The sequence below is a fragment of the Sphingomonas sp. GC_Shp_6 genome, assembly GCF_026540835.1.
In the GTDB taxonomy this organism is placed as follows: Bacteria; Pseudomonadota; Alphaproteobacteria; order Sphingomonadales; family Sphingomonadaceae; genus Sphingomonas.
On record NZ_JALNUO010000010.1, the window covers coordinates 55,369 to 110,058 of the forward strand.

The window sequence follows — 54,690 nt, forward strand, 5'->3', positions numbered from 1 at the left end:
GTTCGATATAGCCGACGCCAAAGCTCTGGCCCGTGCGAAACACCGCGGAGAGGAATTTCCTCGCCACCTCCGTGACGTCGACGGCATCGGGGCTGCCCAGGCAATTGTCGCAATTGCCGCAATCCTCGGCACGGTCCTCGCCGAAATGCTTCAGCAGGATGCGGCGGCGGCAGCCGGCGGTCTCGACCAGCGCGCCGAGTGCCGCCAGCCGCACGCGCTCGCCCGCCTGGCGTTCGGGCTCCACCTCGGCGATGCGCTGGCGGGCACGGACGAAATCCTCCGCGCCCCAGAACAGATGCGCCACCGACGGATCGCCGTCGCGGCCCGCGCGGCCGGTTTCCTGATAATAGGCCTCGATCGACTTGGGCAGGCCGGCATGCGCGACGAAGCGGACGTCGGGCTTGTCGATCCCCATCCCGAACGCGACCGTCGCGCAGATCACCATGTCTTCGCTGGCGACGAAATCGGCCTGGTTCTTCTGGCGGATGTGCGGCTCCAGCCCGGCATGATAGGCGCGCGTCGGGCGGCCGGTGCGGCCCAGCGCCTCGGCCAGCTTCTCGGTGGCGGCGCGGGTCTGCGCATAGACGATGCCGGGGCCGGGCTGCGCCGCCACGATCGCGGCGATCTGCTGGTTGGTGTTGGCCTTGGGGCTGATCGCATAGCGGATATTGGGGCGATCGAAGCCCGAGACGATCAACCCGTCCTGCGGCAGCCCGAGCTGTTGCAGGATGTCGGCACGGGTATGCGCGTCGGCGGTGGCGGTCAGCGCGAGCCGCGGCACATCCGGAAACGCGTCCATCAGCGGCGCGAGCAGCCGGTAATCGGGGCGGAAATCATGGCCCCATTCGCTGACGCAGTGGGCCTCGTCGATCGCGAAGAGGTTCAGCGGCGCGCTGGCCAGCAATTCGCGGAACGACGCGGTCGAGGCGCGCTCGGGCGCGATATAGAGCAGATCGAGCGCGCCCGCCTTGAACCGCGCGATCGTCTCGCCGCGATTCTGGTCGACGCTCGTCAGCGTGGCGGCGCGGATCCCCACCGCCTCGGCGGCGCGGAGCTGGTCGTGCATCAGCGCGATCAGCGGCGAGACGACGACGCACGTCCCCTCCATCATCACCGAGGGCAATTGGTAGCAGAGCGACTTGCCCGCGCCCGTCGGCATCACCGCGAGCGTGCCCTGATGCGCCAGCACGCGATCGACCACCTGGCGCTGCACGCCGCGAAAATCGGGAAAGCCGAACACGCGCTGGAGCGTGGGAAGGGGATCGGGATGCATCGTCGCTTTAGGTAGCGATCCGCTTCACGATGTCGAGCGGTGCACGGCCGAGAGAATCGGATAGCCGAGCCGGTCGAGTACCGCTTCCGCCTCGTCGGCGAAATCGCGGTAGCGCGTCTCGGCCAAACAGCGCGCGGGTTCGGTGTGCTCGAATTGCGTGCATCGCGTCACCGGCGCGCCGCCGATTCGGCGGCGCAGGACCGCCATCGCTTCTGCTCCCGCGCCGATCCGGCTTGCGTCGGCGACATAGGCGATACAGGCACCCTTCGGCTCGGGGTTGCGCGTGTTCTCGCATGCGGCGCGGGCCTTGACCGCGTCATCGGCGAACAGGGATTTGAGGTTCGGATCTGCCGAGACGTCGCGGCTATTGCCATGGTCGAACGCGAAGACCCGCGGCGGCGCCCAGGTGCTCGCACACGATCCGAAACCGCAATCGAAGCGATCGTCGGCGAGGACGAAATCGGCGGTCCCGTGCCCCGAGCGATCGGTGGGGAAGGGCACGCGCGATACCGGATCCACGCGGCAGAAGGTGGCGTTGCCGCTACCGGCGGCGCCATGGTTCAGCCGCGCCGCGGCAAACCCCTTGGGCTCGGCATAGGCAATCTGGATCGACACGCATCCGCCGGATCCGCCGGCGTCCGTAAGGATGACGAGCGAAGGATGCGGATCGTGCGGCGACAGCCGGCCAACCGCATAGCGGAAACCCAGCCCCGGATCGCTGGTGATCCGCAAAGGCGGCGCGCCGTCCCGCGAGCGGACCATGGCGACGAGGTAGCGCGTATCGCCATCGGCATCGCCGAAGCAGGCGGGATGCCCCAGCCGCTGCGCGCCGCAGCTTGTCTCCGCGATGTCGATCCACGTCCCATCGACCGCGATCCGCCGATCCATGCCGGGCTCCGCTTCGACGAAGCGGTCGAGGGGGAAGGGTTCGGGATTCGGCGCTGCGCCGAGTAGAAGGCCGATCGAAAACAGCGCCGACCGACCACGCCACATTGCACCGCTCCTGAGGATCAACATGGCTTAACCGCATGCCCGCTTCGGTTCAACCGCGGAACGGCGCGGTCGTCCCGGTTTCGATCGACGCCCGCGAGCCAGCGTTTCCTCGCGGCGCGCCTGACCTACTCCGCCGCCAGCGCCTCCTCGCGCTCGTGCGCCTGGCGCGCCCACATTTCGGCATAGAGGCCGCCGCGGCGCAGCAGTTCGGCGTGGCTGCCGCGTTCGGCGATGCGGCCGGCGTCGAGGACGACGATCTGGTCGGCATGGACCACGGTCGACAGGCGATGCGCGATCACGATCGTGGTGCGGCCGCGCTCGATCCGGCGGAGCGTGTCGAGAATGTCCGCCTCGGTCCGACTGTCGAGCGCGCTGGTGGCTTCGTCGAGAATCAGGATCGGCGGGTTCTTCAGCAAGGTTCGCGCGATCGCCACGCGCTGCTTCTCGCCGCCCGACAGTTTCAGCCCGCGCTCGCCGACGCGGGTGTGATAGCCCTGCGGCTGGCGTTCGATGAAGCCGGCGATCGCGGCGCCGCGCGCGGCCTCCTCGATCTCGGGCATCTCGGCGCCTTCGCGGCCATAGCCGATATTGTAGCCGATCGTGTCGTTGAACAGCACCGTATCCTGCGGCACGATCCCGATCGCGGCGCGCAGCGACGCCTGGGTGACGCGCGCGATATCCTGCCCGTCGATCGTCAGCCGCCCCGCGGTCAGGTCGTAGAAGCGGTAGAGCAGCCGCGCGAGCGTCGACTTGCCCGCACCCGATGGCCCCACGATCGCGACGGTGGTGCCCGGCGTCACCACCAGATCGATGCCGCGCAGGATCTCGCGGCCGGGATCATAGCCGAAATGCACGTCCTCGAAACGGATCGCCCCCGGCCCCACCACCAGCGGCACCGCGTCCGCGGCATCGACCACGTCGGCGGGGGTGTCGATCAGGTCGAACATGCTGCCCATGTCGATCGCGCCCTGGCGGATGGTGCGATACACCATGCCGAGCAGGTCGAGCGGGCGGAACAGCTGCGAGAGCAGCGTGGACACGAACACCACGTCGCCCGCCGAGAATCGCCCCTGCGACCAGCCCCAGGCGACATAGGCCATGCCGCCGCCGAGCATCGCGTTGGTGATGAGCGCCTGGCCGACGTTCAGCCATGCGAGCGAATTCTCCGATTTCGTCGCGGCCTGCGCATAGGCGGACACCGCGTCCTCGTAGCGCTTGGCCTCGCGCGCCTCGGCACCGAAATATTTGACCGTCTCGAAATTCAGCAGCGAATCGACCGCATGCGCCACCGCGCCGGTGTCGAGATCGTTCATCCGCGTGCGCAGTGCGTTGCGCCAGTCGGTCACCCAGCGCGTGAAGGCGATATAGCCGATCACCATCACCACGGTGACCGCCGACAGCCCGATGCCGAAGCTATGCCAGAAGATGCCGAGCACCAAGGTGAGCTCGAGCACGGTGGGCGCGATGTTGAAGAGCAGGAAATACAGCATCGTATCGATGCTCTTGGTGCCGCGCTCCACCACCTTGGTGACCGCGCCGGTGCGGCGCTCGAGATGGAAGCGCAGCGACAGCGCGTGGAGGTGGCGGAAGACGTTGGCGGCCAGGCGGCGCGTCGCCTCCTGCCCGACGCGTTCGAAGACCGCGTTGCGCAGATTGTCGAACAGCGTGGTCGAGAAGCGCGAGGCGGCATAGCCGATCACCAGCAGGATCACGAGCGTGGCGAGGCTGCGGTCGCCGCTCGCCATCCGGTCGACCGCATATTTCAGCGTATAGGCCGAGCCGAACACCTGGACGAGCTTGGACGCCACGACGAAGACCATCGCCACGACGATCCGCGCGCGGAGCATCGGTTCTCCGGCGGGCCAGAGATAGGGCAGGAAACGGCGCAGCGTCGGCAGCAGCGGCTGGTCGGCGCGCGAAGAGGGGTGGGTTTGCGGTGGCATCTTCCGCCCATGTAGGGCGCGACGGCCCGTGGCGAAACCGTGACCGGCGGAACATCGCGCGCCGACATGCGCTTTTACCGACAGGCGGCGGGAGTTGGTGCGATGGGACCGATGGTCTTCGTGATGGCGATCATGGGTTGCGGCGACGGCAACGCCGCCTGCACCCAGGCCAGGATCGTCGCGACGCATTATGCCAGCATGGCGCAGTGCCGCGCCGCGCTGCCCGCACAGCTCGCGGAAAACAGCGATCTCTCCTATCCCGTGATCGCTGCCGATTGCCGCGCGAACGGGCCCTTGCTCGTCAAGGCCGAGGCGAAGGCGAACCGGGGCTGAGCACTGGACGGCGCCAAAGCCCCACCGGTCGCGGTGTCGGCGGATAGGTGCGCTTTCTTGCCGCGGCCCGGCGCGCCGCAGTGGCGATGAACCCGATTTTGGCAAGCGTCGACGTTCCCACCCGCTCGTCCCAGGCGCGCTCGCCCCGATCGGCCACATGGCGGCCGATCGCCCCATAGATCCCGGCGGCGGCCAGCACCGCCCAGGCCGAGCGGAACGTTAGGGCGGGCGTCCCGTAGCGCGCGCTCCGCTCGAAGGCCGCGGCCCGGTCGGCAAGACGCCGGGCGAGGATGGCGAGCGCGGGGCGGTGCTCGGGCGCCATGATCCGGTCGGCCGGGATCGCCATTCCGGCCAGCCAGTCGGCGGGCAGATAGCAGCGGCCGACCGCGGCATCCTCGCCGATGTCGCGCGCGATATTGGCGAGCTGGAAGGCGAGCCCGAGATCGCAGGCGCGGTCGAGCGTGGCGGCGTCGTCGGGATCGACGCCCATCGCCACCGCCATCATGCAGCCGACCGCGCCGGCGACATGGTAGCAATAGCGGTAGAGATCGTCCTCGGAGCGCGGGCGCCAATCCTCGGCATCGAGCGCGAAGCCGGCGATCAGGTCGCGCGCGAGCGCGGGCGGCATCCGCGTTTCGGCGGCGACGATCCGCAGCGCGTCGAACGGCGCATCGCCGACCACCCGCCCCGCAAGCGCGGCCTCGGTCTTGGCGGTCAGTTCGGCGAGGCGCGCCGGCGCGTCGTCGACGCGCGTCATGCCATGGCCGTGATCCTGCCCGTCGGCGATGTCGTCGCACGCGCGGCACCAGGCATAGAGCAGCCATGCGCGTTCGCGGGTCGGGGGATCGAACAGCCGGCTGGCCGCGGCGAAGCTCTTCGACCCGCGCGCGATCGATTCGCGCGCGGCGGCTACGGTCGCTTCGCGGGTGGGGAAGACTTGCCTCATCGTTCCCCCGTCTGCGCGGGGAAACGGCGCCTCACAGCTCGGCCGCCTTCATCGCCACGATCGGCCGCGCGGGCACATGCGCGGCCATCCGTTCCAGCAGCACCTCCAGCGTGTCCGCCACGATCAGCAGGTCGCGGTGTTGCGCACGCAGGAAGCCGACATCGCCCATCTTTTCCCAGAAGGCGACAAGGCCATCATAATAGCCCGCGACGTTCAGCAGACCCACCGGCTTGGCGTGATAGCCGAGCTGCGCCCAGCTCAGCGCTTCCCACAATTCGTCCATCGTACCGGTGCCGCCGGGGATCGTGACGAACCCGTCCGACAGCTCGGTGAACGCCGCCTTGCGCTCGTGCATGCCCGCCACGACGTGCAGTTCGGTCAGGCCGCGATGTGCCACTTCGGCGTCCACCAGCGCCTGCGGGATCACGCCGATCACGTCGCCCCCGGCGTCGAGCGCGGCATCGGCAACCGCGCCCATCAGCCCCAGCCGGCCGCCGCCATAGACGACGCCGATGCCGCGCTCCGCCAGCGTGCGGCCGATCGCGCGCGCGGATTCGATATAGACGGGATCGGCAGGGGTCGCGGATCCGCAATAAATGGCGAGACGTCTCATCGAGGCTGCGCTGGTCATGGCCGCAGCGCTAGGCGAAGCGTCGACGCCTCACAAGCGGCGCACGGCCGGGGCCGTCATCGGTACAGCGCGGTCACGTCCTGTTTGATGCCGTGCAGCCGGACGGTGCGGCCGTTCTCGCAGGCCGGGACCGCGATCAGCCGCATCCAGCGTTCCGGCCCGGTGACGGGCCGGATCCGCGCGTCGAGCGTGAAGCCGCGCCGGTGCCGGATGGCATGCGCGCGCAGCCGCTCCAGGACGGCGCGCGATTCCTCGGCATAGAGCGCCAGCGCTTCCTGGCGCCGCACCGCGATGCCGCGGGGCAAGCCGAAGATGTCGTACACCGCATCGGACCAGGTCAGCGCATCGTCGGGCAACGCGCATGTCCACGCCCCGGTCGTGGCCGCCTCCGCCGACGCCGGGCCCGATCCGCCAAGCACCAGCCCCAGCGCAAACCGCTGCCCCGATTCGGCGAGCGGCCAGCTATGGTGGAGCGGCAGGGGTTCGATCGGCTTCACCGGGGGTTTGTACCCGCAAAGGTCTTAACGGCGGGTTTGGCCTATCGTCCCTCTTCCAGCATCAGCGCCGCGGTGGCCTTCGCGCTGCCCACCACACCGGGGATGCCGGCGCCCGGATGCGTGCCGGCGCCGACGAAATAGAGGTTGGGGATCGCATCATCGCGGTTGTGGACGCGGAACCACGCGCTTTGCGTCAGCACCGGCTCCAGGCTGAAGGCGCTGCCGAGATGCGCGTTGAGGTCGGTCGCGAAATCCTTGGGCGCATAGCTGAATTTCGTCACGACCCGCTCGTGGATGTCCGGGATCAGGCGGCGGCCGATCTCGTCCAGGATGCGCTTTTCGAGGATCGGGCCCACCTCGTCCCAGTCGACCGGGAACTTGCCCATGTGCGGCACCGGGGCGAGCGCGTAGAAGGTCGACATGCCCTCGGGCGCGAGCGCCGGATCGGTGACGGTCGGATGGTGGAGATAGAGCGAGAAATCCTGGCTCAGCACGCCGTGATCGTAGATGTCGGCCAGCAGCCCTTTGTAGCGCGGGCCGAACAGGATCATGTGGTGCGGGATGCCGGGCCAGGTGCCCTTGATCCCGAAATGCACGACGAACAGCGACGGGCTGTACCGTTTGCGCTCCAGCCGCCCGCGCGTGCGCTGCGCGCTGCGCGAGGTCTTCAGCAGGTCGCGGTAGCTGTGCATCACGTCGGCGTTGGTCGCCACCGCATCCGCCGCGCCGTGCCAGCCGCTCGCGCACGTCACCCCCGTGGCTCGGTCGCCGAGCGTGTCGATCGAGACGACCGGATCGCCGAGCCGCAGCGTGCCGCCCAGCCGCTCGAACTGCGCGACGAGGCCCGCCACCAGCCGGTTGGTGCCGCCGCGCGCGAACCACACGCCGCCATCGCGCTCCAGCTTGTGGATCAGCGCATAGATCGCGCTCGTCGTCATCGGGTTGCCGCCCACCAGCAGCGTGTGGAACGACAGCGCCTCGCGCAGCTTTTCGGACTGAACGAAGCTCGACACGATCGAATAGACCGACCGCCACGCCTGATATTTGGCGAGCGCCGGTGCGGCCTTTATCATCGAGGCGAAGTCGAGGAAGGCGACATGGCCGAGCTTCTCATACCCCTCCTTGAACACGCCCGCCGAATAATCGAGGAACTTCAGATAGCCCGCCCAGTCCTCCGGATTGAGCTTCGTGATCTCCTGGCGCAGCAGCGTGTCGTCGTTGGTATAGTCGAAATTGGTGCCGTCGGCCCAGTTGAGCCGGTAGAAGGGGGTGACGGGCTCGAGCGTCACGTCCTCGGCCATGTCGCGGCCCGACAGCGCCCATAATTCGCGCAGGCACTCGGGATCGGTGATGACGGTGGGGCCCGCATCGAAGGTGAAGCCGTCGCGCTCCCAATAATAGGCGCGCCCGCCCGGCTTGTCGCGCGCCTCTACGATGGTGGTGGCGATGCCGGCGGATTGCAGCCGGATCGCGAGCGCCAGCCCGCCGAAGCCCGAACCGATGACGATCGCGGTCTTCATGCCCGGATCGCCTTGATCGCGCGGGCGATCGGGACCGGCGGCTTGCCGGTGAGGATGCGTGCCTTGTCCATCAACGTCGATCGTCCTGCATAGAAGCGCCCGATAAGCCCCGGCGACAGGCGGTAGAAGCGCTCGAGCACGCGGTATCGCTCCGCGGGTTCGGCCGCCTTGAACAACATCGTGTCGAGCATGCGGTAAAAGCCGCGGCGCTGCCATGTCTGCCGCGCGAAGCGGTGCATCGCGTCGTGAAGATCGAGCCCGGCGAAATCGCGCCGCGTCGCGATCAGCCGCGCGGTGCGCACCGCATCGGGCAGCGAATAGCCGGTCGTCGGATGGAACAGCCCGGCGCGCATCCCCGCCTTGGCGACGCGCGCACCGCCCGATCGCCAATAGGCCTCGAAATCGCCGCCCATCGCCACCGGCAGCACGCCCGATTCGGCATGGCCGCGCGCGGTGACGGTCCAGCCGGCGGCGGCGGCATAGGCCTCGATCCGGCCGTCCAGCGCCGCATGGTCGATCGCGGTCGTGTCGCTGTAATAGGTGTCCTCGACGAACATCCGGTCGGGCCCGAACGGCAGCAGATAGACGAAGCGATAGCCGTCGATCTGCGCCACGCGCGCGTCCATCACGGTCGGCCGTTCATGGCCGTGGGGCTCGGCCAGCACCAGTTCGCGGCCGACGAATTTCTGCCAGCCGCAATCGAGCAGCGAGAGATCGGCGGGGCCGCGGGCGTCGATCACGCCCGTCGCCTCCACCCGGTCGCCGTCCGCCAGCACCACCGCGGTGGCCGATGCGCCCAGCACCTTGCGGCCCAGCATCAGCGCGTGCGCCGGCAACGCGGCGCGCACCGCCTGGTCCAGCCCGGCGCTGAAGACCGAATAATAGGTCGCATCCACGCGGCGCGCATGGTGCGGGAACGCCACCTCATAGCCGCGCCAGGCATGCGCGACGATCGGCGCCAGCAGCGGCCGGTCGCGCGCGTCGATGTCGCTGCCGAAGAACGACCAGACATGGTTGCCGCCGATCCGGTCGTCGCCCTCGATCAGCCGCACGACGAGGGCGGGATGGCGCGCCTTCAGCGCCAGCGCGATCAGCGCGCCGGCAAGCCCGCCGCCGACGATCGCGACGTCGCAAGGAAGCGTGGAGGCCATGCGCCCGTCTAGCGCGCGCGGGGCGGCTTGCGCAGGCCCAATCGTACGCGCCGGTGACTCAGGTTATATTCGCACCGACCAGACCCGGTTCCGGCGGGGGATGGCGCCGGCGCCGCGCCGCGCTAGCATGGCGCCGATGCACGCGCCCACGCTCACCACCGCCCGCCTGACGCTGACGGCCTATACGCCCGACGACCTGGAGGAATGCGCCGCGATGTGGGCGGAGCCCGCGGTCTATACGATGATCGGCGGGAAGCCGCGATCGCGCGAGGAGGTGTGGATCCGGCTGTTGCGGTCGATCGGGCAATGGGCGGCGTTCGGCTATGGCTCCTGGGTGGTGCGCGCGCGCGACGACGGCCGCTGGATCGGCGAGATGGGGCTGATCGAGGCGCGCCGCGCGATCGTCCCCGCGATCGACGATGCGCCCGAGGCGGGGTGGACGATGACCGGCGCGGCGCACGGCCGGGGCTATGCGCGCGAGGGGCTGGCCGCCGCGCTCGGCTGGGTCGATGCGCGGGGCCTGGCGCGGACGCGCTGCATCATCGATCCGGGCAACGCGCCCTCGCTCCGCCTGGCGGCGCATCTCGGCTATGCACCCTGGGCGGAGGGGCAATATCACGACAAGCCGATCCGCATCCTCGAACGGATGGCGGGCGCGGGCGCAAAGGCGTAAGGGCGCGGGGATGACGCTCGCACTGATCCTCTCCGCGCTGGCGATGACGGTGATCGTGGGCGTGCGCTATCTGATCGTCTCCGGGCTCTTCGCCTGGGGCACGCGCGCGCGGCATCCGGGGCTGTACCGCGGGCTCGATCGGCAGATGCGGCGCGAGATCGGCTGGAGCCTCGCCTCGGCCGCGATCTACGGCGTGCCCGCGGGGCTGGTCGCCTGGGGTTGGCAGAATCGCGGATGGACGCGGATCTATACCGATCTCCACGCCTGGCCGCTCTGGTACTGGCCGCTGTCGGTGCTGCTCTACCTGCTCGCGCACGACACCTGGTTCTACTGGACGCATCGCTGGATGCACCGCCCCAAGCCCTTCCGCATGGCGCATGCGGTGCATCATGCGAGCCGTCCGCCGACCGCCTGGGCGGCGATGGCGTTTCATCCGATCGAGGCGTTGACGGGGGCATTCGTCATCCCCGTGCTGGTGTTCCTGATCCCGATCCATATCGGCGCGCTGGCGGTGGTGTTGAGCGTGATGACCGTGATGGGCGTCACCAACCATATGGGGTGGGAGCTGTTTCCGAGGGCGCTGTGGGCCGGGCCGCTCGGCGGCTGGCTCATCACCGCGAGCCACCACCAGCGCCATCACGAGCAATATGGCTGCAATTTCGGCCTGTATTTCCGGATCTGGGACCGGATCTGCGGCACCGACAAGGGGCTGGGCGATTTCGCCCGCGCGCATGCGAAGGCACGACGGACATGAGCGACGGCGACTATGTGTATGACGAGGCGAGCGGCGAATGGATCGCCGCCGGCAGCGTCGCGGCACCGGCGGACGACGCCGGGGTGGTGGTGCGCGATTCGGTCGGCAACGTGCTGACGGACGGCGATCAGGTGACGCTCATCAAGGATCTGACCGTGAAGGGCGCGGGCCAGACGCTGAAGCGCGGCACGCTCATCAAGGCGATCCGCCTGACCGGCGACGCGCAGGAGATCGACTGCAAGTTCGACGGCATCAAGGGCCTCGTCCTGCGCGCCGAGTTCGTCCGCAAGCGCTGATGTCATCGCGCCGGCAAAAGGTGTAAGCCCTATCGGGGCCTCCCGCCCCGAAGGACGTCCGCGATGGCCAAGGGCCAGATGAAATCGAACAAGGAAGTGCGCAAGCCCAAGGCCGTCAAGCCGCCCAAGGGCAATGCCTCCAACCCCACGACCAAGGGCAAGCCCGCGACGCCGCCGACGTCCGACTGATCCGCCGGACACCCGGAGCCCTGCGGTGCGTTTCCCTCCGACGGCGCGCGTACCGCGTCGCCGGGCAGGAGGAACGTCATGGCCGAGGCACGCTGGAACGACATGCTGATCGCGCGGAGCGACGACATCGTGATCGTGGAGGGCAATTCCTATTTCCCGCGCGACTCGGTCGAGCCGGACGTCCTGCGCCCCAGCGCCACGACGAGCATCTGCCCCTGGAAGGGCACCGCGCATTACTACACGCTAGCCGTGAACGGCGCCGAGAACCCCGACGCCGTGTGGTATTACCCCGATCCCAAACCCGCCGCCGCCGAGATCGCCGGGCGGGTGGCGTTCTGGAAAGGCGTGGTGGTGCGGGATTGAGCGGGCGCACCCACGTACACGGTGATGCGCGCCCTTTGTCACGACGTGGGTTCGTTACGTCCGGACGAGAGGCAGGCGCATGGCCACGTCGCAGCGATCGTAGCTGTGGCCGAAGCGCGCCATGATCGCCGCGTCGTGTAGAAAGCCGGCGCGCTCATAGAGGTGGATCGCCGCTTCGCAGGCGTGGTTGGTAAGCAGGTACAGCGTCTCGATGCCGGGCAATTCTTTCGCCCGTTCGATCAGTGCCGCGAGCAGCACCGCGCCTGCCCCCGATCCGCGTGTTTCGGCACGGACGCCCATTTTGGTGAGCTCATAGGCGCCGGGTTCCGTTTGCATCAGCGCGCCCGCGCCCACGATCCGGCCATCGGGCGCGGCGATGAAGAGGATCACTCCGCCTTTGTCGACGATCGCCTCGCGCGGGTGCGCAAGGACGTGGCGGTCATGGTCCTCGAGCACGAACATATCCTCGATCCACGCCGCGTTGATGGCGTGGAAGTCCGCGGCGCGGGCATCGTCATAGGGCAGGATCGTGAAGGCCATGGTGTTGGGGTGCCCTTACTCCGCGGCTGGCAGATACACTTCGCTGCCCCTCGCGCGAAAGGTTTCGCGCATCTGCGCCATGCCGGCTTCGGCCTCTTCGACGGGGATGAACGTGGCGTCTGCCGGGCCGGGCTTCGCGGCGAAGTCGCGGCGGGCGGGGCCGCCGTCGTCGCCCAAAGCGGCGTTGTGCGCGGCGCGGCCGGCGGCGAAGTCGCGCACCTCCTGCGTGATCTTCATCGAGCAGAATTTCGGGCCGCACATCGAACAGAAATGCGCGGTCTTGGCGCCCTCGGCCGGCAGCGTCTGGTCGTGATAATGCTCCGCCGTGTCGGGATCGAGCGACAGGTTGAACTGGTCGCGCCAGCGAAATTCGAAACGCGCGCGGCTCAGCGCGTCGTCGCGCATCCTCGCGGCCGGGTGGCCCTTGGCGAGATCGGCGGCGTGCGCGGCGAGCTTGTAGGTGACGACGCCCGTCTTCACGTCGTCGCGGTCGGGCAGGCCCAGATGCTCCTTGGGGGTGACGTAGCAGAGCATCGCGGTGCCGTACCAACCGATCATCGCAGCCCCGATGCCGCTGGTGATATGGTCGTAACCGGGTGCGATGTCGGTGGTCAGCGGCCCCAAGGTGTAGAAGGGCGCCTCGCCGCAGACCTGAAGCTGCTTTTCCATATTCTCCTTGATCTTGTGCATCGGCACATGGCCGGGGCCCTCGATCATCACCTGCACGTCCTGCGCCCAGGCGCGGTGGGTCAGTTCGCCCAGCGTGTAGAGCTCGCGGAATTGCGCCTCGTCGTTCGCGTCGGCGATCGAGCCGGGGCGCAGCCCGTCGCCGAGACTATAGGCGATATCGTACGCCTTCATGATCTCGGTGATCTCGTCGAACCGTTCGTAGAGGAACGACTCGCGATGATGGCTGAGGCACCATTTCGCCATGATGCTGCCGCCGCGGCTCACAATCCCGGTCACGCGCCTGGCGGTCATGGGGATATAGGCGAGGCGGACGCCGGCATGGATGGTGAAATAATCCACGCCCTGCTCGGCCTGTTCGATCAGCGTGTCGCGGAAGATTTCCCAGGTCAGTTCCTCGGCCACGCCGCCGACCTTTTCGAGCGCCTGGTAGATTGGCACGGTGCCGATGGGCACCGGCGAGTTGCGGATGATCCATTCGCGCGTGTCGTGGATGTTGCGTCCGGTAGACAGGTCCATCACCGTGTCCGCGCCCCAGCGGATCGACCAGACGAGCTTGTCGACCTCGGCCGCGACGTTGCTGGCCACCGCCGAATTGCCGATATTGGCGTTGATCTTGACGAGGAAGTTGCGACCGATCGCCATCGGCTCGGATTCGGGATGGTTGACGTTGCTGGGGATGATCGCCCGGCCGCGCGCCACTTCGTCGCGGACGAATTCGGGCGTGACGAAATCGGGGATGCTCGCGCCGAACGACTCGCCGTCGCGGACGTGATCCTTGCGCAGCGCGCGGCCGAGATTCTCGCGCGTGGCGACATATTCCATCTCGGGCGTGACGATGCCGCGCCGGGCATAGTGCATCTGGCTGACATTGGCGCCGGCGCGCGCGCGCAGCGGCCGTTTCACCGCCTGGGGGAAGCGTGCCACGCCGCCCGAACGGTCGGGCCCGATTTGACCATTGTCCTCGGGCCGCAATTCGCGTGCGCCGTAGGGTTCGACGTCGCCGCGCGCCTCGATCCAGGTGCGGCGCAATGGCGGCAGGCCGGCGGCGATGTCGATCGTCGCCTTCGGATCGGTATAGGGGCCGCTGGTATCGTAGACGCGCAGCGGCGGCTCGGTGCAGGAGGGATCGAGTATGATCTCGCGCATCGCCACGCGGTGTTCGCCGACATGGATCTTGCGACTGCCGCGGATCGGGCCGGTAGTGACGCCGATCGGCGCGTTCGCCGCGTGGATAGCGGCCCCATCGGCTTTGTTCGGGACAGGCATAAGTCGCGCTCCAATAGGTCGGAGCGAGGACGATGGCGGCGGGAGCCGGAACCGCTCCCTCCCTCCGCCGGTGTCAACCGGATCAGGTTCAGCGGGTCATGGGCTCCTGCCCAATTCTCAAGCGCGGATCGAAGCGCTCCCCCGGGGATGGCCGGAGCATAAGCGCGCGACCGCGCCCACGCCAACGAAAAAGAGCCGCGCGATCCGGGGATCGCGCGGCTCGTCTCGAACGCGGTGGCGGGGCGATCAGGTGTTCGCCGTGCTCGCCACGATGTTGCCGTTCAGGCCGTTCGGGAAGAACCCGCCCGAACTGGAGATGGCGGCGTTCAGATAGACGATGTGCAGCACCTGGCTTGTCGTGCGGCCGAACACGATGCTGTTCGAATCGGTCGGCACGATGTTGGCCGAGCCGTCCGCATTGGTGATGCCCTGATCGTCGTCGCTCGACCCGTCGACGGCGTCGCGGACGTCGCTGATCTTGTTCGCATAGGTGACGAGCGCGGGGACGGTGAGCCCCTTGCGGTACAGCACGGTGCGGATCAGGCCGGCGTGATAGGCCTCGACTGCGAGGATGCCGGCGGCGGCCTCGGTATAGGTCTTGTTCACCAGCAGCGGGGCGGCACCCTTGTACGCGCTGACGCCGACGTCCTCGAAGATGAACGCGCCCAGAAGAAAGCTCTCGTCCGAGGCATAGGGATCGAAGGTGGTCGCGTTCGGGTTGGGGCTCCCCGGGCCGATGATCTTGGCCGCCAGCGCCGCCTGGCTGAAGGCGCCGGAGGAGGTGCTGCCATCGATGTTGATCGACGGCAGCGAGACGGCGGCAGAACCGAGCGCGGAACGAAGGAAATTGACGTGCGCCACTTCGTCCGCCGCGATCTCGCGGGCATAGGCCGCGACGATCGGATCGGTGAACGTCACCGCGCGGCCGCCCATGACCGTACCGACCGTGCCGGTGCCCGAGATGCTCGCCGACGAAAGGCCGGTGCCGTACACCGCAAAGGAGTAGAAGCTCGCCTCGAGATATTCAAGGTTCAGCGCGAAGTTCAGCACGTCGATATCGACCTGCGCCGTGGTGGCGGTCGCCGTCGGAGTGGGCGTGGGGGTCGGCGTCGGATTGTTGTCGTCACCGCAGGCGGCGAGCAGCGACAGGCCGCCGACCGCGGCGGTGGCGCCGCCGGCATATTTCAGAAAGGTGCGGCGTTCGGCGCGACGCTTCTCGGTCGCCGCCATGATTTCCATCATCGTGTTCGTATCGGTCATCGGATCTCTCCCGAATGCAAGGGCTTACGACTGCAGCGTGCTGGTCTTGATGTTGCCGTTCACGCCGTTCGGGAAAAACCCGCCGGCGGTAATGGCCGCCTTGGACAGGTAGACGATGTTCAGCACCGAGCCGGGCGTGCGGCTATAGGCCAGACCATTGGAGTCCGTCGGCACGATGTTGGTCGCGTTGGCACCGTTGATCGTGGAGCTGGCGATGCCCTGGTCGTCGTCGCTCGATCCATCCAGGCTGTCGCGTGCGTCCGAAATCGCCGTGGCACTCGTGATGAGCGCGGGGATGGGGGTGCGCGCCGGATAGGTGCCGCCACCATAGGCTGCCGGGATCGCCGTGCCGCCGCTGCTGGTGCCACGTGCGTACAGGACGGTACGGACCAACGAGGCGTGATAGGCCTCCACCGCCAGGATGCCGGCTGCGGCCGACAGATAGGTGGCGTTGGAGATCAGCGGCGAAGCGCCCTTATAGGCGGTGACGCCGACGTCTTCGAAGATGAACGCACCGAGCAGGAAATTGTCGTCCGATGCGTAGACGTCGAAGAAGCTCGTCTGGGTGTTGCCGGTGCCCGCATCCGGGATGAGCTTGGCTGCACGCGCAGCCGTGCTGAACGCGCCGGTCGGCGTGATACCGACGTCGATCGTCGGCTGCGCGACGGCGGCCGAGGTGAGCGCCGAGCGCAGGAAATTGACGTGGTTGATCTCGTCCTGCGCGATTTCCTTGGCATAGGCCGCAACGACCGGATCCTGGAAGTTCACCGCACGCGCGCCGGCATTGTAGGTCGCCGACGTGGTATAGCCGTTCGTGCCCGTGCCCGTCGTCATCGACGCGGCGATAGGGGTGCCGAACACCGCATAGGAATAGAAATTCGCCTCGAGATATTCGAGGTTCAGCGCGAAATTCAGGATGTCGAGATCCTGCTGCGCGCCGATGTTCGCCGCCGACTGGGCGGAGGCCGCACTGGCGAAGGCGAAAGCACCCGCGCCAACGGCCGCGGCGCCGAGCGCGGTAGTGAAGAAAGCGCGGCGATCGTTCCGCCGTTCGACGCGCGCGTCAAAGGCTTCGATCAGTTTCTGACTGTCGGACATGCTGGCAACCTCCCTCTGGGATTTCGTTGTGAGTCGCAGACTAGTTGAATTTCAATATGTTGCAAGCAGGAGATGCAGCCAGATACTTGAAAAACACCTGCGATTACTTGGAGAAGACACGAAGGCCCATGCCGCAAACGGATGCGGGGACAGGGCGAGGACCGATCATCCTGCGCAGATACGCATCGACCCGCCATGCGGATGCATGACGGGTCGAAGTTATTTTCGAAATCCACGCGCCGCGTCGGCGGCGGCGGAAAAATCAGAAGGTGTAGGCCAGGCCCAGCGCGCCGTACCAATTGTTGCGGCTGCCCTCGATGCTGACGAGCGGGCTCGCCGCGAAATCGTTCATCAGATGCGAATAGGAGACGCCGCCGACGACGGACAGACCGTGGAGCAGCGTGCCGGTGATCGAATAATTGCCGAGCGCGGTGAGGTTATAGTTCTTCCAGCCCTTGTTGGCGTTGAACACGGGCAGGCCCGAGCGCGCCGAACCGAACGCATCGACGCCGAAATAGCTCTGCGCGTAACCGCGGCCGGCATAGTTCGCGCTGCCCGACAGCGCGACATAGGCCTTGGTGCTGAGCGGCGTGCCGTAGTTGATCGTCGGGGTGACGACATAGCTGTCGTAGATGTTGGTCACGTCATGGACATAGGTGACGTTGACCGACAGCTTGTCATAGGGGCTGGTGATGACGCCGGTCTTGCCGATGCCCACGAAGCCGCCGAGTTCCACCGCGAGCTTCTTCTTGCCGAGCGCCTCGACGCGGGCATCGTCGATGCGGCTCACCCGGTTGAAATTGAGGCTGACCACCGGCCCGAGCTGGAAGTCCCACACCGGGCCGGGGGCATTGCGGATGAGATCGAGCGAGAACTGCGTGCCGGCAACCGCGAAGGCATAGCCGTCATACACGCCCTGCGCCTGGACGATGCCGGTGATCTCGTTGTGCCGCGAGCCGTCATAGCTGGGCACGGTGGCAACGCCGGCGCCCACGGTGACGCGGTTGGCGTTCAGGTCGATCGCCTGACCGCCGCCGGCGCTGCTGTCCTGCGCCATGGCGGCGGCGGGGGCGAGAAGGGCGGCGGAGGCCGCGGCGAACAGGACGAAGGTGGATCGGCGCAAGGCGAGGGCTCCAGAAGATGTTTCAGTTCCGAAACGCCCCCTCGGCGCGTTGGCTCCACCGCGCTACCGATCCCGACCCAGGTGTTGCATAACAGCATCACCCCACCGCCCGCGCTGCCCCCGAAAAACTCTTTGGACGCGGGCGGGACCCTGAGGGCGCGTGCGCGTTACCGCTTCAGACGGCGGCGCCGTCGATCCACTTGAAAGGACATCATGTCATGGGTTTGTTCAGCAAGGACATCGCGACGTTCGACGACCTGTTCCACCACCAGCTCCAGGACGTCTATTATGCCGAGAACCAGATCACCAAGGCGCTGCCGAAGATGATCGAAAAGGCGACGGCCCCGGCGCTGAAGGCGGGCTTCGAGCAGCATCTTCGCGAAACCGAAGGCCAGATCCAACGGCTCGAGAAGATCTTCCAGCTCCGCGGCGAGGAAGCCAAGGCGGTCACCTGCCCGGCGATCGACGGCATCATCAAGGAGGCCAATGAGGTGGCCGGCGACATCGCCGACAAGGCGGTGCTCGATGCGGCGCTGATCGCCTCGGCGCAGGCGGTCGAGCATTACGAGATCACGCGCTACGGCACGATGATTACCTGGGCCAAGCAGATGGGCCGCGACGACATCGCCGCGATCCTGAAGGAAACGCTCGACGAGGAATATGCGACCGACGACAAGCTGACCGATCTGGCGACCAGCCAGGTGAACGCGAAGGCCGAAGCGGTCAGCGCCTGAGCCCAGGGCCGGGCCGCGGGGAGTATGCCCGCGGCCCGGCCTCGTTTCCCTCAGAGCCCATAGGCGCGGCGGAAGAAGACGATGGTCGTGGCGCCCGTCACGATCAGCGTCCACCAGCGGATCGCGCGCGGCGAGAGACGGCGGCCGAGATGCGCGCCCGCCCATCCGCCGACCACCGCCCCGACCAGCATCGGCAGGCACGCCGTCCAGCGCACCAGTCCGGTCGCCGCGAACACGATCGCCGCGGCGAAATTGGCCACCGCCAGCATCAGCGTGCGCGGCGCGAACAGCGCGCGCGGGGTGGCGTTGGCGAGCAGGCCGTAGATCGCGGTCGTCATCAGCCCCACGCCACCACCGAAATAGCCGCCATAGACGCCGACCAGCGATTGCGCCGCGACGAGCGCGCGCGGCCCGATCGTGACGCGCGCGTGAAGCCATGCCGACGCCCGGCCGCCGAACGCGATCACGAGAAACGCCATCAGCAACAGCCAGGGAATGATGACGTCGAACAGGCCGCTGGGCGTCGCGTAGAGAAGCACGCTGCCGATCAGCCCACCGACGAAGGTGATGGCCGAGAGCAGTCGGATGGACACGCCGGCGACAGGCCCGAGTTCGTCGCGGAACGCCCAGGCGCTGGTGGCGGCGCCCGGCATCAGCGCCACGTTGCTGGTTGCGTTGGCGAACCGCGCATCGAGGCCCATGCCGAGCGTGAGCGCCGGGATCGTCGCGAACGTGCCGCCCCCCGCCAGCGCGTTCATCGCGCCGCCGATCAGCCCCGCGCCCGCCGCCAGCGCGATCGTGCCCGGATCAGCCATGGGGAGCGGCCGCGTGAATCAGGCCGGCACCGACTGTTCGGATTGCGCCTGCGCATCGCGCGCCGCGCGGCTGATCTTTTCGGAGGCGGTCTTCAACTGGCCGCACGCCGCATCGATGTCGCGCCCGCGCGGGGTGCGTACCGGTGCGGAGATGCCAGCCTCGAACACGATGTCCGAAAACCGCCGCACGCGCTCGGGCGTGGAGCATTGATAGGGCGCGCCGGGCCAGGGGTTGAAGGGGATCAGGTTCACCTTGGCCGGCAGCTTGTATTTGCGCAGCAGCCGGACGAGCTCGTGCGCATCGGCGTCGCTGTCGTTCTTGTCGCGCAGCATGACATATTCGAACGTGATCCGCCGGGCGTTGTTGGTGCCGGGGTAATCGGCGCACGCCTGGAGCAGCTCCTCGATGCCATATTTGCGGTTGAGCGGCACGATCTCGTCGCGCACTTCCTTCGTCACGGCATGCAGCGAGACGGCGAGGTTCACCCCGATTTCGGCACCCGCACGCGCCATCATCGGCACGACGCCGCTGGTGCTGAGCGTGATCCGCCGGCGCGACAGCGCGAGCCCGGCGCCGTCCATCACCAGCTTCAGCGCGTCGCGGACATTGTCGAAATTGTAGAGCGGCTCGCCCATGCCCATCATCACGATGTTGGTCAGCATCCGCCCCTCGGGATGGCTTGGCCATTCGCCCAGGCCGTCGCGGGCGAGCATCACCTGGCCGACGATCTCGGCCGCGGTCAGGTTGCGGACGAGGCGCATCGTGCCGGTGTGGCAGAAGGTGCAGTTGAGCGTGCAGCCCACCTGACTCGACACGCACAGCGTGCCGCGGTCCGCATCGGGGATGAAGACCATCTCGTAATCCTGCGCATCGTCCGAACGCAGCAGCCATTTGCGCGTGCCGTCGCTCGACACCTGCGCCTCCACCACCTGCGGGCGGCTGATGACGAAGCGCTGTTCGAGCCAGGGGTGCATCGCCTTGGCGATATCGGTCATCGCCGAGAATTGCGTCGCGCCCCGGTTGTAGATCCAGTGCCAGAGCTGCTTGGCGCGCAGCTTCGCTTGTTTCGGCTCGAGCTGCGACGTCTCGAGCGCCATGCGCAGATCGTCGAGCGACAGGCCGAGCAGGTCGATCCGCCCATCGGCACGCGGCACGAGGGCGCGCGGGACGGGCACGGGATCGATGTGCCCGGGGATGGGCATGAGGGCGGTGGCGGCGGGCATCATCGCCACATAGCGCGGAACGCAGGATTTTTCCACTGTGCCGGCCATGCCGGCAGAAGGGCGCGTCAGCGTTCCCGCGTGGCCGCGAAACGCACCTTGGGATAGCGGTCCGCCGCATAGCCAACGTCCCACGCGCTCTTGGCTAGGAACACCGGGTTGGCGTCGCGATCCTTCGCCATCGAAGACCGGTTGAGATCGGTGAAATTCTTGAGATCGGCCGGATCCTCCGCCGACACCCAGCGCGCGGTGTCGAACGGGGCGGGCTCCAAAGCGGCGGCCACCTTATATTCGGCGTCGAGCCGCGACAGCAGCACCTCGAGCTGCAACTGCCCGACCACGCCGATGATCCAGTTCGAGCCGATCTCGGGATAGAAGACCTGGGTCACGCCCTCTTCGGCCATGTCGTCCAGCGCCTTGCGCAACTGCTTGGTCTTGGTGAAATCCTTCAGCACCACGCGGCGCAGGATCTCGGGCGCGAAATTGGGCAGGCCGGTGAAGCGCACCGCGGCGCGTTCGCTGAGCGTGTCGCCCACCCGCAGCGTGCCGTGATTGGGGATGCCGATGATGTCGCCCGGAAACGCCTCGTCCGCCAGCTCGCGATTCTGTGCGAAGAACAGGATCGGCGAATGCACCGCGATCGGCTTGCCGTGCCCGGTGGGGGTAAGCTTCATGCCGCGCTTGAAGATGCCCGAACACAGCCGCATGAACGCGATCCGGTCGCGGTGGTTGGGGTCCATATTGGCCTGCACCTTGAACACGAAGCCGGTCACCTCGGCCTCGTCGGGCGAGACGGGTGCGGGTTCGGCGGGCTGCGCGCGCGGCGGCGGCGCGAAATCGGCGAGGGCCGCGATCAGCTCGGCCACGCCGAAATCCTTGAGCGCCGAACCGAAATAGACCGGCGTCAGGTCGCCGCCGCGATAGGCCTCGGCATCGAAGGCGGAATAGGCGCCCTGCGCCAGCTCGGCCTCCTCGACCAGCTTTTCGAGCCCGTCCGCGCTCAGTACATCGGCGAGCTTGGGATCGTCGAGCCCGTCGAACGCCAGCGGCGTGCCGAGAAATTCGCGGCTGCCGCCCTCGGGCCGGCTCAGCGTGTTGGCATAGAGGTCGTACACGCCCTCGAATTCGCCGCCCATGCCGACCGGCCAGCTCATCGGGCATACGTCGAGCTGCAGCATCTCGGCCACCTCGTCGAGCAGTTCGAAGCCGCTGCGGCCCTCGCGGTCCACCTTGTTGACGAAGGTGATGATCGGCACGTTGCGCAGGCGGCACACCTCGAACAGCTTGCGCGTCTGCGGCTCGATCCCCTTGGCCGCGTCGATCACCATCACCGCCGAATCGACCGCGGTCAGCGTGCGATAGGTGTCTTCGGAGAAATCCTCGTGCCCCGGCGTGTCGAGCAGGTTGAAGGTGATGCCCTGGCGTTCGAACGTCATCACCGACGAGGTGACCGAGATGCCGCGCTGCTGCTCGATCTTCATCCAGTCGCTCCGCGCCCGCCGCGTCTGGCCGCGGGCCTTCACCTCGCCCGCCAGATGGATCGCGCCGCCGAAATAGAGCAGCTTTTCGGTCAGCGTCGTCTTGCCGGCGTCGGGGTGCGAGATGATCGCGAAGGTGCGGCGGGGGGATGTCATCGTGATGTCCGGTCAGGAGGAGAACGAGCGGGAAAGTCCTGCCCCGCCTCGTTCCGAACGACGGCGCGCGACGCGAACGGGAAGGGGGGGGGCGCCGCGCGTCAGGGCACCAGCGTGACGCTCATGCCGATCCGCATCGTCTCGCCCGCCGCCACTTGGAACACGCCGGGCTTCGCGCGGAAATCGCCGGTGAAGCCCTCGGGATCGGCGATGCCGTGCCATGGCTCGACGCAGACGAAATGCGCGCCGGGCTTGGTCCACACGCCCAGCCGCGGCGTGTCGGGAAAGGCGATGTGGAGCGTGGGGCCATCGGCGGCGCCATAGACGACCGACTGCGATTCGATCGGATCCCACACCAGCGCGTCATGTTCGAACAGCGCATCGGCCAGGTGCAGCGTGCGGCCGTCGAGCGGCGAGGCGCGGGTCTCGGCCGCGATCAGCCCGTCGGGCGCGATCTCGCGCAGCCGGGCGGGCTCGTCGCGTTCGAACAGGATGCGGTGCGCGTCGCGCGCCCGGCCATAAGGCAGCGGCCAGGCGAAGGCGGGATGGAAGCCGAATTGCGCGGGCATCGGCGCGTCGCTGCGGTTGGTGATCGCCGCCGCCAGCGTGATCGTCGCGCCTTCGATACGATAGGTGAGATCGAGCGCGAACGGGAACGGATAGTTCGCGCGGGTCTGCTCACTGTCGGTGAGGCGCAAGGTGACCGATGCGGCATCCTGCGACACCACGTCGAACAGCGAATGGCGTGCGAACCCGTGCTTGGGCATCGGATATTCGGTGCCGTCCAGCCGGATCACGCCGCCATTGGTGACGCCGATCGCGGGAAACAGGATCGGCGCATGGCCGGTCCAGAAGGCCGGGTCCGCATCGGTCATCAGCGCGCGGCCCTGCGCATCGCGCAGATGCGTCAGTTCGGCGCCATAGCTGTTGATCGCCGCCGACAATTCGGCGCTCGCGATTTCGATCATCTGCGGATCAGCCACGTAAGCTCGCTCCCAATTTGGCGGCGGCGGCAACCACCTTGTCCGCCACCGCCTTCAGTTCGGCCTCGGTAAAGCTCTTGTCGCCCGGTTGCAGGACGATCTCGATCCCGAGCGAGGTCTCGCCGTCGCGCGCGAACCGGTCGAACACGCGTGCGGCCACGATCGCGGCCTTGTCCGCGCCCTTCACCGCGCGCACCAGCGCGTCGGCGGCAAGGCCTTCGGGCACCAGGAACGCAAAATCGCGGCGGACGGGCTGGAGCGCGGGCGGCGCATAGGCGGGGCGCATGAAGCCCCCCGCTCCATCCTTGCCGCCACGCTTGGCCGGCAACGCGTCGAGATACAGTTCGACCGCCGCGACCGCGCCGTCGAGATCGAACGCCTTCAGCACGCGCGGGTGGAGCATGCCGAACGCGGCGAGCACGGTCTTCGGCCCTAGCCGCAGCGTGCCCGACTGGCCGGGATGCCAGGCCGGGTCGGCACCCGCCGCTTCGGGGCCCATCACCTGCAGATTGTCGACCGGCGCGCCCGCCGCGGCGAGCAGCGCGATCGCCTCTGCCTTGGCATCATAGGCGTCGAACGTCGCCTTGCCCTCGCGCCAGCCGCGCGCGCGGCGCTCGCCCGCCAGCACCACGCCCAGCGTCGGCCGCTCGGCATCCGCCAGATAGCGGCGGCCGATCTCGAACAGGCGCAGGCTCGTCGTGCCGCGCCTGGCGTTGCGCGCGGCGGCGGCGAGCAGGCCGGGCAGCATTGACGGACGCATCACGCGCAGCTCTTCGCTGATCGGATTGGCCAGCCGCCACGTGCCGCCGCCGAACGGCGCGGCCTCGGCATCCGACACGAAGCTCCACGTCACCGCCTCGTTCAGCCCGCGCGCCGCGGCGGCGCGGCGCACGCGGCGCTCGACGCGCTGTTCGGGCGTGGCGGTCGGGCGCGCGACGCCGGGCGTGCGGGGCAGGGGGACGGAGGCGACCTTAGCGATCCCCTCGATCCGGATCACCTCCTCGACCAGATCGGCGGGCCCGTCGACGTCGCGGCGCCAGCTCGGCACGTTCACCGGCCAGGCGCCTTCGATCGTTGCGAACAGCGCGTCGCTGAACGCGTCCGCGCTTCGGATCGCGCCGACCGTGAAGCCGAGCGACAGCAGGATTCGCGCCTGCCGCTCCGGCGCGACATAGAGGCCACCCAGATCGGCGCAGAGCCGGGGATCATAGATAATGGTGCGCGGCGCGACGGGCGCCTCACCCGAGCGGGTGATCGCGCTGGGCGTGCCGCCGCAGATCTCGAGCACCAGCCGGGTCGCGATCGACAGGCCGGTATCGAGAAAGGCGGGATCGACGCCGCGTTCGAAGCGGCTGCGCGCATCGCTCGTCAGCGTCAGCGCCTGTCCGGTGCGCGCGATATGGTCGGGATCGAAATAGGCGCATTCGATCAGCACGTCGGTCGTGTCGTGGCTGACGCCGGAATGCGCGCCGCCCATGATCCCGCCGATGTCGTGCACCTGCACGCCGTCGGCGATCACGGTCATCGCGGGGGTGAGCGTATAGGTGCGGCCGTTGAGGGCCTGGACCTGCTCGCCGGGCCGCGCCTTGCGCGCGACCAGGCCGCCCGACAGCTTCGCGCGGTCATAGACGTGGAGCGGCCGGCCGAGATCGATCATCACGTAATTGGTGATGTCGACCAGTGCGGAGATCGGCTTCTGTCCGATCGCGATGAGCCGGCGGCGCATCCATTCGGGCGATTCGCCATTGGTGACGCCGGCGACCGATTGGCCGAAAAAGGCGGGGCAGCCCGCCGGATCGTCAGTGCGCAGATCGGGCGCGGGGCCGTCGCCATCCACGGGGGGCAGCGACAGCGGCTTCAGCGTGCCGAGCCCCGCCGCCGCCAGATCGCGCGCGATGCCGCGCACGCCCATGCAATCCTGCCGGTTCGGCGTGATGCTCACGTCGATCACCGGATCGGTGAGGCCGGCATAATCGGGATAGGGCGTGCCGACGGGCGCATCGGCGGGCAGCTCGATGATCCCGTCATGGTCGTCGCCCAGCTCCAGCTCGCGCGTCGAACACATCATGCCGTTCGATTCGACGCCGCGGATGCTCGCCACCTTCAGCGTCACGTCGAGGCCGGGGACATAGGCGCCGGGCGCCCCGAACACCCCCACCAGCCCGGCGCGCGCATTGGGCGCGCCGCACACGACCTGGAGCGGCCCGTTTCCGGCGTCGACCGAGAGCACCTGCAGCTTGTCCGCCTGCGGGTGGCGTTCGGCGCTCAGCACGCGCGCGACCGTGAACGCCGCGAGCTTCTCGCCCGGATTCTCGACGCCCTCCACCTCGAGACCGACACGGGTGAGCGCCTCGACGATGGTGGCGAGATCGGCGTCGGTCTCGAGATGCGCCTTCAGCCAGCCGAGCGTGAACTTCATGCGCCTACTCCTCCGCTCAGCGTGGGTACGTCGAGCGACGAGAAACCATAATGTTTCAGCCAGCGGATATCGCCGTCGAAAAAGGCGCGCAGGTCGTCCATGCCGTATTTCAGCATCGCCAGCCGATCGATCCCGCAGCCAAAGGCGAAGCCCTGCCATTCCGCGGGATCGAGCCCGCAGGCGGCGATCACCCGGGGGTGCACCATGCCGCTGCCCAGCACCTCCATCCAGCCGCCGTCCGCCGCATCGCCGCTGCCGCCGATCACGCGCTTGCCCTTCACCAGCGTATAGCCGACATCGACCTCCGCCGAGGGTTCGGTGAAGGGGAAATAGCTCGGCCGCAGCCGCAGCACGATGTCGTCGCGCTCGAAATAGGCCTTCAGGAACGTTTCCAGCGTCCATTTCAGATGGCCGAGCGTGATCCCCTTGTCGATCACCAGCCCCTCCACCTGGTGGAACATCGGCGTGTGGGTGGCGTCGCTGTCGGAGCGATAGGTGCGGCCTGGCGCGATGATGCGAATGGGCGGTTTCTGGCTCAGCATCGTGCGGATCTGCACGGGCGAGGTGTGCGTCCGCAGCAGCATCCGCGCAGCGTCGCCAGACGCGAGCACGGCCGACGGCGAGCCAGGCTCGCCGTTCGACGACGGGCTTTGCCCGTCGCGCGCCGTGTCGCCAGCCGTTCCCGCCTGCGGCTCGCAATAAAAGGTGTCGTGCATCGCCCGCGCGGGGTGGCTCTCGGGGATGTTGAGCGCGGTGAAATTGTGCCAGTCGTCCTCGATCTCCGGGCCCGTCGCAACCGCGAAGCCCAGATCGGCGAAGATCTCCGCCAGCTCGTCCATCACCTGGCTGACCGGGTGCACCGTGCCCGCGGACGGCGCATCGACCGGCAGCGTCATGTCGAGCGTTTCGGCGGCGAGGCGCGCGTCGAGCACGGCGGCCTCGAGCGCCGCCCTGCGTTCCGCGATCGCCGCGGTCACGGCCTCGCGCAGGCCGTTGATCGCCGGGCCCTGCACCTGCCGCTCCTCGGGCGCCATGCCGCCCAGCGTCTTCAGCAACTGGGTCACGCGGCCCTGCTTGCCGAGCGCCTCGACGCGCACCGCATCGAGTGCGTCGAGCCCGGGGGCGGCCTGCACGGCGGCGAGCATGTGCTCGCGCATCTGGTCGAGTTCGATCATGATTTCCTCGGGCGTTTGGTCGCCGATAACGAAAAGGGCGCGGATGGCCTAGCCACCCGCGCCCCGTTTCGCGTTCGCTGCGGATCGCCTCAGGCGGCCTGGGGCAGAGCCGCCGCTTCGACCTGGCTCAGCGCATGCTTCGCCTGCGCGATGATCGCCGAAAACGCGGCCTCCTCGTGCATCGCGATGTCGGCGAGCACCTTCCGGTCGAGTTCGACGCCGGCGAGCTTCAGCCCGTGCATGAACTGCGAATAGGTCAGGCCCTCGGCGCGGACGCCGGCGTTGATGCGCTGGATCCACAGGCCGCGGAACGTGCGCTTTTTAACCTTGCGGTCGCGATACGCATATTGGCCGGCCTTTTCGACGGCCTGGCGGGCGATGCGGATCGTGTTCTTGCGACGGCCATAATAGCCCTTCGCCTGTTCGAGAATCTTCTTGTGCTTGGCGCGGGTGGTTACACCCCGTTTGACGCGTGCCATGGTCTAAATCCTTCTAAAGCTCAGCGCAGGCCGTAAGGCGCCCAGGCCTTCACAGCGGCCGTGTCGGCCTTCGACAGCACCTTGGTGCCGCGGTTCTGGCGGATATACTTGCCGTTGTGGTGTGCCAGGCGATGGCGCTTGCCGGCGACGCCGTGCTTGAGCAGGCCAGTGGCGGTGAGCTTGAAGCGTTTCTTGACGCCGCTCTTCGTCTTTAGCTTGGGCATTTTGGTCCTTTCGGTTGGACGACCATCCCCTGAAATCGCCGCGGCAGCCCACACTGGCCGGGCGATTCGTTCGACGGGGGTGCATCGAGGAAGCGGGGCGCATAGCCGCTGCCCCGGTGTAAATCAACCGTGCTGGAACCAGCCTGCGGCCCGTGCGATACGCAGGCATGACCGTACCGCGTAACGACATCGCCGATCCCGTGCCCGTGGCACCCCGCCGCCGCCGCTGGCGCCGCATCGGGTTGCGCATCCTGATCGGGATCGTCGCGCTGTTCGCCGCGATCTGGCTGGTGCTCTACATCACCAAGGGACGGTTCCTGAAGCACAGCTTCGAGCGGATCGTCGGTTCGCTCACCCACCGCACCGTCACCGTACGCGGCGATTTCCAGCTCTATTTCGATCCCTTCGCGATCAAGTTCCTGGCCGAGGGCTTCTCGCTGTCCAACCCCGCCTGGGCGACGCGGCCCAATCTGTTCCAGGCGGACCGGCTCGACAGCCGCATCGCGCCGCTGTCGCTGATCTGGGGCAAGCGGCGGTTCCACTGGCTGACGCTGACGAACGGCGCGGTCGATCTGGAATGGAACGCCGCGCACGACAGCAACAGCTGGACGTTCAGCGAGGCCAAGGGCGGCAAGCCGCTCGAATTCCCGATCATCGGCCGCGCCACCGTCACCGGCACCACGGTGCGCTATCTCGATTCACGGCTGAAGGTGCTGGCCGATCTGTCGATCGACACGATCCGATCGCAGAACGCCACGATCGGCGATGCGGTGCACTTCACCGGCAAGGGGCTGGTGCGATCGACGCCGTTCACGCTGACGGGCGCGCTGCTCTCGCCCGACGCGACCGTCGCGCGCGGCAAGAACGAACTGCGCGCCGAAGCGCATCTGGCGCACAGCGTGGTGGATGTGAGCGGCACGCTGCCGAGCATCGCCGAGATCGAGAACGTGCCGCTCGCGGTCCAGGCGCGGGGCCGCAACCTGAACGAGCTGCTCCATGTGATCGGCGTGGTGATCCCCGAGACGCGGACCTATCGGATCAAGGCGCAGCTCGTGCAATCGGGCGTCGAATATCGCTTCACCCACCTGACCGGCACGTTCGGCGACAGCGACATGGCCGGCAAGTTCACGATCCGCGACGTCGAGCCGCGCATCCATATCGACGCGACGCTGGCGACGAAGAGCCTCGACATCGTCGATCTGGCGCCGTTCATCGGCTACAACCCGGACGTGGTCGCCACCAAGGGCGCGGTCGCTGCCGCCGCGCAGACCGGCGCGGCACCCGCGCGCGTTCTGCCCGACGGCGCCCTGCCGGTGGACGCGATGAAGAATTTCGACGCCGATGTGCACTACACCGTGGGCGTCGTCCGATCGAAGAACGTGCCGGTTTCGAACATCGACATGACCGTCGCGCTGAAGAACAGCGAGCTGCAGCTTTCGCCGTTCAGCTTCGCCATGGCGCGCGGCAATGTCGCCGCCGACATCATGATCGATGCGCAGCGCCGCCCGGCGCATACCAGCTACGACATCCGTCTCGCGCCCACGCCGATGGGCCGGCTGCTCGGCGGCTTCGGCGTGGCGGAGGCGGGAACGACGGGCACGATCAAGGGCCGGATCCGGCTGGAGGGCGATGGCGACACGGTGCATGATTCGCTTTCGACCGCGAACGGCCGGATCGCCTTCACCATGCCGCAGGGCACTTTCTGGACGCGCAACGTCCAGCTCGCCGAGCTCGACATCGGCACCTTCGTGCAGAAGATGTTCCAGGACAAATTGAAGCAGCCGGTCAAGATCAACTGCGGCGCGATCGCCTTCACCGTCCGCCACGGCACCGCGGCGGCGGACCCGATCCTGATCGATACCGAGAAGAACGTGATATTCGGCCGCGGCGGATTCAGCTTCGCCACCGAGAAGATGGATATGGCGTTTCGCGCGGACGGCAAGAAGTTCAGCCTGTTCTCGGGTCAATCGCCGATCGGGCTGGGCGGCTATTTCTCGAAGCCGTCGATCGACGTCGTCAGCCCCGAACTCGTCGGCCGCGCGGGCACCGCGATCGGGCTCGGGCTGCTGGCGACGCCGGTGGCGGCGGTGCTCGCCTTCGTTGATGTGGGCAACGCCAAGGCGGCGGCCTGCGGCCCGGTGCTCGCCGCCGCGCATGCCAGCGCGCAGCGGACGACCAAGGGCGGTCCGCTTCCCGACGCCGGCAACGGCACGCCGTCCAAGGCGATGCCGCGCAAGAAATTCCTGGGGATCTTCTGACCGCGCCTCAGCGGCGCCAGCGTGCCCAGATCGCGGTGGGCAGCGCCAGCCCGCGCGCCTCTTCGCGCACGCCCAGCTCGCCGCATTCGACCTGGCCCGGCATGTCCGCGAACGCCTGTCGCAGCATCTCGCCGATCGCGAGCGCGGACATCCGCACCGCATAGACGGTGAGAAACAGGAAGCGCGAGTCGGCATCGAGCAGCTGCCGGCAATCGGCGATCAGGCCGGGCAGATCTTCCTCCAGCCGCCACAATTCGCCGTCCGGGCCGCGGCCATATTTGGGCGGATCGAGCAGGATGCCGTCGTAACGCCGCCCGCGCCGCACCTCGCGCGCGGTGAACTTCACCGCGTCGTCCACGAGCCAGCGAATCGGTCTGTCGGCCATGCCCGACAGCACCGCATTGGCGCGCGCGGCGGGCACCGACTTCTTCGACGCATCGACATGCACCATCTTCGCGCCCGCCGCGGCCAGCGCCAGCGTGCCGACGCCGGTATAGCCGAACAGGTTCAGGCACTCGGGCGCGTCCAGCCCCGCGAGCTGCCCGCGGGCCCAGCGCCACACCGGCGCCATGTCGGGGAAGAAGGCGAGATGGCGGAACGGCGTGGTCTGCGCGGTGAAGCGCACCTCGTCCCAACGCAGCGGCCATCCCTCCTGCGGAATGGGCTCGCGATAGTCCCACCGGCCGCCGCCATCCTCGTCCGCGCCGGGCAGAAATTCGGCGCTCGCCCGCCAATCGGCGCCGGCGGGCGCCCACAGCGCCTGCGGTTCGGGGCGGATGAAGCGGAAGCGGCCATAGCGTTCGAGCTTGCGGCCGCCGCCGGAGTCGACCAGCCCGTAATCCGCCCAGGGCTCGCCGATCAGCGTCTCGAGCGTCATGATTTGGGCGTGGCGTGCTCGGCCAGATAGCCGGCGATGGCCTCGAACGTCGCGGGCAGCGTGACGTAGCGTTCCTCGCGGTCGAACAGGTCGCCCACGCGCAGCGGCATCGGCGGGCGCTTGCCGGTCGCGCGCTCCACCGTGTCGGCGAATTTGGCGGGATGCGCGGTCGCCAGCGTCACCATCGGCACGTCCACGCCCGCGCGGCGCGCGGCGGCCAGCCCGATCGCGGTGTGCGGATCGATGATCTGCCCTGCCTCGTCGCTAGCCCAGCGCATCGCCATCGTCATCTCGTCAAGATCGATCCGGTCGCTCGCGAACAGCGTCGCGGCGCCCTCGCGCTGCGCGTTGGTCAGCCGCATCGCGCCGCTGGAATCGAAGCCGTCCATCTGCCGCGCCAGCGCCGCGCCGTCGCGCCCGCCCAGATCGAACAACAGCCGCTCGAAATTGGAGCTGACCTGGATGTCCATCGACGGCGTCGGCGTCGCCTGGACGCCGGCCTTGGCATAATCGCCGACGCTCAGCGCGCGGTGGAGGATGTCGTTGACGTTGGTCGCCACCACCAGCCTGGCGATCGGCAGCCCCATGCGCGCCGCGACATAGCCGGCGAACACGTCGCCGAAATTGCCGGTCGGCACCGAGAACGCCACCGCGCGTTCGGGCGCACCGAGCCGGACGGCGGCGTAGAAATAATAGACCACCTGCGCCATCAGCCGCGCCCAGTTGATCGAATTCACCGCGGACAGGCGGTAACGTTCCGCCGTTTCGGCATGGTTGAACAGCGCCTTCACCAGCGCCTGCGCATCGTCGAAACTGCCTTCGATCGCGATATTGTGGACGTTGGGCGCGAGCACCGTCGTCATCTGCCGGCGCTGCACCTCCGACACCCGGCCGGCGGGGTGGAGCATGAAGATGTCGATCCCGTTCCGCCCCGCCACCGCGTCGATCGCGGCGGATCCCGTGTCGCCGCTGGTCGCGCCGACGATCGTCAGCCGCTCGGTCGTCCCGGTCAGGAATCGTTCGAAGAACAGGCCGAGCAATTGCAGCGCCACGTCCTTGAACGCGAGCGTCGGCCCGTGGAACAGTTCGAGTAGCCACTGGTCGTGATCGAGCTGGACGAGCGGGGTGACCGCGGCGTGGCTGAAGCGGCCATAGGCCTGTTCGCATAGCGCGCGCAGCTCGTCCGCGGTCATGCTGTCGCCGACGAACGGCGCCATCACCGTGACGGCGGTATCGACATAGGAGGCGCCGGCGAGCCCCGCGATCGTCGCGGGCGCGAGCGTCGGCCAGGTCTCGGGCAGATAGAGGCCGCCATCGGAGGCCAAGCCCGCGAGCGTGGCGTCGCGGAAATCGAGGACGGGCGCGTTCCCGCGGGTGCTGACGTAGCGCATGGCGCTGCGGGTTAGCGCTCAGGGGGCGGGGGCACAACCGCGCGCATCCGGCGGCGCACCGCGATCGCATAGATGATCGCCGCGATCGCCGCGAACAGGAACCACTGCACCGCATAGGCCAGATGGTTGTTGGGCACCGCGCTCAAGTCCGCGGGCGGATTGAGCTTGAGGCCCGGCGGCGGCGTGTCGGCCACGATCATCAGCGGCTGCGCCGTGCGATCGAGGCCGGACAGGACGAGCGGGCGGTGATCGGGCACATGGGTGATATAGCCCGACACGCGGCCGCCCGCCCAGTGCGGCCGCGCGTTCGGATCGCTGCCCACGCCCAGCTGCACGCTGAAGCCTGGGCCTTCCGCGCCCGTCCGGCACGCCGCGATCTGGCGCCAGCCCATGCTGCCGTCCGCCGCGCGCCCCGCCTGTTTCGACCAGCCGACGGGTTGCAGGCAAAAGGCGCTGGCGCGGCGGAACAGCACGCCATCGTCGGGGAAACGCGGCAGCGCGATCGCGGGCAGCGCCTGGTTCCGGGCATAAAGCGCGATCAGCGCCTCCTTCTCCGCCAGCCGGTGGAGTTGCCAGACCCCCAGCGCCACCATCGCGGCCACCGCGATCGCCACGACGATCGTGGGTACGATCGGCAGTCGCCTCACGGCCGATCCCGGTCGATCCGGCCCTCGCGCGCGGCGTTCTGGTACTCGGCGGCCATCAGCGCGCCCTTGGCGAGTCGGAGCATCGCCAAGACGGCGGCGAGCGCGAAGGCGGGCCAGATCAGCACATGGACCCACCAGGGCGGCGACAGCGCCAGTTGCAGCCACACCGCGAGCCCGACCACGAGGGTGCCGAGGATCAGCGTGAGGAAGGCGGCGGGCCCGTCACCCACGTTGAACTGCGCGAAATCGAGCCCGCAGGCGGTGCAGCGATTCGCGAACTTGATCCAGCCGGTGAACAGCGTCGGCTTGCCGCAGCGCGGGCACAGGCCCTTCAGCCCCGCCTGGAGGATGCTCGGCGAAAGCGGCGGCGGGGCGGGCTCGCTCACCCCGTCGCGACGGGTGCGCCCCAGCCGCCCCAGACATAGATGGTGACGAACAGAAACAGCCACACCACGTCGACGAAATGCCAGTACCAGGCGGCCGCCTCGAAGCCGAAATGCTGGCGCGGGGTGAAATCGCCGCGATAGGCGCGCACCAGGCAGACGATCAGGAAGATCGTGCCGATCATGACGTGGAAGCCGTGAAAGCCCGTCGCCATGAAGAAGGACGCGCCATAGTTCAGGCCCTTGAACGGGAAGGGCGCATCCGAATATTCATAGGCCTGGATCGAGCTGAAGAGCAGCCCCAGCAGGATCGTGCACCACAGCCCCTTCAGCACGCCGTCGCGGTTGCCGACGCCGATCAGGCCCCAGAGTCCCGTCTTCTCGCCGCCGCGCTGCCCGTGGATCAGTGCGTGGTGCGCCCAGGTGACGGTGGTGCCCGACAGCAGCAGGATCAGCGTGTTGAGCAGCGGGAAGCGGAAGGGGTTGATGACCTCCAGCCCCTTGGGCGGCCATTGCGCGACGATCGCGGCGGCGCCCTCGGTCGCGCGCGTCACCTGGCCGTCGGCGAAGGTCATCGCGGTCGGGAACAGCGAGAAATCGAAGAACGCCCAGAACCAGCCGACGAAGAACATCACCTCGGAGGCGATGAACAGGATCATGCCATAGCGGAAATGAAGCTGGACGACGGGGGTGTGATCGCCGGCATGCGCCTCGTGCACCACCTGCGCCCACCAGGAGTACATGGTGAAGAGCACGCCGCCCAACCCCAGGAAGAACAGCCACCCGCTGCCATTGGGATGGCCCACATGGCCGGTGTGCATCCAGGCGATCCCGCCCGCCGCCATCAGCAGCGCCGACATCGAGCCGAACAGCGGCCAGATGCTGGGGGGCAGGATGTGGTAATCATGGTTCTTCGCGCCGGCCATCTCGCTTCCCCGTTTCTGTTCTGCCGTGATCCTAGCCCGCCGCCTTGCCCGAATCCACCGGGTAAAACGTGTAGCTCAAGGTGATGGTCTGCACGTCGGCGGCATCGGGATCCTTAAGGATCGCGGGGTCGACGTAGAAGATCACCGGCATCCGCGCGGTCTCGCCGGGCTTCAGCGTCTGCTGGGTGAAGCAGAAACACTGGATCTTCTTGAAATATTTGCCCACCGCATCGGGCTGGACGTTGAACGTCGCCGTGCCCGTCACGGGCGTCTTCGCGTTGTTGGTGGCCAGGAAGAACGCCATGTCGCGCGCGCCCACGTCCACCGTGTCGGACCGTGCCTCGGGCCGGAAGTTCCACGCCAGTTTCGGGGCAACATTGGTGTCGAACGCGATCGTGATCTGGCGGTTCACCGCGCCCGGCGCCTGAAGGCCGCGGCCGGTGGTGCCGTTCAGGCCGGTCGCCTGGCAGAACAGGCGGTAGAGCGGCACGCTGGCCCAGGCGAGCCCGGTCATGAAACAGATGCCGATCACCGCGAACATCGCGGTCCGCTGCGGGCGGGTCATGCCGCGGCGCTCATGTCATCGCGATCCGGATCTTGGCCAGCGTGATCGCGAAGATCAGGATGACGAGCGCGCCCAGCATCAGCGCCAGCGCGATCGACCGGCCGCGCTGGCGGCGGCGGATCAGATCCTGGAGATCGGGATCGGGCGTCATGCCAGCCACCGGTCCGCGACCAGCGCGCCGAAGATCACGAAAAGATAGAGGATCGAATAGCGGAACAAGCGTTTCTCCGGGATCATCGCATCGTCGGTGCCGGTGGTGCGCACCGCCACGGCATAAGCCAGCCAGCCGAACCACGCCGTCGTGGCGAGCGCCACCGCGCCGTAGAGATCGCCCGCCAGCCCCAGCGGCCAGGGCAGCAGCGCCGCCGCCGCCATGGGGATGGTGTAGAGCCCGATCTGGGTGCGCGTGACGCGCTCGCCCGCCACCACGGGCAGCATCGGCACGCCGGCATTGGCGTAATCGGTCTCGACGAACAGCGCGAGCGACCAGAAATGCGGCGGCGTCCACAGGAACACGAGCGCGAAGAGCAAGAGCGGCAGCAACGCCACCTCGCCCGTCGCCGCGGCCCAGCCGATCAGTGGCGGAAATGCGCCGGCGGCGCCGCCGATCACGATGTTCTGCGGCGTCCGCCGTTTCAGCCACACCGTATAGACCAGCACGTAGAACAGGATGGAGAGCGTCAGGATCGCCGCCGCCGCCACGTTCACCGCCAGCCCCATCAGGATGACCGAAAAGGCCCCGAGCCCGACGCCGAAATGCAGCGCCGACTGCCGATCCATCCGCCCGCCCGGCAGCGGCCGCTTCTGCGTGCGGCGCATCGCCGCGTCCAGATCGGCTTCATACCATTGGTTGAGCGCCCCTGCCGCACCCGCGCCGAGCGCGATGCAGAGGATCGCGGTAAAGCCCAGTACCGGATCGACATGCACCGGCGCCGCCAGCATGCCGCACAGGCCGGTGAACACCACCAACGTCATCACGCGCGGCTTGGTCAGCGCGAGGAAGTCGCGCCAGTCGGCAGGGGGAAGGAGCGGCGCCGCGATGGTCATTCTCGCCCCGCTATACGCCGCCGCCGGGCAGGGGGGAAGCGGTTGCGCATCGGGCCATGCCGATCACGGCAGGCCGATGCGCGATGCCGCCCTTACCAGTTCACGCCGACTCGGGCGTAGAGATAGCGGCCGTTGAAGCCGAACGGCGAATAATAGGGGAAGCCGACCACGCCCGTGCTGTTGTTGGCGGCGATGGTGCGATCGGGATAGACGTCGAACAGGTTGCTGACGCCGAGCCCGATCTGGCCGCCCTTGAACGCGCCATAGCGCAGTTCGAGATCGGTGATCGCATGGCGGCCCGTATGGATATCGGCGGCGGGCGTGGTGCCCGGCTGATTCACGTCGCCATAATAGGTGACGCGGGCGAGCGCGCCGACCCGGTCGAGCGACCAGTCGACCGTGCCCGTCACCTTCTCCTCGGGCGTGCCGTCCTCGAGCGTGAGGATGCGGCTGCGCGCGAAGAGCACCGGCGCCGGGTTCAGCGTGGCAGTGGAGGTGGGCACGCGCGTCACCTTCAGATCGTTGACGTTGCCCGCCACGGTGAAGTCGAACGCGCCCGCAGCCGTAGTCCGCCAGCGATAATGGCCGACGACGTCGATGCCCTTGGTAGTGGAGGCCAGGCCGTTGATGAAGAACCGCGCCGCGGTCGCGCCGGTGTTGGTCGAGGCGAGCAGCGCGGCGATCTGCGCGTTCACCGCGGCGGTCTGGCTGGTCGAGGTGGTGATGTTCTCCGACAGGCCGATCTGGTCACGGATATGGATGCGATAGGCGTCGATCGTCAGGTCGAAGCCGCCCGCGCGGATCACCGCGCCCGCCGACAGATTGGTCGAACGCTCCGGCCGCAGCGGCAGGCCGCCCAGCGCCGTCCCGACCACGCTGGTCGAGGGGAAGGTGCCGGTCTGGATCGGGTTGCCGTTCTGGATGACGGTGGCCACCTGGGTGAAATATTGCTGCTGGAGCGCGGGTGCGCGAAAGCCCGTGGACGCCGTGCCGCGCAGCGCGAACCAGGGTGCGAAATCATAGCGCAGCGACAGCTTGCCCGTGCCCGTCGCGCCGAAATCGGAATAATCCTCGCCGCGCCCCGCCAGCCCGACGAGCAGCTTGTCCGTCACTTGCGCTTCGAGATCGAGATAGATGCTGCCGCTGCGCCGGCTGCGTTCGATGGCGTTGTCCGGCGAAAAGCCACCGAACCCCTGCGCGCCCTGCGACGCCCCGGCGACCGCGCCGGTGGCGGGCGTGCCATAGGAGGCGCGCTCGCCCGGCGTGATCTTGAAGCCTTCGCGCCGCCCCTCGATCCCGAAGGCGACGTTCAGCGACCGGAACACGTCGAACTTGCGCGTCGCGTCGAGCCCGGCGACATATTGATCGTAGATCAGCGCGCCGTCGTCGAAGCGGTGCGGGGTGGCGGCGCCATAGGCATAGTTGGCCGAATTGAGCGTGCGGAAATTGACCCGGTTGCGGCCATAGCTGACGTTGAGATCCAGATCGAACCCGGCGAGCGTGCTGCGCAGGCCGAGCGCGGAATTGAGATCCTGCGACTTGGTGTCGATGATCGGCAGGAAGCCATTGGGATAGCCCGCGAGCGCCGTCGTCGTCGCGCTGGCGAGCCGCGGAAAGGCCGCGCCGCGCGTGTCGCGATCCTGATAGCCGACCCAGCCATAGACGCTCAGATTGTCGGTGAGCGAGGTGCCCGCGTTGACGAAGCCGGTATATTGCCGAACCTCGGGATCGCCGAAGCGGCCGGTGACGCGCGACGGCGTGACGCGCGGATCGAAATCGGCGCGGTTGGTCGGCTGGCGGTCGAGATACTCGCCCGACACCGTGACATAGCCATCGCTGCCGAAGCCGATCCCCTGCCAGGCCGAGGCGGTTACGGCGGGTTCGCCCTTCGTGCTGCGCGATCCGCGCGCGGTGTCGATATCGGTGTCGTAAAAGCCATAGGTCACCTGCGCGCCGCCGCCCGATCGCGCCTGGCGCAGCCGCAGATTGACGACGCCGGCGATCGCGTCCGAGCCATATTGCGCCGAGGCGCCGTCGCGCAGCACCTCGATCCGGTCGAGCGCGACCGTCGGGATGGTGTTGAGATCGACCGCCGCCGATCCGCGGCCGACCGAGCCGTTGGTGTTGAGCAGCGCCGAGGTGTGCCCGCGTACGCCGTTGATGAGCACCAAGGTCTGGTCGGGTGACAGGCCGCGCAGCGTGGCGGGGCGGATCGCGTCGGTGCCGTCGGTGGCCGAGGGACGCGGGAAATCGATCGAGGGCGCGACCGCGGACAGCGCTGCGCCCAGTTCGGTGGTGCCCTGGCGCTGGAGGCTCGCGCCGCTCAGCACGTCGATCGGCGAGGCGCTGTCGAGCCGGGTGCGGCCCTGAACGCGCGTGCCGGTGACGACGATGTCGTTGCTCTCGGCTTCCGGGCTGGCCGCTCCCGCGGCGGGCGCGGCTTCGGCGGGCTGCGCCGGCTCGGCCTGCGGCACGGTCTGGGACAGGAGCGCGGCGGCCAGCGCCGCTGCGTTGGGGAGGAGAATCATGGTTGCGCCCTTTGGTGGCCCGCACGGTTGGGCCCGGCGTGGCGATGGGGCGAACTAGCATCCTGCGCTCATGCTGCGGTGCAAGATTTTCTTTGCGGCGGCGGCGGTGGGCATTGTCGTCGCGGTAAAGTGATCGCGGTGAAACAAAAACGCCCCGGCGCGAACCGGGGCGTATTCTTTCGGTCGACCGGCTGGCCCGGTGCGTTACTGGATCCGCGGCAGCGTTTCGAACTGGTGATAGGGCGGGGGAGACGAGAGCGTCCATTCGAGCGTAGTGGCGCCGTCGCCCCAGGGATTGTCGCCCGCCTTCTTGCCCGCGATCAGCGACCAGATCAGGTTGACGAAGAACACGCCCATGCCGGCGGCCATGATCATATAGCCCACGCTGGCGACCCAGTTCCAATGCGCGAACGCGTCGGGATAATCGGGGTAGCGACGCGGCATGCCCTGCAGGCCCAGGAAGTGCATCGGGAAGAACATCACGTTCACGCCCACGAAGAACACCCAGAAGTGAAGCTGGCCGAGAAACTCGTTGTACATCTTGCCCGACATCTTCGGGAACCAGTAGTAGAAGCCCGCGAACAGCGAGAACACCGCGCCGAGGCTGAGCACGTAATGGAAGTGCGCGACGACGTAATAGGTGTCCTGCATGTAATCGTCGATGCCGCCATTGGCGAGCACCACGCCGGTGACGCCACCCACCGTGAACATGAAGATGAAGCCGATCGCCCACACCATCGGCGTCTTGAAGGTGAGCGACCCACCCCACATCGTCGCGATCCACGAGAAGATCTTGATGCCGGTCGGCACCGCGATCACCATCGTGGCGGCGGTGAAATACATCTTGGTGTTCACGCTGAGGCCGGTGGTGAACATGTGGTGCGCCCACACCACGAAGCCGACCACGCCGATCGCCACCATGGCATAGGCCATGCCGAGATAGCCGAAGACGGGCTTGCGGCTGAAGGTGGAGATGATCTGGCTGACGATGCCGAAGCCCGGCAGGATCATGATGTACACTTCGGGATGGCCGAAGAACCAGAACAGATGCTGGTAGAGGATCGGATCGCCGCCGCCCGCCGGATCGAAGAAGGTGGTGCCGAAATTGCGGTCGGTGAGCAGCATCGTGATAGCGGCCGCCAGCACGGGAAGTGCGAGCAGCAGCAGGAAGGCGGTGACCAGCACCGACCAGACGAACAGCGGCATCTTGTGCAGCGTCATGCCCGGCGCGCGCATGTTGAAGATGGTGGTGATGAAGTTGATCGCGCCGAGGATCGAGGATGCGCCCGCCAGATGGAGCGCCAGGATCGCCATGTCGGTCGACGGCCCAGGCTCGCCATAGGTGGAAAGCGGCGCATAGAGCGTCCAGCCATTGCCCGCGCCGCCGAAGAAGGGCGAGGCGAGCAGCAGCGTGAAGGCCGGAATCAGCAGCCAGAAGGACACGTTGTTCATCCGCGGGAACGCCATGTCGGGCGCGCCGATCATGATCGGCACGAACCAGTTGCCGAAGCCGCCGATCATCGCCGGCATCACCATGAAGAACACCATGATGAGCCCGTGCGCGGTGATGAGCACGTTCCAGAGATGGAGCGATTCGTCGAGGCTGGCCTGGCCGCCGTGGAGCAGCGAGGCCCAGCCCTGGAGATACTGGATCCCGGGATGCGCCAGTTCGGCGCGCATCAGCCCCGAGATCGACCCGCCGATGATCCCCGCGACGATCGCGAAGATCAGATAGAGCGTGCCGATGTCCTTGTGGTTGGTCGACATGAACCAGCGGGCGAAGAAGCCCGGCTTGTGATCCGCATCATGGTGATGCTCGTGTGCGGCGTGGCCGACGAAGGCCGACGGGTGGAGCGCGGTGTCGGTCATGGTCTCAGTGTCCGGCGTTGCCGGCGCCGGCCGGATTGCCGGTCGCGCCTTGGGTGATGACGGGGGCGGCGACCGTGGCGTTCTCGGCCGGCCCCGCGGCGTTGGCGGTGGTCGCGGCTTCGGTCGCCTTGGCGGCGGAGGCGTCGGCACCGGGCTGCGGGATCAGCGCGTTGGAGGCCTTGCCCGGCGTCGGCATCGTGCCGCCCTTGGCGCGGACCCAGCGGGCGAACTCGGCGGGCGACACCGCCTCCACCGCGATCGGCATGAACGCGTGGCGCGCGCCGCACAATTCCGAACATTGCCCGAAATAGAGGCCGGGCTTCTCGATCGTGAAGCTCGTCTCGTTCAGGCGGCCCGGCACCGCGTCCAGCTTGATCCAGAAGGCGGGCACCGCCCAGCTGTGGATCACGTCGGCCGAGGTGGTGATGAGGCGGATCGGCACGCCGACCGGCAGCACCACGCGGTTGTCCGCCGCCAGCAGGCGGGGCCCGTCGGCATCGGTGCGCGCGCGCTCGCCTTTGCCGACCTGATCCTTTTCCTTCAGCATGTTGGCGGTGATCTCGAAGCCGCCCTCGTCGGGATAGCTATAGGTCCAATACCATTGGTTGCCCGTCGCCTTCAGCGTCACCGCGCCCGACGGGGCGGGGCGATATTGCGCCTGGAGCAGCCCGATCGAGGGAACCGCGATGCCCGCCAGGATCAGCACCGGGATCAGCGTCCAGGCGATCTCGAGCACGGTGTTGTGCGAGGTGCGCGTGGGGTTGGGATGCGCAGCCCGGCGGAAGCGGACGGCGACGATGCCGAGCAGCAGCAGCACGAAGAGCGAGATGATCGTGATGACGGGGACGAGCAGGCGATCGTGCATCTGATGCGCGAAGCGGCCATTGGCGGTGACTTGGGGCTGAAGCCCGAACACGCCGTTGGTGGGCTGGCCGATGCTCGGCTTGACCGTCATCGCCGGCGCGCCGTCCATCGCGAGTTCGGGGCTGTTCGGCGCCGCCGTGGCGGGCGCGGCGGCGGTGGTGGGGGCGGTGTTGCTGGTGTGCGGCACGCCCGAAACGCCTTGCGGGGCCGATACGGTCTGCGGCGCGGCGGCGAGCGCCAGACCGGAGGATCCCAGCCCGGCCAGTGCCAGCCCGGCGGCGATCGCGATACCCTTGCCCAGCGTGCGCATGCGTTTCGTCACCCCGATTTGCCCTCTCGCGGTGCACGTCCGGCACCCTTTGGGCATGGCTATACGCGTGCGGACGGCCGTCCTCAAGCGCTCCCGTGCTTTTGCCGGGGCGGCGCGCGGTTGCGGGCGTTGCGCGCGGGGGCGCCGGGCCTTATTCGCGGGCTATGACGCTGATGACCGAAGACCAGGTGCTCGCCGAATTCCGCGCCGCCGACGCGCTGCTGGAGGGCCATTTCATCCTCTCCTCGGGGCTGCGCAGCCCGCGCTATCTGCAATGCGCGCGCGTGCTGATGGATCCGGCGCGCGGCGCGCGGCTCTGCGCCGCGCTGGCGGAGACCATCCCGGCGGCGCTGCGGGCGCGGATCGGCGCGGTGGTGTCGCCGGCGATGGGCGGGGTGATCGCCGGCCACGAGATGGCGCGCGCGCTGGGCGTCGAGGCGATGTTCCTCGAGCGGCCCGAGGGCGTGTTCGAACTGCGCCGCGGTTTTCGCCTCGATCGCGGCCAGACGGTGCTGATGATGGAGGATGTGGTGACCACCGGCCTCAGCTCGCGCGAGGCGGTCGCCGCGATCGCGCGCGCGGGCGGCGAGACGGTCGCCGCGGCCGCGCTGGTCGACCGGTCGAACGGGGCAGCGGATCTGGGCGTGCCGTTCTTCCCGCTGATCCGGCTGGACGTGCCGACCTATGCCGCGGACGCGCTGCCGCCGGCGCTGGCCGCGATCCCCGCGATCAAGCCCGGAAGCCGCGCCAAGTGAGCGAGCGCCTGCGCCTGGGCGTGAACATCGATCACGTCGCCACCGTGCGCAACGCGCGCGGGGTGGGCTATCCCGATCCGGTGCGCGCAGCGCTGCTGGCGGCGCGCGCCGGGGCCGACGGGATCACCGCGCATCTGCGCGAGGATCGGCGGCACATCGGCGATGCCGATATCGCGCGGTTGGCCAGCGAACTGACGATCCCGTTGAACCTCGAAATGGCGGCGACCGACGAGATGCTGGCGATCGCGCTCCGCCACCGGCCGCACGCCGCGTGCATCGTGCCCGAAAAGCGCGAGGAACTGACGACCGAAGGCGGGCTGGATGCCGCCGGCCTCTACGATCGGCTGGCACCGATGGTCGCCGCGCTGAGCGATGCTGGGGTGCGCGTGTCGCTGTTCGTCGAGCCGTCGGCGGAGCAGATCGACGCGGCGATCCGGCTGCGCGCGCCCGTCGTCGAGCTGCACACCGGCCGCTATGCCGAACTGGAGGGCGAGGCGCGGGCCGAGGAGCTGCGGCGGCTGGTCGACGCGGCGGCGCTGGCGGCCAAGAACGGGATCGAGGTGCATGCCGGGCACGGCCTCACCTATGACAATGTCGGCCCGATCGCCGCGATCCCGCAAGTGCGCGAGCTCAACATCGGCCATTTCCTGATCGGCGAGGCGCTGTTCGTCGGGCTGGACGCTGCGGTGCGCACGATGCGCGCGGCGATGGATGCCGCGCGTGGGTGATGCCCGCGCCGCTCGATCGACCTCCGCCGCATGATCCTCGGGATCGGCTCCGACTTGTGCAACATCGTGCGGATCCAGGCATCGCTCGACCGGTTCGGCGCGCGCTTCGAACAGCGCGTCTTCACCGATGCGGAGCGCGCGCGGGCGGATCGGCGGCCGTTTACCAAGGCCGGAACGCTGGCGAAGCGCTTCGCCGCCAAGGAGGCGTTTTCCAAGGCGGTGGGCACCGGCTTCAAGGCGGGCGTGTTCATGCGCGACATCGGCGTGGTCAACGCGCCGAGCGGCGCGCCGACGCTCAGCCTGACGGGCGGCGCGAAGGCGAGGCTTGACGCGATGGTCCCGCACGGCCACGCGCTGCGGATACATCTGACGCTGACCGACGATCATCCCTGGGCGCAAGCCTTTGTGATAATCGAGGCGATCCCGGAACCTGCAGCATGACCGACACCGCGCCCGACGCCCGCGATCCCGCGCCGCTCGCCCCCACGCCCGCTGTCCCGCCGGCCGGAACGCCGGCCGCTTCTCCGGCACCGGTGAAGGCGGAACGGCGCGGCACCGACTGGTGGGGCGAGGTGAAGGGCATCTTCTGGCTGATCCTGATCGTGCTCGGCTTCCACAGCTTCATCGCCAAGCCGTTCTACATCCCATCCGAATCGATGCTGCCGGGCCTGCGGATCGGCGATCGGCTGGTGGTCAGCAAATTCGCCTATGGCTGGTCGTACGTGTCGCCCACCATTCCCAATCCGGTCGCGATCTTCGACAGCCTGGTGCTGCACGAGCCGGAGGAGAGCTGGAGCGTCGCGCTGCCGTTCATCCACGGCCGGCTCTTCGGATCGCTGCCCACGCGCGGCGACGTCGCCATCGTCACGCCGCCGGGCACGCGCAACGATTATATCAAGCGCGTGATCGGCCTGCCGGGGGATCGGCTGGAGGTGCGCGGCGGCGTGGTGATCCTGAACGGCGTTCCCGTGAAGCGCGGGCCGTTCCACGACACGCTGATCCCGGTCGACACCAATTCGCCGTGCAGTGAAATGGAATATCCCGGCGCGCGCGAGACCTTGCCCGACGGCCGGGTGATGTGCCGCCTGCCGACCGTCACCGAAACGCTGCCCAACGGCCGCACCTATGACACGATCGACCTTCAGCCCGACAGCCAGGGCGACAATTACGGCCCGATCGTCATCCCCGCGAACCATGTGTTCATGATGGGCGACAATCGCGACCGCAGCGCGGACAGCCGCTTCTCGCTCGCCGAACTCGGGCTCGGCGGCCCCGTCCCCTACGAGAATCTGGGTGGCCGCGCCGAGTTCATCACCTTCAGCCTCGACGGCGATGCGAGCTGGAATCCGCTGAGCTGGCCGGCGTCGCTGCGCAGCGGCCGCGCCGGCCTCTCGCTTCATCCCAAGGACGCCCATTGATGGCCGATCATTCCGCACCCCCCATGGTGTCCGAGCCCAGCCCCGGCGAGATGCGCGATCCCGCGACTCGGCGCGAACTGAAAAAGGCCGCGGTGTGGCTGGGCCTGATCGCCGCCATGGCGATGACGGTGCTGCTCGTGCAGCCGCTGCTGGTGATCTTCGCCGGACTGGTGTTCGCCGCGATGCTCGACGGCGGTGTCCGGCTGCTCGGCCGCGTACTGCCGATCGGGCGCGGATGGCGGCTGCTGATCGTGGTGCTCGCGGTGATCGCGTTCCTGCTCGGCACCTTTTACCTGATGGGCGTCCAGCTTTCGGAGCAGGTGACGCAGCTCCAGCAGACACTGCAGACGCAATGGTCGCGGCTCGCGGCCTGGCTCAGTTCCAAGGGGATCATGCCCGGCGCTTCCGACGTGAACGGGATGCTCCACCAGGCGATGGGTTCTGTCGGTAAGCTGACCAGCTTCGTCGGCACTGCGCTGGGCGCGCTGACCACGACGGTGTTCATCCTGGTGCTCGGGCTGTTCTTCGCGATGGAACCGCGGATCTACGAGCGCGGGCTGCAATGGATGGTGCCGACCGATTCGCGCGCCGAATTCACCAAGACGACCGAGCGGATGGGCACGACGCTGCGCCGCCTGCTCGCCGGGCGCCTGCTGGGCATGACGGTGGAGGGCGTGGCCACCGGGATCGCGCTCGAGATCGGCGGCGTGCCGATGGCGCTGGTGCTGGGCATCATCGCCGCGATCCTGGCCTTCATCCCCAATATCGGCGCGTTCATCACCGGCGCGCTGATGGTCGCGGTGGGGTTCAGTGGCGGCATGCACACCGGGCTGTGGGCGCTCGGCACCTGGGCGTTCGTGCAGAGCATCGATGGCTATGTGGTGGTGCCGATCGTCGCACGGCGCACGGTCGATCTGCCGCCGGCGCTGACGCTGTCGATGCAGATCCTGGCCAGCGCGCTGTTCGGGCTGCTGGGGCTGATGCTCGCCGATCCGATGACCGCCATGATAAAGGTGGCGCTCGAGCGGAGTTCGGAGCGTGAGGCGGAGCGGATGGATGCCGATCCGGCTGCATGATTATTGGCGGTCGTCGGCCGCCTATCGGGTGCGGATCGCGCTTCATCTGAAGCGCGTCGCCTATGAAAGCGTGCCGATCGACCTGCTGACGGGTGCACAGCGGGGCGACGCCAACCGCGCCGTCCAGCCGCAGGGGCTGCTTCCCGCGCTGGTGGTGGACGGCATCGCGATCACGCAGAGCCTCGCCATTCTCGACTGGCTCGATGCGGTCTATCCCGATCCACCGCTCTATCCGCGCGATCCGCTGGCGCGCGCGCAGACGCTGGCGCGGGCGCTTGTGATCGCGGCGGACATCCATCCGATCGACAATCTGCGCGTGCTGAAGCGGCTGGAGACGCAGTTCGGCGCGGATCAACCCGCCAAGGACGATTGGTATCGCCACTGGGTGATCGCAGGCTTCGACGCGCTGGAGGCGATGGCGCCGGTGGATGGGCCGTTCCTGGGCGGCGCCGCGCCCGATGTGGCGGATCTCTGCCTGGTGCCGCAAATGTATAACGCGCGGCGCTTCGCGGTGCCGCTTGCGGCCTATCCGCGGCTGGTGGCGGCCGATGCCGCGGCCTGCGCGTTGCCCGCCTTCGCCGCAGCGCATCCGGACCGGGTGGCGCGATCCACGGCCTGACGCCCGGCGCTCAGGCCAGCAGCGTGTCGAACAAGGCCAGATAGCGTGCTGCCGAATCGGTCCCCGGTGGCGGCACCGGCGCGGGGCGGGTCGTCGCCAGCGCGTGGCGCAGCGCGGTGACCAGGGCGGCGGGATCGTCGCGGGGGACGATGCGGCCGAGTTCCGGGCGCGTGACGATCTCGGCGATCGCGGCGCTGCAATCGGTGGCGACCACCGGCGTGCCGACCGACAGCGCCTCGCGCAGCACGCCCGGCACGCCCTCGTAATCCGAGGTGAGCGCCAGCACGGCGGCGCGCGCCATCGCCGGAAACGGATCGGCGGCATGGCCGGGCAGATGGACCCGGTGCGCGATCCCCAGCGCGCGCGCCTGGGCCGTGAGCGCACGGCGATCGGGGCCTTCGCCCAGGATCACGAGCGGCACGCCGTCCAGCGCGGCCATAGCGGCGATCAGCCGGTCCCAGCGTTTCTGCGGGCGCAGCCGGCCGACGCCGAGCACGAAGGGTCCTGTCGGCAGCGGCGGAACGGGCGCGCCGGGGATCGGCCGTGCGGGCGGGTTGGGGATCACGCTCGTCCGCCCCTCCATCCGCATCGCGCGCGCAGCGGCCGCGGCGGTGGCGGGCGTCATCGCCACGATATGATCGAGGAAGCGGCGATGCGCGGCGAGCCACCACCGATGCCCCGCCGCGACGACGGCGTCGTGATCGGCGCGATCGGGCGCGTTCGAGATCTTGGCGACGATCGGCGGACAGGCGGCGCCGAGCCGCGCCTTCGTCCAGGCGGCGACCAGCGTATAATGGTTGCCGGGGCAGAAGAGGATGTCGGGCGACACCGCACGGACGATCCCCGGCACGGCGGCCATCGCCGCATAACCGCTGTGCCCCAGCACGATCGTCTCGATCCCGTCCGGCAGTTCGGCGGCAAGCGGCCCGTCCAGCGATCCCATCACCAGCGTGACCCGCGCGCCGCGTTCGATCCAGTCCCGCGCCAGCCGCAGCATCGCACGCTCCACCCCGCCGCCCGCCAGCGTCTGCGCAAAGGAGAGGATATGCCGCGGAGCCGCCATCAGGCGCCCGCGCATACAGGCTGGCGGGTGCCACACAACAGCCACCTTTGCGGGCCATGCGCCGGTTCCGTTCATCGGCCCGCAATGTTACCGCGTCTCTAGCGCGGTGGCCTCCACCCGGAGGGCCCCGACGGATGGAAGACGGAGTGGCGTTGAATCGATCCGAGGGACCAGCCGTGACGACGACTGCCGCCATTCCGCCCGTCCACCCCGCCGCGGGTGCCGACATCGCCGGGCTCGAGCCGCTGCGCACGATGCGCAGCCGCTGGCCCGCGGTGATCGGTGCCGTGCTGACGCTCGCGATGATCGCCGGCCTGGGGCACGAGCTGCTGAAATCGGGGCTGGCGGGCCTGTCGCGCTCGGTGCCGTCCGATCCGCGCTTTTATCTGTGTTTCGCCGCGCTCTACATGTCGCTGCCGACGGGGGACTATATCATCTTCCGCCGGCTGTGGGGCATTCCCATCGGCGGCCTTGCCGCGCTCATCAAGAAGCGGATCGCGAACGAGGTGGTGTTCGGCTATTCGGGCGAGGCCTATTTCTACGCCTGGGCGCGGGCGCGGGCGAAGATGGTGGCGGCGCCGTTCGGCGCGGTGAAGGACGTGTCGATCCTGTCGGCGATCGCCGGCAATGCGATCACGTTGCTGATGATGGCGATCGCGCTGCCGCTCGGCCATGCGCTGATGAAGCCCGATCAGCTGCGGATGCTCGAGGGATCGGGGGCGATCGTCTTTGCGATATCGCTGCCGTTCCTGATCTTTTCCAAACGCGTCTTCTCGCTACCGCGCGGGCAATTATGGTGGGTGTTCGGCATCCACTGCCTGCGCCTGCTGGCGGGATCGGTGCTGATCGCGTTCGCCTGGCATTTCGCGCTGCCCGACGTCTCGATCGGCATGTGGCTGTTTCTGGCGGCGGGGCGGCTGCTCGTCTCGCGGCTGCCACTGGTGCCCAACAAGGACCTTCTTTTCGCCAATTTCGCGATCATACTGATCGGACAGGATCAGGAACTGTCCGATCTCGTCGCGTTTACGGCCGCGCTCCAGTTGCTCGTCCACGTCGTTCTGATCGTGGCGTTCAGCCTGAACGGTCTGGTCAGAAGGAAGTTCGCATGACCCTCAGGACCGGTGCCGCCCTGCTCGCGATCGCGGCGTTCGCCGGCGCGGCGGGCGCACAGCCGACGATGCTGGGCGTCGACGCCGCCGCGTGCACCAGCGGCGAGGGGCCCGCGATCCAGGCGAATATCGAGGGGCTGAAGGACCGCAAGGGCGAGCTGAAGCTCGAACTCTATCCGCCCGACGAAGAGGATTTCCTGAAGGACGACAACATCCTGATCGCGCAGGGCAAGCTGTTCCGCCGGATCCGCGTGTCGACGCCTTCCAGCGGGCCGGTTTCGCTGTGCATCCGCGTGCCCCGGCCGGGGCGCTATGCGCTGCTGTTCACGCACAATCGCGACGGCAAGAACAAGTTCAGCTTCTGGAGCGACGGCGCGGGCTTTCCCAGCAACCAGCGGATCGGCCGCGCCCGGCCGAAGCTGGCAGGCGCACTGATCGAGGTTGGCAAGGGGGTTGTGGTGACGAACATCCATGCCCAGTATCTGCACGGCATCGGCGGCTTTTCGCCCAACTGAGGACGAAAGCGTTGCGGATCGTCGACGTCAACGAGCTCTACTCGCCGACCGGCGGGGGCGTGCGCACCTATATCGATCGCAAGATGGCGATCCTGGCCGATATGGGCCACGAGCTGATCGTGATCGCACCCGGCCGCGAGGATGCGGTGGAAGAGCGCCCCGGCGGCGGCCGCATCCATTACGTCAAGGCGCCGGGCATGCCGTTCGACGCCAATTACGGGCTGTTCTGGGACGCCGCGCCGATTACCGATCTGCTCGACCGGATCGATCCCGACGTGGTCGAATGCTGCTCGCCCTGGCGCCCGGCCTGGATCGTCGGCGATTGGCAGGGCCGCGCGGTCAAATCCTATTTCATGCACAACGACAATATGGCCGCCTATGCGCAGCGCTGGTTCGAAGGCGTGGCGAGCCACGCGCGGATCGAACAGGCGTTCGCCTGGTACACGCGCTATATGGGCCGCTTCCTCGATCGGTACGACACGGTCGTCACGAACGGGCCGGCGCTGGAGAAACGGCTGCGCAACCGGGGCCTGCGGATCGACGTCGCGATGCCGCTCGGGATCGAGCGGCGGCATTTCTCGCCCGAGTTTCGCGACGAGCGGCTGCGCACCGCGCTGCTGAAGCAATGCGACCTGCCCGCCGACGGCCGGTTGCTGCTCGGTTTGGGGCGGCACCATCCCGAAAAACGCTGGCCGATCGTGATCGACGCGGTGGAGCGGGCGGGCGCCAAGCTGCCGGTGGGATTGATCCTGATCGGCACCGGCAACGACAGCCCGCGCATGGCCAAGCGGATCGCGGGCTCGCCGCATATCCGCATGTTCCGCCCGGTCTATGATCGCGAGCGGCTCGCGCGAATCATGGCGAGCTGCGACGCGCTGATCCACGGATCCGAGGCGGAGCCGTTCGGGCTCGTCGCGTCGGAGGCGATGGCCTCGGGCCTGCCGCTGATCGTGCCCGATACCGGCGGTTGCGCCGAAGTGGCGGAGCCCCGCGCGAGCGAACTCTACCGCGCGCGCGATGCGCAGGCGGCGGCGACCGCGATCATCCGGCTCTTCCGCCGCGACCCGCGCATGTTGCGCCGGGCCGCGATCACCGCGGCGGCGGGGGTGCGCAGCGACGCCGAACACGCCGCCGATCTCATGGCCTATTATCAGGGGCTGGTGGACGCCAAGCGGGCGAAGGCGGCCTGACCCACAGCCGCAGCGGCGCCGGCGCCGGCAGCGGCCGATAGCCGCGCGCGATCGCCGCGCGTTCCATCAGCGCGTCGAGCCCGGCATCGCCGCCCGTCCACGGTGCCTCGCCGCCGACCAGTACCGCATCGGGCAGCAGCGCCCGTCTCAGCGTGTCGCGCGAGACATAGCCGCGCGCCACGGCATCGCCGCCACGGAAGCGGAAGGCGAAGGGGCCGCCGGCGAAGCGCGGATCGGGCACCCGCCGCGCGGCCGGCAGCAATTCCGGCGAGAGCGTGGCGACAGGACCCCGCACGCCCGTCGCATCGAGCATCGCGCCCACCGCCTGCCCGTTCCGCACCGCCGCGAACAGCGTTCCCCCGTTCGCCAGCGCCGCGACCGAGGGGGCAAGGCCCGCGGCGGCGAACGTCACCAGCGCGATCCGCAGCGTACGTGCCGGCGGGTGCGTGCTCCACAGGAGCGCCGTGCGGACGAACAGGGGGGGCAGGACGGGCAGCAGATATTGCCGCCATGTCGGCATCGGCAGCAGCGCGGCGACCAGCCCCGCGACGATCAGCGCGTCGAGCAGCGGCGCCCGCCGCCCCCGCACCGCGGTCCATGCCGCGAGCAGCGCCGGGCCGAGCGCGAGGAACTTCAGCGTATCGACCAGCTTGGCGGCGATCGACAGCTTCCAGGGCCGGTTCGCATAATATTCGGCGGGCGCGGTGGCGGGAAAGCGGAGCGTGCCGAACAGGAAATCTGCCGGGCTGGACGCCCAGGCCCAGAGGAGGAAGACGATCATCGGCGCGGCCCCGATCGCGCCCCAGAGCGGGCGGCGGCGTTCGACCAGCGCGTAAAGGCCATAGGCGATGGCGGGGACGGCATAGGAGATCTTCGCCGCCGCGGCGCCCGCGAGCAGCAGGCCGATCGCGGCGGCGTGGCGGCGCCCTGGTCGTTCGCCGACCGCGATCCACAACGCGACCGCATAGAGCGCGACGGGCAGCGCGTCGTTGCGCGCGGTGCCGATGCTGAACAGCATGATGTCGCAGGACGCGAACAGCGCGGCGCCGACCAGCGCAGCGCGCGGGCGGGCGCCCGCCGCCAGGCTGGCGCCATATACGGCGACGATCGCGAGCGTGCCGAGCAGCGCATTGGCGATCCGCAGCGCGGGCCAGGCCAGGGCGCCCGCACCCCAGGCGATCGGCGCGAAGAGCCAGGGCTGGAGCGGCGTCTGGAGATAGGCGAAATCGCGGTAGGGCCACAGCCCGTGCGCGACGAGGCTGGCGGCGGCGACATATTGGCTTTCGTCGTGATCGACCGGGCGGAGCAGCGCCAGCAGGGCGAGCACCAGCGCCAGCCCCGCCACCTCCCACCCGCCCGCCTTCGCGGTGCGTTCAGGCATGAACGGCAGTGACGAAATAATCGAGCGCCACCGAATCGGCGAGCGCGAAGCCGCGCGCCGGCGAGAAGCCCAGGCCTTGCACGTCGATGACGCGCAGCCCAGCCTCGGCCAGCCGGGCGGTCAGTTCGTCGGGGGTGAGGAACCGGTCCCAGTCGTGCGTGCCGCGGGGGATCCGGCCAAAGCCTTCCGCGATGCCGATCATCGCCAGCTTCGACAGCGGCGTGCGGTTGGGGGTGGAGAGGATCATCAGCCCGGCCGGCGCCAGCGCGCCCGCAAGGCCGGTGACGAAGGCGGCGGGATCGGTGACGTGCTCGATCACCTCGAGGCTGGTGACGAGATCGAAGCGCGCGTCGCCCAGCGTCTCGATCCCGCCCGCGCGGTAATCGATCGCGAGCCCGGCGGCGGCGGCATGGTCGCGCGCCACCGCGATGCTTTCGGGCGCGGCGTCCACGCCGGTGACGGCGGCGCCGAGCCGAGCGAGCGGTTCGCAGAGCAGCCCCGCGCCGCACCCCATGTCGAGCGCGGTGCGCCCGGCCAGCGGCGTGAAGCCGGTGCCGTCGCCGCCCCAATGGGCATCGATCCGCGCGCGGATATGGGCGAGGCGCGGCGGATTGAGCTTGTGGAGCATCGCCGAGCTGCCGGCCGGGTTCCACCAGTCCGCCGCCTGCCGGCCGAAATGGGCGGCCTCGCGCGGGTCGATCGTGTCGCTTGCGTTACGCATTGTCGCTTCCTATCAGGCAGGCCGTTTTCCCCCAAGGAGATTGCGCCGCGATGGGCCGGATCGTCATGAAGTTCGGCGGCACGTCGATGGCCGGGATCGAGCGGATCCGCAACGTGGCGGCGCGTGTGAAGCGCGAGGTGGAGGCGGGCAACGAAGTGGCGGTCGTCGTGTCGGCGATGGCGGGCGAGACGGACCGTCTGGTGGGTTTCTGCCGCGAGGCGTCGCCGCTGTACGACCGGCGCGAATATGACGTTGTCGTCTCGGCGGGCGAGCAGGTGACGAGCGGGCTGCTCGCGATCGCGCTCCAGGCGGCGGGCGTGCCGGCGCGGAGCTGGCTCGGCTGGCAATTGCCGATCCACACCTCGGACGCGCACGCCTCGGCCCGCATCGGCTCGATCGACATGGCCGCGCTCGACGCGTCGCTGTCGGGCGGCTGCGTCGCGGTGATCCCGGGGTTCCAGGGCGTGACCGAGGCGGGCCGGGTGACGACGCTCGGCCGCGGCGGATCGGACACGTCGGCGGTGGCGGTGGCAGCGGCGATGAAGGCGGACCGCTGCGACATCTATACCGATGTCGACGGCGTCTACACCACCGATCCGCGGATCGTGCCGCGCGCGCGAAAACTGTCGAAGGTGACATATGAGGAGATGCTGGAGCTGGCGAGCGTGGGGGCCAAGGTGCTCCAGACGCGCTCGGTGGGACTGGCGATGAAGGAGGGCGTACGCGTTCGCGTACTCTCGAGCTTCGAGGACGACCGGGACGAGGACGGCCATCGCGGCACGCTGATCGTGGGGGAAGAGGAAATCGACGACATGGAACGCCAGCTCATCACCGGTATCGCGCACGACCGGAACGAGGCCAAGATCACGCTGACCCAGGTGAGCGACCGCCCCGGATCGGTCGCCGCGATCTTCGCGCCCTTGGCGGAGGCGGGGATCAACGTCGACATGATCGTGCAGAACGTCGCGCATTCGACCGGATCGACCGACGTGACCTTCACCGTGCCCTCGGCCGACCTCGCCCGCTCGGTGGACGTGCTGGAGCACGCGCGCGGCGCGATCGGCTTTGCCAGCCTCGTCCATGACGTCGCCGTCGCCAAGGTGTCGGTGGTGGGCGTCGGCATGCGCAGCCATGCGGGCGTCGCCGCCACGATGTTCACCACGCTCGGCGAGCGCGGGATCAACATCCAGGCGATCGCGACCAGCGAGATCAAGGTGAGCGTGCTGATCGAGGAGGATTATACCGAACTCGCGGTGCGCGTGCTGCACACCGCCTATGGGCTGGACGCCGACGCGGCGGCCTAGCGCACCCCTCGTCATCCCCGCCGGCGCGCGGGTGGCGGCGGAGTGGCGGGTCGGGAGAGGATTGCGGTTCGTCCTCCGCACGGGCATGCACGCGGCATGACCGATACGCTTGAGAAACCACCCGTCTCTGCCACGTCGCGCTCCGGCGGGGAGCGCCTCGCGCACCTGATGGCGCGCGGCGCCGCGTTCCTCGACAGCGAGGTCGCGCTGATGTGCGGCGCGATGTCGTGGGTGAGCGAGCGGCATCTGGTGGCGGCGATGTCGAACGCCGGCGGCTTCGGCGTGATCGCGTGCGGCGCGATGACGCCCGAATTGCTGGATGCCGAGATCGCCGCCACCCGCGCGCGGACGACGCGGAGCTTCGGCGTGAACCTCATCACCATGCACCCTGCGCTGTTCGACCTGATCGCGGTGTGCGGGCGCCACGGCGTGACTCACGTCGTGCTGGCCGGTGGGCTTCCGCCCAAGGGCAGCCTCGAGGCGATCAAGGCGACCGGCGCGAAGGTGATCTGCTTCGCCCCTGCGCTCAGCCTTGCGAAAAAGCTGATCCGCAGCGGCGTCGATGCGCTGGTGATCGAGGGGATGGAGGCGGGCGGCCATATCGGCCCGGTCTCCACCAGCGTGCTGGCGCAGGAGATGCTGCCCGAAATCGCCGCGCAGGTGCCGGTGTTCGTGGCGGGCGGGATCGGCCGCGGCGAGGCGATCGCGGGCTATCTGGAGATGGGCGCGGCGGGCGTGCAGCTCGGCACGCGCTTCGTCTGCGCGACCGAATCGATCGCGCACGCCAATTTCAAGAAGGCGTTCCTCCGCGCTTCGGCCCGCGACGCGGTGGCGAGCGTGCAGATCGATCCGCGCCTGCCCGTCATCCCCGTCCGCGCGCTGAAGAATGCCGGGGCTGAGCTGTTCACCGCCAAGCAGCGCGAAGTGGCGCAGGCGCTCGACGAGGGCGGTGTCGCCATGGCCGAGGCGCAGTTGCAGATCGAGCATTACTGGGCGGGCGCGCTGCGTCGCGCGGTGATCGATGGCGATGTCGAGCATGGCTCGGTGATGGCGGGCCAGTCGGTCGGCATGGTGACGCGCGAGGAGCCCGTCGCGGCGATCATCGCGCAACTGATGGGCGAGGCGGCGGATTCGCTCGGCAAGCGGACGCTCGGCGGCTGAGACCGGCCGCTGCCAAGCGGGAAAAGACGAACGGTTACCGCTTGTTAACCCTGTCATGCGCAGAGTCGATCCCGGCCGGGGGGCCATGAGGATCGTCCATGTCGCGTCGTGCCATCGCCTGTTCTGCCACTGCCGCCATCGCCCTGCTGTCCGGCTGTGCCACGCACCGGCCGCCGCTGGTGATCGCGGCGCCCACCCCCGCGCCGGTGCCGGTGCAGGCGGCGGCGCTGCCCGCCGGCGCCTATCCGGGCATGGTGATTCCCGCGCGGCTGGCCGATGGCAGCTATCCGACGCCCAATCGCGGGCTCGGCGAGGATGGCATGGTGTGGCATCTGCGCGCCGCGCTGAACGTCGCCGCGCTCGCCTGTCGCGGGGCGCAGGGCGATATGATCGTCGCCGGCTACAACGCGATGCTCGGCCGGGAAAAGGCGCCGCTCGCCGCCGCGCAGGCGCATTATGCCGCCGCCTTCCGCGATGCGGGCGCCAGCGCGTACGACGATTCGATGACGCGGCTCTACAATTTCTTCTCGCAGTCGCAGGTCCGCACCGGTTTCTGCGCGGCGGCGGCGCAGGTGCTGGGCGAATCGGTCGCCGTCGCCCCGGCCGACCTGCCTGCCTTCGCGCGCACCGCGCTGCCTGAACTGGAACGGCCCTTCACCGATTTCTACCGCGCCTATGACGCGTGGCGCGACGGCGCGCGCGCGCCCATTCCGCAGGCGGTGATCGCGGTGGCATCCACCCCGGTGCTGGCCAACCCGCCCT

At 68.6% G+C, this 54,690-nt stretch carries 55 protein-coding genes and 1 riboswitch (2 of these 56 cut by a window edge); of the genes, 20 read left to right on the forward strand and 35 right to left on the reverse strand.

What is annotated here, in order from left to right; all coding sequences use genetic code 11:
- The 3 genes from recQ to OXQ95_RS12530 form a co-directional block, all read right to left on the reverse strand.
- Positions 1 to 1,273, reverse strand: the 5' portion of a protein-coding gene (recQ, locus tag OXQ95_RS12520) for a DNA helicase RecQ (RefSeq protein WP_267381843.1). It extends 497 nt beyond the left edge of the window; 1,273 of the gene's 1,770 nt are visible here — the first part of the coding sequence; it begins with the start codon at positions 1,271 to 1,273; its stop codon lies beyond the left edge, outside the window.
- A gap of 24 nt (positions 1,274 to 1,297) precedes the next feature.
- On the reverse strand, positions 1,298 to 2,266 hold the full coding sequence (locus tag OXQ95_RS12525) for a hypothetical protein (protein ID WP_267381844.1): 969 nt from the start codon (positions 2,264 to 2,266) through the stop codon (positions 1,298 to 1,300).
- A gap of 125 nt (positions 2,267 to 2,391) precedes the next feature.
- On the reverse strand, positions 2,392 to 4,209 hold the full coding sequence (locus tag OXQ95_RS12530; protein WP_267381845.1) for an ABC transporter ATP-binding protein/permease: 1,818 nt from the start codon (positions 4,207 to 4,209) through the stop codon (positions 2,392 to 2,394).
- 102 nt (positions 4,210 to 4,311) lie between these two features.
- Between OXQ95_RS12530 and OXQ95_RS12535 the strand changes: the two genes are divergently transcribed.
- Positions 4,312 to 4,542: a hypothetical protein gene (locus OXQ95_RS12535; protein ID WP_267381846.1), complete on the forward strand. Its 231-nt coding sequence runs from the start codon at positions 4,312 to 4,314 to the stop codon at positions 4,540 to 4,542.
- Here the strand turns inward: OXQ95_RS12535 and OXQ95_RS12540 are convergent.
- The 5 genes from OXQ95_RS12540 to crtY all read right to left on the reverse strand — a co-directional run bounded on the left by OXQ95_RS12540 (position 4,511) and on the right by crtY (position 9,287).
- Complete coding sequence (locus tag OXQ95_RS12540; RefSeq protein WP_267381847.1) at positions 4,511 to 5,488, reverse strand: phytoene/squalene synthase family protein; 978 nt, start codon at positions 5,486 to 5,488, stop codon at positions 4,511 to 4,513. The two genes, OXQ95_RS12535 and OXQ95_RS12540, sit on opposite strands and share 32 nt — an antisense overlap.
- A gap of 31 nt (positions 5,489 to 5,519) precedes the next feature.
- On the reverse strand, positions 5,520 to 6,101 hold the full coding sequence (locus OXQ95_RS12545; protein WP_267381848.1) for a TIGR00730 family Rossman fold protein: 582 nt from the start codon (positions 6,099 to 6,101) through the stop codon (positions 5,520 to 5,522).
- 74 nt (positions 6,102 to 6,175) lie between these two features.
- The gene (locus OXQ95_RS12550; RefSeq protein ID WP_267381849.1) at positions 6,176 to 6,616 is read right to left on the reverse strand and encodes a PAS domain-containing protein; all 441 of its coding nucleotides are present in this window, start codon (positions 6,614 to 6,616) and stop codon (positions 6,176 to 6,178) included.
- Between the two features lie 41 nt (positions 6,617 to 6,657).
- Positions 6,658 to 8,136, reverse strand: coding sequence for a phytoene desaturase (locus tag OXQ95_RS12555; RefSeq protein ID WP_242097431.1), 1,479 nt, complete (start codon positions 8,134 to 8,136; stop codon positions 6,658 to 6,660).
- Entirely contained in the window at positions 8,133 to 9,287 is a 1,155-nt protein-coding gene (crtY, locus tag OXQ95_RS12560; RefSeq protein ID WP_267381850.1) for a lycopene beta-cyclase CrtY, read from the reverse strand. The genes OXQ95_RS12555 and crtY overlap by 4 nt, the downstream gene beginning before the upstream one ends.
- 136 nt (positions 9,288 to 9,423) lie before the next feature.
- Here crtY and OXQ95_RS12565 point away from each other — a divergent pair, with 136 nt between their 5' ends.
- The 5 genes from OXQ95_RS12565 to OXQ95_RS12585 all read left to right on the forward strand — a co-directional run bounded on the left by OXQ95_RS12565 (position 9,424) and on the right by OXQ95_RS12585 (position 11,562).
- Positions 9,424 to 9,960 (forward strand): GNAT family N-acetyltransferase, encoded by a 537-nt coding sequence (locus OXQ95_RS12565; protein ID WP_267381851.1) that lies wholly within the window; start codon positions 9,424 to 9,426, stop codon positions 9,958 to 9,960.
- 10 nt (positions 9,961 to 9,970) lie between these two features.
- Positions 9,971 to 10,714 (forward strand): sterol desaturase family protein, encoded by a 744-nt coding sequence (locus tag OXQ95_RS12570; RefSeq protein ID WP_267381852.1) that lies wholly within the window; start codon positions 9,971 to 9,973, stop codon positions 10,712 to 10,714.
- A complete protein-coding gene (locus OXQ95_RS12575) occupies positions 10,711 to 11,010 on the forward strand; it encodes an alkylphosphonate utilization protein (protein ID WP_267381853.1) in 300 nt (99 codons plus the stop codon). Before OXQ95_RS12570 ends, OXQ95_RS12575 begins: the two co-directional genes overlap by 4 nt.
- 63 nt (positions 11,011 to 11,073) lie before the next feature.
- Complete coding sequence (locus OXQ95_RS12580) at positions 11,074 to 11,199, forward strand: hypothetical protein (RefSeq protein WP_267381854.1); 126 nt, start codon at positions 11,074 to 11,076, stop codon at positions 11,197 to 11,199.
- 78 nt (positions 11,200 to 11,277) lie between these two features.
- A complete protein-coding gene (locus OXQ95_RS12585; RefSeq protein ID WP_267381855.1) occupies positions 11,278 to 11,562 on the forward strand; it encodes a DUF427 domain-containing protein in 285 nt (94 codons plus the stop codon).
- A 54-nt stretch (positions 11,563 to 11,616) separates the two neighbouring features.
- On the opposite strand, the gene OXQ95_RS12590 is transcribed toward OXQ95_RS12585, so the two are convergent.
- From OXQ95_RS12590 to OXQ95_RS12610, 5 genes are all read right to left on the reverse strand, one after another.
- A complete protein-coding gene (locus OXQ95_RS12590) occupies positions 11,617 to 12,102 on the reverse strand; it encodes a GNAT family N-acetyltransferase (RefSeq protein WP_267381856.1) in 486 nt (161 codons plus the stop codon).
- Between the two features lie 15 nt (positions 12,103 to 12,117).
- Positions 12,118 to 14,058, reverse strand: a complete 1,941-nt coding sequence (thiC, locus tag OXQ95_RS12595) for a phosphomethylpyrimidine synthase ThiC (protein ID WP_267381857.1) — start codon at positions 14,056 to 14,058, stop codon at positions 12,118 to 12,120.
- A gap of 42 nt (positions 14,059 to 14,100) precedes the next feature.
- Positions 14,101 to 14,211: riboswitch (TPP riboswitch) on the reverse strand.
- Positions 14,212 to 14,304: 93 nt separating this feature from the next.
- On the reverse strand, positions 14,305 to 15,318 hold the full coding sequence (locus tag OXQ95_RS12600) for a ferritin-like domain-containing protein (RefSeq protein ID WP_267381858.1): 1,014 nt from the start codon (positions 15,316 to 15,318) through the stop codon (positions 14,305 to 14,307).
- A gap of 24 nt (positions 15,319 to 15,342) precedes the next feature.
- Positions 15,343 to 16,416, reverse strand: a complete 1,074-nt coding sequence (locus OXQ95_RS12605; protein WP_242097438.1) for a ferritin-like domain-containing protein — start codon at positions 16,414 to 16,416, stop codon at positions 15,343 to 15,345.
- A gap of 262 nt (positions 16,417 to 16,678) precedes the next feature.
- Entirely contained in the window at positions 16,679 to 17,539 is an 861-nt protein-coding gene (locus OXQ95_RS12610) for a MipA/OmpV family protein (RefSeq protein ID WP_267381859.1), read from the reverse strand.
- A 218-nt stretch (positions 17,540 to 17,757) separates the two neighbouring features.
- Between OXQ95_RS12610 and OXQ95_RS12615 the strand changes: the two genes are divergently transcribed.
- The gene (locus OXQ95_RS12615) at positions 17,758 to 18,273 is read left to right on the forward strand and encodes a ferritin-like domain-containing protein (RefSeq protein ID WP_242097440.1); all 516 of its coding nucleotides are present in this window, start codon (positions 17,758 to 17,760) and stop codon (positions 18,271 to 18,273) included.
- Positions 18,274 to 18,323: 50 nt separating this feature from the next.
- On the opposite strand, the gene OXQ95_RS12620 is transcribed toward OXQ95_RS12615, so the two are convergent.
- From OXQ95_RS12620 to rpmI, 8 genes are all read right to left on the reverse strand, one after another.
- On the reverse strand, positions 18,324 to 19,088 hold the full coding sequence (locus OXQ95_RS12620) for a sulfite exporter TauE/SafE family protein (protein ID WP_267381860.1): 765 nt from the start codon (positions 19,086 to 19,088) through the stop codon (positions 18,324 to 18,326).
- A gap of 18 nt (positions 19,089 to 19,106) precedes the next feature.
- The gene (gene rlmN, locus OXQ95_RS12625) at positions 19,107 to 20,315 is read right to left on the reverse strand and encodes a 23S rRNA (adenine(2503)-C(2))-methyltransferase RlmN (protein ID WP_242097513.1); all 1,209 of its coding nucleotides are present in this window, start codon (positions 20,313 to 20,315) and stop codon (positions 19,107 to 19,109) included.
- Between the two features lie 62 nt (positions 20,316 to 20,377).
- Complete coding sequence (locus tag OXQ95_RS12630) at positions 20,378 to 21,943, reverse strand: peptide chain release factor 3 (RefSeq protein ID WP_267381861.1); 1,566 nt, start codon at positions 21,941 to 21,943, stop codon at positions 20,378 to 20,380.
- A 101-nt stretch (positions 21,944 to 22,044) separates the two neighbouring features.
- On the reverse strand, positions 22,045 to 22,926 hold the full coding sequence (locus tag OXQ95_RS12635) for an aldose 1-epimerase family protein (protein WP_267381862.1): 882 nt from the start codon (positions 22,924 to 22,926) through the stop codon (positions 22,045 to 22,047).
- A complete protein-coding gene (pheT, locus tag OXQ95_RS12640; protein WP_267381863.1) occupies positions 22,919 to 25,345 on the reverse strand; it encodes a phenylalanine--tRNA ligase subunit beta in 2,427 nt (808 codons plus the stop codon). Before pheT ends, OXQ95_RS12635 begins: the two co-directional genes overlap by 8 nt.
- Positions 25,342 to 26,520 (reverse strand): phenylalanine--tRNA ligase subunit alpha, encoded by a 1,179-nt coding sequence (gene pheS, locus OXQ95_RS12645; RefSeq protein ID WP_267381864.1) that lies wholly within the window; start codon positions 26,518 to 26,520, stop codon positions 25,342 to 25,344. Before pheS ends, pheT begins: the two co-directional genes overlap by 4 nt.
- A gap of 89 nt (positions 26,521 to 26,609) precedes the next feature.
- Positions 26,610 to 26,999 (reverse strand): 50S ribosomal protein L20, encoded by a 390-nt coding sequence (gene rplT, locus OXQ95_RS12650; protein ID WP_242097446.1) that lies wholly within the window; start codon positions 26,997 to 26,999, stop codon positions 26,610 to 26,612.
- Between the two features lie 20 nt (positions 27,000 to 27,019).
- Positions 27,020 to 27,223 (reverse strand): 50S ribosomal protein L35, encoded by a 204-nt coding sequence (rpmI, locus tag OXQ95_RS12655; protein ID WP_242097447.1) that lies wholly within the window; start codon positions 27,221 to 27,223, stop codon positions 27,020 to 27,022.
- 167 nt (positions 27,224 to 27,390) lie between these two features.
- Between rpmI and OXQ95_RS12660 the strand changes: the two genes are divergently transcribed.
- Positions 27,391 to 29,481 carry an AsmA family protein gene (locus OXQ95_RS12660; RefSeq protein WP_267381865.1) on the forward strand — a complete coding sequence of 697 codons (2,091 nt, stop codon included), beginning with the start codon at positions 27,391 to 27,393 and terminating at the stop codon, positions 29,479 to 29,481.
- A 7-nt stretch (positions 29,482 to 29,488) separates the two neighbouring features.
- Here OXQ95_RS12660 and OXQ95_RS12665 read toward each other — a convergent pair whose 3' ends face one another.
- From OXQ95_RS12665 to coxB, 11 genes are all read right to left on the reverse strand, one after another.
- On the reverse strand, positions 29,489 to 30,358 hold the full coding sequence (locus tag OXQ95_RS12665) for a class I SAM-dependent methyltransferase (protein ID WP_242097449.1): 870 nt from the start codon (positions 30,356 to 30,358) through the stop codon (positions 29,489 to 29,491).
- Positions 30,355 to 31,749: a threonine synthase gene (gene thrC / locus OXQ95_RS12670; protein ID WP_267381866.1), complete on the reverse strand. Its 1,395-nt coding sequence runs from the start codon at positions 31,747 to 31,749 to the stop codon at positions 30,355 to 30,357. Before thrC ends, OXQ95_RS12665 begins: the two co-directional genes overlap by 4 nt.
- Positions 31,750 to 31,760: 11 nt before the next feature.
- On the reverse strand, positions 31,761 to 32,396 hold the full coding sequence (locus tag OXQ95_RS12675; protein WP_267381867.1) for an SURF1 family cytochrome oxidase biogenesis protein: 636 nt from the start codon (positions 32,394 to 32,396) through the stop codon (positions 31,761 to 31,763).
- The gene (locus OXQ95_RS12680) at positions 32,393 to 32,782 is read right to left on the reverse strand and encodes a DUF983 domain-containing protein (RefSeq protein WP_267381868.1); all 390 of its coding nucleotides are present in this window, start codon (positions 32,780 to 32,782) and stop codon (positions 32,393 to 32,395) included. The genes OXQ95_RS12675 and OXQ95_RS12680 overlap by 4 nt, the downstream gene beginning before the upstream one ends.
- Entirely contained in the window at positions 32,779 to 33,705 is a 927-nt protein-coding gene (locus OXQ95_RS12685; protein ID WP_242097453.1) for a cytochrome c oxidase subunit 3, read from the reverse strand. Before OXQ95_RS12685 ends, OXQ95_RS12680 begins: the two co-directional genes overlap by 4 nt.
- A gap of 31 nt (positions 33,706 to 33,736) precedes the next feature.
- A complete protein-coding gene (locus OXQ95_RS12690) occupies positions 33,737 to 34,270 on the reverse strand; it encodes a cytochrome c oxidase assembly protein (RefSeq protein ID WP_242097454.1) in 534 nt (177 codons plus the stop codon).
- A gap of 10 nt (positions 34,271 to 34,280) precedes the next feature.
- A complete protein-coding gene (locus tag OXQ95_RS12695; protein WP_267381869.1) occupies positions 34,281 to 34,421 on the reverse strand; it encodes a hypothetical protein in 141 nt (46 codons plus the stop codon).
- A complete protein-coding gene (locus OXQ95_RS12700; RefSeq protein ID WP_267381870.1) occupies positions 34,418 to 35,317 on the reverse strand; it encodes a heme o synthase in 900 nt (299 codons plus the stop codon). Before OXQ95_RS12700 ends, OXQ95_RS12695 begins: the two co-directional genes overlap by 4 nt.
- Positions 35,318 to 35,409: 92 nt before the next feature.
- On the reverse strand, positions 35,410 to 37,845 hold the full coding sequence (locus OXQ95_RS12705; protein ID WP_267381871.1) for a TonB-dependent receptor: 2,436 nt from the start codon (positions 37,843 to 37,845) through the stop codon (positions 35,410 to 35,412).
- Positions 37,846 to 38,049: 204 nt separating this feature from the next.
- The gene (gene ctaD, locus OXQ95_RS12710) at positions 38,050 to 39,714 is read right to left on the reverse strand and encodes a cytochrome c oxidase subunit I (protein WP_267381872.1); all 1,665 of its coding nucleotides are present in this window, start codon (positions 39,712 to 39,714) and stop codon (positions 38,050 to 38,052) included.
- A gap of 4 nt (positions 39,715 to 39,718) precedes the next feature.
- On the reverse strand, positions 39,719 to 40,888 hold the full coding sequence (gene coxB, locus OXQ95_RS12715) for a cytochrome c oxidase subunit II (protein WP_242097514.1): 1,170 nt from the start codon (positions 40,886 to 40,888) through the stop codon (positions 39,719 to 39,721).
- A 173-nt stretch (positions 40,889 to 41,061) separates the two neighbouring features.
- On the opposite strand from coxB, the gene pyrE reads away from it, so the two are divergent.
- Genes pyrE through maiA form a run of 6 tightly spaced genes read left to right on the forward strand, consistent with a single transcriptional unit; the run spans position 41,062 to position 45,484 of the window.
- Positions 41,062 to 41,643 (forward strand): orotate phosphoribosyltransferase, encoded by a 582-nt coding sequence (gene pyrE / locus OXQ95_RS12720; protein ID WP_242097459.1) that lies wholly within the window; start codon positions 41,062 to 41,064, stop codon positions 41,641 to 41,643.
- On the forward strand, positions 41,640 to 42,371 hold the full coding sequence (locus OXQ95_RS12725) for a pyridoxine 5'-phosphate synthase (RefSeq protein ID WP_242097460.1): 732 nt from the start codon (positions 41,640 to 41,642) through the stop codon (positions 42,369 to 42,371). The genes pyrE and OXQ95_RS12725 overlap by 4 nt, the downstream gene beginning before the upstream one ends.
- A gap of 30 nt (positions 42,372 to 42,401) precedes the next feature.
- Complete coding sequence (gene acpS, locus OXQ95_RS12730; protein ID WP_267381873.1) at positions 42,402 to 42,812, forward strand: holo-ACP synthase; 411 nt, start codon at positions 42,402 to 42,404, stop codon at positions 42,810 to 42,812.
- On the forward strand, positions 42,809 to 43,789 hold the full coding sequence (gene lepB / locus OXQ95_RS12735; protein WP_267381874.1) for a signal peptidase I: 981 nt from the start codon (positions 42,809 to 42,811) through the stop codon (positions 43,787 to 43,789). The genes acpS and lepB overlap by 4 nt, the downstream gene beginning before the upstream one ends.
- Complete coding sequence (locus tag OXQ95_RS12740) at positions 43,789 to 44,865, forward strand: AI-2E family transporter (RefSeq protein ID WP_242097463.1); 1,077 nt, start codon at positions 43,789 to 43,791, stop codon at positions 44,863 to 44,865. The genes lepB and OXQ95_RS12740 overlap by 1 nt, the downstream gene beginning before the upstream one ends.
- Complete coding sequence (gene maiA, locus OXQ95_RS12745; RefSeq protein ID WP_267381875.1) at positions 44,846 to 45,484, forward strand: maleylacetoacetate isomerase; 639 nt, start codon at positions 44,846 to 44,848, stop codon at positions 45,482 to 45,484. Before OXQ95_RS12740 ends, maiA begins: the two co-directional genes overlap by 20 nt.
- A gap of 10 nt (positions 45,485 to 45,494) precedes the next feature.
- On the opposite strand, the gene OXQ95_RS12750 is transcribed toward maiA, so the two are convergent.
- The gene (locus tag OXQ95_RS12750; RefSeq protein WP_267381876.1) at positions 45,495 to 46,547 is read right to left on the reverse strand and encodes a glycosyltransferase; all 1,053 of its coding nucleotides are present in this window, start codon (positions 46,545 to 46,547) and stop codon (positions 45,495 to 45,497) included.
- Positions 46,548 to 46,801: 254 nt separating this feature from the next.
- Between OXQ95_RS12750 and OXQ95_RS12755 the strand changes: the two genes are divergently transcribed.
- From OXQ95_RS12755 to OXQ95_RS12765, 3 genes are read left to right on the forward strand one after another with little or no spacing between them, the layout of a single operon-like run.
- Positions 46,802 to 47,656, forward strand: coding sequence for a hypothetical protein (locus OXQ95_RS12755; protein ID WP_267381904.1), 855 nt, complete (start codon positions 46,802 to 46,804; stop codon positions 47,654 to 47,656).
- The gene (locus tag OXQ95_RS12760; protein ID WP_242097466.1) at positions 47,653 to 48,171 is read left to right on the forward strand and encodes a DUF2141 domain-containing protein; all 519 of its coding nucleotides are present in this window, start codon (positions 47,653 to 47,655) and stop codon (positions 48,169 to 48,171) included. The genes OXQ95_RS12755 and OXQ95_RS12760 overlap by 4 nt, the downstream gene beginning before the upstream one ends.
- Positions 48,172 to 48,182: 11 nt before the next feature.
- Complete coding sequence (locus OXQ95_RS12765; RefSeq protein ID WP_267381877.1) at positions 48,183 to 49,361, forward strand: glycosyltransferase; 1,179 nt, start codon at positions 48,183 to 48,185, stop codon at positions 49,359 to 49,361.
- Here OXQ95_RS12765 and OXQ95_RS12770 read toward each other — a convergent pair.
- A complete protein-coding gene (locus OXQ95_RS12770) occupies positions 49,309 to 50,742 on the reverse strand; it encodes a DUF2029 domain-containing protein (protein WP_267381878.1) in 1,434 nt (477 codons plus the stop codon). The genes OXQ95_RS12765 and OXQ95_RS12770 overlap by 53 nt on opposite strands.
- Positions 50,735 to 51,463: a bifunctional 2-polyprenyl-6-hydroxyphenol methylase/3-demethylubiquinol 3-O-methyltransferase UbiG gene (gene ubiG / locus OXQ95_RS12775; protein WP_267381879.1), complete on the reverse strand. Its 729-nt coding sequence runs from the start codon at positions 51,461 to 51,463 to the stop codon at positions 50,735 to 50,737. The genes OXQ95_RS12770 and ubiG overlap by 8 nt, the downstream gene beginning before the upstream one ends.
- Positions 51,464 to 51,513: 50 nt before the next feature.
- Between ubiG and OXQ95_RS12780 the strand changes: the two genes are divergently transcribed.
- The 3 genes from OXQ95_RS12780 to OXQ95_RS12790 form a co-directional block, all read left to right on the forward strand.
- Positions 51,514 to 52,767, forward strand: a complete 1,254-nt coding sequence (locus OXQ95_RS12780) for an aspartate kinase (protein WP_242097470.1) — start codon at positions 51,514 to 51,516, stop codon at positions 52,765 to 52,767.
- 168 nt (positions 52,768 to 52,935) lie between these two features.
- Positions 52,936 to 53,928: a nitronate monooxygenase gene (locus OXQ95_RS12785; protein WP_242097516.1), complete on the forward strand. Its 993-nt coding sequence runs from the start codon at positions 52,936 to 52,938 to the stop codon at positions 53,926 to 53,928.
- 98 nt (positions 53,929 to 54,026) lie between these two features.
- A protein-coding gene (locus OXQ95_RS12790; RefSeq protein WP_267381880.1) for a hypothetical protein crosses the window boundary here: on the forward strand, positions 54,027 to 54,690 show its 5' portion. The gene runs 128 nt beyond the window's last position; 664 of the gene's 792 nt are visible here — the first part of the coding sequence; its start codon is at positions 54,027 to 54,029; the stop codon falls past the right edge of the window.

What these genes read in the sequence shown, in the direction of transcription:
- OXQ95_RS12780 (WP_242097470.1), top strand. Translation starts at nt 51,514, where the DNA reads ATGGGCCGGATCGTCATGAAGTTCGGCGGCACGTCGATGGCCGGGATC.
- pyrE (WP_242097459.1), top strand. Translation starts at nt 41,062, where the DNA reads ATGACCGAAGACCAGGTGCTCGCCGAATTCCGCGCCGCCGACGCGCTG.
- OXQ95_RS12545 (WP_267381848.1), bottom strand. Translation starts at nt 6,101, where the DNA reads ATGAGACGTCTCGCCATTTATTGCGGATCCGCGACCCCTGCCGATCCC.
- OXQ95_RS12690 (WP_242097454.1), bottom strand. Translation starts at nt 34,270, where the DNA reads ATGACCCGCCCGCAGCGGACCGCGATGTTCGCGGTGATCGGCATCTGT.
- OXQ95_RS12585 (WP_267381855.1), top strand. Translation starts at nt 11,278, where the DNA reads ATGGCCGAGGCACGCTGGAACGACATGCTGATCGCGCGGAGCGACGAC.
- OXQ95_RS12540 (WP_267381847.1), bottom strand. Translation starts at nt 5,488, where the DNA reads ATGAGGCAAGTCTTCCCCACCCGCGAAGCGACCGTAGCCGCCGCGCGC.
- OXQ95_RS12615 (WP_242097440.1), top strand. Translation starts at nt 17,758, where the DNA reads ATGGGTTTGTTCAGCAAGGACATCGCGACGTTCGACGACCTGTTCCAC.
- coxB (WP_242097514.1), bottom strand. Translation starts at nt 40,888, where the DNA reads ATGCGCACGCTGGGCAAGGGTATCGCGATCGCCGCCGGGCTGGCACTG.
- OXQ95_RS12565 (WP_267381851.1), top strand. Translation starts at nt 9,424, where the DNA reads ATGCACGCGCCCACGCTCACCACCGCCCGCCTGACGCTGACGGCCTAT.
- OXQ95_RS12630 (WP_267381861.1), bottom strand. Translation starts at nt 21,943, where the DNA reads ATGACATCCCCCCGCCGCACCTTCGCGATCATCTCGCACCCCGACGCC.
- OXQ95_RS12570 (WP_267381852.1), top strand. Translation starts at nt 9,971, where the DNA reads ATGACGCTCGCACTGATCCTCTCCGCGCTGGCGATGACGGTGATCGTG.
- OXQ95_RS12695 (WP_267381869.1), bottom strand. Translation starts at nt 34,421, where the DNA reads ATGACGCCCGATCCCGATCTCCAGGATCTGATCCGCCGCCGCCAGCGC.
- thrC (WP_267381866.1), bottom strand. Translation starts at nt 31,749, where the DNA reads ATGCGCTACGTCAGCACCCGCGGGAACGCGCCCGTCCTCGATTTCCGC.
- OXQ95_RS12605 (WP_242097438.1), bottom strand. Translation starts at nt 16,416, where the DNA reads ATGTCCGACAGTCAGAAACTGATCGAAGCCTTTGACGCGCGCGTCGAA.
- thiC (WP_267381857.1), bottom strand. Translation starts at nt 14,058, where the DNA reads ATGCCTGTCCCGAACAAAGCCGATGGGGCCGCTATCCACGCGGCGAAC.
- acpS (WP_267381873.1), top strand. Translation starts at nt 42,402, where the DNA reads ATGATCCTCGGGATCGGCTCCGACTTGTGCAACATCGTGCGGATCCAG.
- rpmI (WP_242097447.1), bottom strand. Translation starts at nt 27,223, where the DNA reads ATGCCCAAGCTAAAGACGAAGAGCGGCGTCAAGAAACGCTTCAAGCTC.
- OXQ95_RS12535 (WP_267381846.1), top strand. Translation starts at nt 4,312, where the DNA reads ATGGGACCGATGGTCTTCGTGATGGCGATCATGGGTTGCGGCGACGGC.
- ctaD (WP_267381872.1), bottom strand. Translation starts at nt 39,714, where the DNA reads ATGACCGACACCGCGCTCCACCCGTCGGCCTTCGTCGGCCACGCCGCA.
- OXQ95_RS12530 (WP_267381845.1), bottom strand. Translation starts at nt 4,209, where the DNA reads ATGCCACCGCAAACCCACCCCTCTTCGCGCGCCGACCAGCCGCTGCTG.
- OXQ95_RS12700 (WP_267381870.1), bottom strand. Translation starts at nt 35,317, where the DNA reads ATGACCATCGCGGCGCCGCTCCTTCCCCCTGCCGACTGGCGCGACTTC.
- pheS (WP_267381864.1), bottom strand. Translation starts at nt 26,520, where the DNA reads ATGATCGAACTCGACCAGATGCGCGAGCACATGCTCGCCGCCGTGCAG.
- OXQ95_RS12785 (WP_242097516.1), top strand. Translation starts at nt 52,936, where the DNA reads ATGGCGCGCGGCGCCGCGTTCCTCGACAGCGAGGTCGCGCTGATGTGC.
- OXQ95_RS12685 (WP_242097453.1), bottom strand. Translation starts at nt 33,705, where the DNA reads ATGGCCGGCGCGAAGAACCATGATTACCACATCCTGCCCCCCAGCATC.
- OXQ95_RS12705 (WP_267381871.1), bottom strand. Translation starts at nt 37,845, where the DNA reads ATGATTCTCCTCCCCAACGCAGCGGCGCTGGCCGCCGCGCTCCTGTCC.
- OXQ95_RS12590 (WP_267381856.1), bottom strand. Translation starts at nt 12,102, where the DNA reads ATGGCCTTCACGATCCTGCCCTATGACGATGCCCGCGCCGCGGACTTC.
- ubiG (WP_267381879.1), bottom strand. Translation starts at nt 51,463, where the DNA reads ATGCGTAACGCAAGCGACACGATCGACCCGCGCGAGGCCGCCCATTTC.
- OXQ95_RS12770 (WP_267381878.1), bottom strand. Translation starts at nt 50,742, where the DNA reads ATGCCTGAACGCACCGCGAAGGCGGGCGGGTGGGAGGTGGCGGGGCTG.
- OXQ95_RS12760 (WP_242097466.1), top strand. Translation starts at nt 47,653, where the DNA reads ATGACCCTCAGGACCGGTGCCGCCCTGCTCGCGATCGCGGCGTTCGCC.
- lepB (WP_267381874.1), top strand. Translation starts at nt 42,809, where the DNA reads ATGACCGACACCGCGCCCGACGCCCGCGATCCCGCGCCGCTCGCCCCC.
- maiA (WP_267381875.1), top strand. Translation starts at nt 44,846, where the DNA reads ATGCCGATCCGGCTGCATGATTATTGGCGGTCGTCGGCCGCCTATCGG.
- OXQ95_RS12660 (WP_267381865.1), top strand. Translation starts at nt 27,391, where the DNA reads ATGACCGTACCGCGTAACGACATCGCCGATCCCGTGCCCGTGGCACCC.
- crtY (WP_267381850.1), bottom strand. Translation starts at nt 9,287, where the DNA reads ATGGCCTCCACGCTTCCTTGCGACGTCGCGATCGTCGGCGGCGGGCTT.
- OXQ95_RS12555 (WP_242097431.1), bottom strand. Translation starts at nt 8,136, where the DNA reads ATGAAGACCGCGATCGTCATCGGTTCGGGCTTCGGCGGGCTGGCGCTC.
- pheT (WP_267381863.1), bottom strand. Translation starts at nt 25,345, where the DNA reads ATGAAGTTCACGCTCGGCTGGCTGAAGGCGCATCTCGAGACCGACGCC.
- OXQ95_RS12750 (WP_267381876.1), bottom strand. Translation starts at nt 46,547, where the DNA reads ATGGCGGCTCCGCGGCATATCCTCTCCTTTGCGCAGACGCTGGCGGGC.
- OXQ95_RS12620 (WP_267381860.1), bottom strand. Translation starts at nt 19,088, where the DNA reads ATGGCTGATCCGGGCACGATCGCGCTGGCGGCGGGCGCGGGGCTGATC.
- OXQ95_RS12525 (WP_267381844.1), bottom strand. Translation starts at nt 2,266, where the DNA reads ATGTGGCGTGGTCGGTCGGCGCTGTTTTCGATCGGCCTTCTACTCGGC.
- OXQ95_RS12740 (WP_242097463.1), top strand. Translation starts at nt 43,789, where the DNA reads ATGGCCGATCATTCCGCACCCCCCATGGTGTCCGAGCCCAGCCCCGGC.
- OXQ95_RS12600 (WP_267381858.1), bottom strand. Translation starts at nt 15,318, where the DNA reads ATGACCGATACGAACACGATGATGGAAATCATGGCGGCGACCGAGAAG.
- OXQ95_RS12580 (WP_267381854.1), top strand. Translation starts at nt 11,074, where the DNA reads ATGGCCAAGGGCCAGATGAAATCGAACAAGGAAGTGCGCAAGCCCAAG.
- rlmN (WP_242097513.1), bottom strand. Translation starts at nt 20,315, where the DNA reads ATGATGCCCGCCGCCACCGCCCTCATGCCCATCCCCGGGCACATCGAT.
- rplT (WP_242097446.1), bottom strand. Translation starts at nt 26,999, where the DNA reads ATGGCACGCGTCAAACGGGGTGTAACCACCCGCGCCAAGCACAAGAAG.
- OXQ95_RS12575 (WP_267381853.1), top strand. Translation starts at nt 10,711, where the DNA reads ATGAGCGACGGCGACTATGTGTATGACGAGGCGAGCGGCGAATGGATC.
- OXQ95_RS12665 (WP_242097449.1), bottom strand. Translation starts at nt 30,358, where the DNA reads ATGACGCTCGAGACGCTGATCGGCGAGCCCTGGGCGGATTACGGGCTG.
- OXQ95_RS12755 (WP_267381904.1), top strand. Translation starts at nt 46,802, where the DNA reads ATGCGCAGCCGCTGGCCCGCGGTGATCGGTGCCGTGCTGACGCTCGCG.